Here is a 55745-nt window from a genome sequence, read left to right as displayed (position 1 = left end):
ACTCTTCAGCTTGTTTGATTCTTTTTCTAGCAATCCTTTCATCAATTTCATCGATGGCATCGTAATCTGCTGTTTCACGTTGTGCTTGAGTGGATGCTAAATATTTATATTTTTCATAGGGAAATTCATCTTCCTTGACATAATGTGTGTTAAATAAATGAATTAAACCTGCATGAGTTTTAGGAGGTTTAATTCCTTTTTTAAGAATTAACGCCTTAGCAACTAAAAACATGGAATAATAAGATAAGCTAACGGCATCCGAATAATCCTCCATAGAATAAGCTGTTTTTGCAAGAGTTAATTTTTTGCTTGATTTATCAAAAAATGCTTGAGTTTCATCCAATTTCAACACCTTCAGAAAGAACGTTACTTAAAAAAGAAAAATGTTGAGTATTTTTGAATCTGTCTTCAGACATGATGTGGGCGGAAATTAATTCACTTTTTTCATGCATAATCCAGGCAACTTCATCATCGATTTGTTCTTCGATTTTTTCAGGAAAATTAGACACTATCAAAATATCAATATCTGAATCTTCACCATCCTCACATCTTGCAACGGATCCGAACAAAATGATTTTAAGGATATATTTTGAATTTACAGTCTTTGCAAACTCCTGAGCAATTTCTAATCTATTCATGATATTCACCAAAGATTATTTTTACATATAATTAGTTTCAATTTCATTAATAATAAATATTTTTGAAGTGCGACTTTATGAAATAACACAGGCTAAAAATCACTTGGAATTTCAATTAAAATAGTTTTATATAGAATATGTAAATAATATATTGCATGAGGAATATGGACAAAAGTTTAAAAGAAATCATGAGGACAAAATGGGTGTATTTGAACGATGAAGAACTTAAATATTATTCGTTGGGCATTTTTATAGAATGCATCTGCTTGAGTGTCATTATTTCATTACTATTAAAATTGCTATTCAAATCCGATTTCATGCTGTCTATGACTGGTTTTACTATTGTCGGTACCATGTTTACTATTTTAATATACAAACGTGACTTTTTTGATGAAAAATTCCAATTATTTTCCTCCGATTTAATGCAAGGTACTAATTAGGGATTAATTTTATTTTTATTTGTATCGTCATTTTTAGTATCATGGGGTTTTTTCTGTGCGGCTTTAAAATATGGATTATATAATGCCATTGCATTTGCTTTAGCAGTGTGTTTTCCAGGAATATTCATGCTTTTAAGAAGAAATGCATACTCTAATGAAAACAACGGTTCAGTGTATGGTGGAGGTAATATTGGATATCATCCTATTTTTTATTGGTTTTTAGGCATTACTGCGGGTTCAGGGCCTTTAGGTGTCTCTTTAACTAATTTTTTAAAAGATATATTTGTTAAGGGTTCATTTTTGAATATGGATTTAATTTTAGTTGTATTGGCATTACTTTTAGAATGTTTTGTTCTCTCCCCTGATGTTGCAAATAAAATATTGCCATTTGACTTAAAAAGAATTGAAGGTATGAAAAAATTTAGTTTAATTTCATTAGGTTTAATGATTATATTGCTATTTTTTAATGTGATAATTTAATCAAAGTTTTTTTTGTGATTATAAATTTCGGCACTAAACCTCTACTTGTAATGTTGGTAGTGTTAATTTTGAGAATAAGTAAATATATATACTATAAAAAATTAAAATTACATTTAGTAACTAAAAGTAAGTTTATTTAAGGAGGTAAATTACTTGGCATTTAGAGATTATTTTAAATTTAATAAGGATAAAACAACATTCATTTTTATTGGTGGTAAAGGTGGTGTTGGTAAAACTTCAGTATCCTCTGCTACTGCATTATGGTTAGCTGAACAGGGTAAAAAAACTTTAATTGTATCAACTGATCCTGCTCATTCATTATCTGATTCTTTGGAAGTTCCTATCGGAAGTTATCCTCGTGAAATCAAAACAAACTTATTTGCTGTCGAAATTGACCCTGATGTTGCAATGGAGCAAAAACAGGCACAACTGGAAGCTCAAAAAGCAGCAAACCCTGATGATTCTGGCGGTTTATTGGGTATGGACTTTTTATCCGACCAGTTGGACATGGCATCATCATCCCCTGGTGCAGATGAAGCGGCCGCATTTGAAATGTTTATGGGTGTAATGAATTCAGATGAATTTGATGTTGTAGTGTTTGATACAGCACCGACCGGACACACCTTAAGGTTATTGTCCTTCCCTGAAGTTATGGACTCTTGGGTAGGTAAAATGATGATGCTTAAAGCAAAACTCGGAACTGCAACAAATGCACTTAAAAAAATCATGCCATTTATGGATGCAGTTGACGATCCTCAAACTTCAGAAGACCTTAAAAGAACAAAAGAACAAATCGACAAGGCAAAAGAAGTATTGTCAGACCCTGACAGAACAACCTTCAAAATGGTAGTAATTCCAGAAGAAATGTCAATCTATGAATCCGAAAGAGCTCTGGAAGCTTTAGGAAAATATGACATAACCGTTGACAGCGTTATTGTAAATCAGGTAATGCCTGATATCTGTGACTGTGATTTCTGCCATTCAAGACATAAATTGCAGCAAAAACGTTTAGCATTAATTGACCAAAAGTTCCCAGAACAGCACATAGCTGAAGTTCCTTTATTTAAGGATGAAGTTAAAGGTCAGGAAAAGTTATTAAAATTGGCTCACATCTTATATGATGATGAAGACAATGATGAAGTAGCTCAGGAAGCTATTCAATTATAAAATTAAAAAAGTAAGTTAAAATAAATTAATTATTTTAACTTTTTACCATTTATTCTTTTTCGAAAAACCATTCTAAAAATGTAACAATTATTATAAAACCAAGTAAATACCAGGTAATTTTTAAGTCATGGCCTGTAATTAATTCATATACGACTGATATGAAGAATGTAATGCCCAATATTTGAATAATCTGGTTTTGATTAGTAAAATTATCAATTATCTCATTTTTAGATTTTTTTCCAAGTGCCATCATTATTCGGACTATTATTGCTGCAAAAATTAATATAATAAAGAATATCCATATGTCTAGGGATATTCGACCATCAATGTATGGTGTAGTAAAAATCAGCACGCCAAATATGATGAATAATGCTACTATTAATATTATGTCTTTATTGTTCATTTCATTCCCGTCCAACTTTTATCCCAATATTTTGTTGGGACATTAATCGGCGACCAATATTCGTCACTGAAATAACTATAAGTTTCGGCTCTACTTAACTTTTTTGATTTTCCATCACTTATATATATTGCATTGTCCCTGTCTAGGCTCAAGTCACTATTTAGTTTAACTTCAAGGTAATCATATCCTCCTTTACTATTGGGAATATTGTAAACTTTTTTATTTTGAAGATAACCAGGTCTGGTAAATGTAATTGTGTCCATAAATTTATACCAGTCTTTTTGATCTTTGGTTTCCCTATAGTCTACTCCAAGCTGCTGAATAAAAACCATGTTTCCGATTATGCCTAAAGTTGCTTTTGTCACTCCTGTTAAAATTTTCCCTCCTGCCTGTGTCAGCATTTTATAGGCAATTTTACTCATGGGGTGAATCTGATCCATAAAGTCTTTTATTTTAGTTTTTGCATTTGAAAAAATGTTTAATGCATTATTTACTCCGCCCATAATGTCATTGGCCAGTTGAACAATGCTGCAGCAATCACAGACAGTTGAAATGGAGGACCCTTTATATGTGGCATTGTTGTGTTCATGAATCACGCTGGCTACGCCGCTTGTTGTGTTGACGATGATTGCTGAGTTGCTCCCATCTTCTGAAAAGATGTATAGCATTTCTCCTAATTGTGCGATACTGGATTTATTGTTGTTTATTGCTATGTACATATTGTCCTGTGAATTTGTGGTAAAATCCAAATATCTTAATGATACGGAATCTAAGCAGTATTCTTCGATATTGGGTAACTGAAGTGAATTTATTAATCTGAATGAATTGATATTGTCCGCATTTCCCTTAACTTCCATTCCCATATCTGCATTTAAAATGTTTAGATAAGTATCTTCCAGGTTTATTCCGCCAAGTATTGTTGCAGCTTTTGTTCTTTTCCATGTAACTCCAAAATCACTTGAATATTCATCAGCTAACTTATCTGCAAGCCAGAATGTCTCTAGTGAAGCCAGATGCATTCCATATGCGTTCATCACACCAAACCTGTTCAAGTAAATCTTATTATTTTTTACCCAGTTTTCCAATGTTTTTGAAGTGATTTTTTCTGTTATTATGCTGTACGCCTGCAGAACTTCAAACCCTACGGTTTTTCGATATTTTTCTCCTAATCCGTAGCTTATGGTCTCTTTCTGTTCAAGTTCTTCTTTTCCATTAACAATAAATTTGGTAATTATTTTCTCTTTTGACACATAACCTGCAATGCTTTTTCCAAAGTATGAAAATGTAACTGGAGTATTTGTATTGACGAATCTGATGCAATCGGTATTGTGATTTGTTATTTCATCATAGCTTTTGTAATTGAAATCATATATTGTTTTTTGGTAAAACTTGGATAGGCTATATCTTAATCCGAATTCGTCAAAGCTTTGAGTTAAAACATTGACTTTTGCGGTTATTTTGTCATTTTGCATATATGTGAATGTTTCACTGTTCATAAGTCCTTTATCTGCATAAATTCCAAACAATTCTACATTATCACTTGTTTTTGACTGATAATCGATTTGTGTAAAACCTCCGCTTCTTGAGATGATTATTCCTTCTCCTTTTAGCTTGCTTTTGTCGGTGTCGCTTATTATTTTACTGCCATCCAGCGGAATCAAGTGGTATTTATAACCTATTAGTGTTGATGTAATCCCGTCAAATGGGATATTTGAAAACATATGGCTTTTATTTCCAATCTGAATGGCGAATAATTCATTTTTAGGCATTTTAATAATCCCATTCAAACCGCTTTTCAAGGTATATCCTGGATAGTCGAAGACATGTTCTGTTGTGATGTTGGCATAGGTTGGTATCAGCAGGGTATGGATAAAACTGCTTGATTTAATAATCTTGTTTACGGTAATATTATTTGTGGACTTAAGCCCGGAGTATTGGGTGGTTATTGTGTATTCTCCTCCAATTAAACTTAATTCAAGAGTTGCAATTCCTTTGCTGTTTGTTGTTTTTGTATAGGTTTTGCCGTCAATCTTGATGGTCACTTTCTGTTTGGCTGAGACTTTACCGTTGCTGTTTAATATTTTAACATTGAATTTTCCTTTTTTGTTCTCGCTGAATGTTAAATCATTGCTGACTATTAAAGAATTTATCGTGACAGTTTTTGTGATTGTTTCTGTTGTTTTGGAGTTTATTATCGAAATTGGGTATGATCTGGGTTTCAAATCAATAGCCAGTTTTGCAATTCCTTTGGTGCTGGTTTTAACTGAATAGGTTTTCCCGTTCAGCTTATATTTTACTGCAGTATTTTTCAGGAGCTTTCCTTTTTTATCATAAAATGTTGAAGAGTATGATGCACTGTTTTTATAGTATTTTGAAAAATCATTGGCTTTGATTGTACTTTTGATGGTCACTGTACTTTTGGCGGTAGCCCCTTCAAATTCACTGTTTCCGCTGCAGCTGCTTAAAACAGTATAAGTTCCACTTTTCAAATTCAGATTCAGTGAAACCTGTCCTTTATTGTTGGTTGTTTTGGTGTATGTTTTGCCGTCAATCTGAATTTTGATTTTAGCGTTTTCGATTAGCATTTTCTGATATTTTAAAGTTGCTGTAAATTTGCTGCCGTCCTTGTAATACATCTTTACATTAGGCGCACTCAAAGTAACTTTTTTCTTTGTACCTTCTTTAATCAGAGTGCTGTATATGACTGTCTCGCTTAATTTCTCGTCATCTGTTTTCTGCAGTTCGTCATTACTTTCTACACTAACACTACATAAATCCTTGCTGGAATCAGGTTGTGAAATCATTTCTAATGTTTCATTTTCATTGTCTGCAGCCGAAACGGCCGTTATTAAAAGTAGAAGCAATAAAATGAAACATGTGGTGTTTATTTTCATGTTCATAATATCTACCTTAATTGTTAATTTTTAACTAAATCAACAAATAAAGTATGAAGAACTTAATATATGAACTTTATTTTTAAAATTAAATAGTAAATAACTTTTAAAATGAATTTTAAGAGTAAATAACTCTAATATATAACAATAATGCACATATAGGTAAATTCACTCTGAGCAATGTCTTTTAAACTGGACTCTACAATTTTTTCGTCAGGATAGCTTAAGCGCTCACACACGACAACTTTCCTGTCCGGTTCAACGCCGTTGTCCAGAAGGAATTGCGCCATATCCTTAACTTTACGAGAAGGAAGAGCTATGGTCACTTTTCCATTGTTGATAACCGGCAAGATGTCTTCTATATTTTCTCTTCCGTGAAAAGTCATCACGTTGGCATTGTCCCATTGGATGTGGCATTTTGCAGCCGCAAGCTGGAGGGAACTGATTCCCGGCACCACTTCAATGTTTTCCTTTGGGAAGTCCTTTTCAGCTGAAATTCTTAAAACAGTATTTAGAACACCTGAAAAACCAGGGTCTCCTGTTGACAATATTGAAACCGTATTGCCGTCGCAAGCCAGTTGAACACCCTCTTCCAGTTTATCCACCAAATCTTTAACGTTAAAAGCAATTTTGCCTGCCACATCATCAAACAGGTCTATTGCACGGGTGCTGCCGACGGTATAGTCACTTGACCTGACAGTATCGATAGCCTTTTTTGTCAAATATTCGCTTGCACCGGGTCCGATTCCAACAATATATATTTTACCTCTCATTTTAATCATTTATCTCTAATTTTTCTTTAAATGTTTTTTTCAAATCATTTCTAATTTCGTCAGAGTAACTGTTGTCATTTGCATCATGTAATGTGAACATTGCGAGTTCATAGATGATTTTGTTCATTGATTTGCCGTATTCAGTCAAGTGATATTCTGTAGTTATGGGAGTTGTGTCCAGAACATGTTTTTCAATAAGTCCGTTTTCTTCCAGTTCTTTTAAACAATTTGATAGGACTTTATTGCTTAATTTAGGTTTATCCTCTTTAAATTCCTTGAAATGCTTTTTGCCAAAAAACATATCCCTTATGATTTGTATGCTCCATTTTTTATTGATTAGGTTTAAAGTTCTGTCAACAGGACAAACTATTTTTTCGGTGTTCATAGTCATAGTTTGATTAAATTATTATTTATTAGTTACTTTTTAGTTACATGGTTTCCTAAAAGTTACAAAAATCATTTAAATACTAAAAATAAATTATTATTAACAAATTAGGAGGGATTAAATGAATACACGCGAACAATTAGATTTTTTAATTAATTACTTGATAGATGAAAGAAAAGAGTCAATTGAAATTCCACAGGATTATGATGATAAAAGAAATTTGCTGCGTGCACTGATGAATGTTAGAATGCCTTCTAAAGTGTCTGATGAATTTTTAAAAGTTCAGGATGATTTTTTAACAAACGAAACATTAAACAAAGATTTGACATCTGTTGAGGATATCGAAGAGGTCAATGGTAAACTAATGCTTTGGCAGGGTGATATTGCAACCTTAAAAGCTGATGCAATTGTCAATGCTGCAAACTCAAAGTTATTAGGCTGTTTTATACCTCTACACAACTGCATTGATAATGTTATTCACTCAGCGGCAGGCGTCCAGCTACGGGATGAATGCAATACGATAATGAAAATACAGAATGAGGATGAAAAGGTGGGCAAGGCAAAAATCACCGGAGCATATAACCTGCCTTCAAAATATGTAATTCACACTGTCGGACCCGCAATTCCTCAAGGATCAAGACCTTCTGATGAAGACTGTGAAGCATTGGCAAGCTGTTATAAGTCCTGTTTGGAAATAGCAAGCTATAATGAACTTGACTCAATTGCATTTTGTTGCATTTCCACAGGAGTATTCAATTTCCCTCAGGACTTGGCAGCAGAAATTGCCGTTAAAACTGTCAGCGAGTATTTGAAAAATAATGAAACCACTTTAAATCATGTGATTTTCAACGTATTTACAGATGACGATTATTCAATTTATAAAAGATTATTATTTTAGGTGATAAGATGGAACGTTTTGTACAAAGATTAGATAAAGCTTACGAAGCTATTAAAAATGCGGATTATATTATTATTGGTGCAGGTGCAGGGCTTTCAACTGCAGCGGGCATTGAATATACAGGTGAGCGATTTGAAAGATATTTCAAGGATTTTATAAAAGAGTATAATTTCACAGACATGTACTCTTCAGGATTTTATCCATTCAAAACATCTGAAGAGAAATGGGCTTACTGGGCACTCCATATTTTTGCAAACAGGTATGATGTGGGCAAAACAGAGGTTTATCAGAAATTATTGAAATTAGTTGAAGATAAGGATTATTTTGTATTAACCACAAATGTTGAGTCTCAGTTTTGGATAAATGGATTTGATGATGAAAGGATTTTTGCCACTCAGGGGGATTATGGCCTATTGCAATGCAGCAAGCCATGCCACGATAAATTATACTCTAATAAAGACCAGGTCTTTGAATGGGTGGAAAATACTAAAGATTTCAAAATACCTACAGAATTAATTCCGAAATGTCCTGTTTGCGGTGAAGAGATGGATTTAAATTTAAGAGTTGATAACAGGTTTGTTGAAGATGCTAAATGGCATGATATGAACAGTAAATATTCTGATTTTTTAAATCATGTTGATGAAGACAAAAACATTGTATTTCTGGAACTTGGAGTTGGATATAACACTCCGGGCATTATAAGATATCCATTTGAGCAGATGACTTTTAATTATCCAAACACTACTTTAATTAGATTAAATAAGGATCATCCTCAGGCAATTCCTGAAAATAAAGATAAAACAATAGGTTTTGATGAAGAAATTTCAGAGATTTTTGACTATTGGCTTTCAAGAGTTTAAATTCTCTATTTCTTTTTTTAAAAATTTGTAAATTGATTCTGCACCAATCAAATCACCAGGGTCCTCCCATTCGGAAGGATATAAAATAAACGGTTTTGTCTGGTCACCTCCCAGTCCTCCATGGGACCCAATAAGCTCTTCAAATGCACATACTTCATCATGTTTTTCATCATAAAAGCTATTGACTAGAATGTCAGGCATATTTTTAAAGGAATTCTGTCTTTTCAGGTGTTTGGCGGCATTTTCTCCAAAGTTTTCGAGAGGATTTTCGCCAATAATCTTATCTGTTTCCAGGTAGTATATTCCATCTTGACCAATCACCATTCCTCCATTGGCTATCGAATTAACTAATATGAATCCTATTCCTGTGTGCTTTACAAGACCCGGTATCAAGTCTGGGAATAGCATTACTATCTCTTCATAAGTAAGGCGCTGGTTCCATTGGGTTAAGTAAATCAAACCTAAGTTGCCTGATCCTAAAACAATCAGTTCAGAATCTTTTGCTTTTTTAGTACTTTGTTCTATACTTTCATGGTGTTTAATATAATCTAAGCTATTTGAATATTTGTCTCTAATGTTTTTATATTGTCTGTTTTCAAATATTATTGCAGGTTTTCTTTTTTCAACTTCGTCCCTAATGTCCTGGAGAGATTTTAAATCTTCAAATAAATCGTCACGAATATTTCCAAATTTGTTCTTGATATTTTTAATCTGTTTATTTTCAGGAATAACGGCATCTCTGAAGTGGTCAATATTATATTCATTTTTGAATATCATCATGTCGTCCGGAAGGAATTTTCTAACGTAATCGCCTAGGGTTATTCCATATCTCTGTTTAAAAGTAGCTCCTTTGGATTGGCCATGGTCTGACAGGACAACTATCTCATAATTTCTGTCGCTCATTTCAATTGCAGATGTTAATTTTGCAAATTGGAAGTCAATGTATTTCAATGCTTTCCAAACGTCGTCATCCTCAACTCCTGAGTGGTGGGCAATTTCATCATAACCCATGTATGTTGCATAGGCTGTGTCAATATTGCCTGTTAGTATTTCACTTGTTAAAACATCGGTTGCTGCTTCTCTTAAAGCTATGTTGGCTCCCGCCCTAACTGCAGCATAAACAATTGTTCTTCTAAGTCTTGGCTGTATATTTTTCACACGATGGACTATTTGGGACTTTAACTCTAGGATAATATCCCATAAGAGCAATACAATTAATCTCTGATAGTTATAGGCATCTAAAAACACCGCATCCAATGTTTTGTTGTAAATGTTTCTCATGCCTTTTAATTTGGATGATGTTAATGTGGGAATCTTGCTGTCTCCAGAAAACATATTTGCAATACTTATACCGTTAACAAGCAAACCGTTCCCATCACTTATTCTTTTTTCTATTTCGGGGGCATCGCTTAATTTTCCAGAAACGACAATTTTGTTGTTATTTTCTTTTTCAACCCATCTGTAAGCTACAATGTCCTTATTGTTACCATGGAGAATTCCGGCCTGACTTGATCCGGTCTGTGATGATAAATCTGTTTCCCAACCCTTCAATGTGTGTGACTTGTCATCTATCCATTTTTTAATGTTGGGCATCACGCCTTTATTAATTGCTTTTTTAAGGATGTTTATTGAAAGACCATCAATTTCAAGCATGATCAGTCCAGGATATTTCTTTTTATATGCAGCTTTTTGCTTTAATGCATATCTTAAAATATTTTTCAGGTAACTGTCGTAGTAATTTGTGTCGGTAATGTGTGTAACGAATGTGGTGGCAATTGCCATCATGATTGGAACTTGGAGGACTCCATAAACTCCTGCTGAAACGCCGGGAATGAATAAAGATGTGATATAGAAAATTATTGAGTTAATGAATAGTGATCCTATGCCTAATGTAAATATGATTGCTTTCATCAGGAAACGTCTAAATATTGGCCACAAAAGTGCATTTGCAATTGCAACCGCTATGACAATGATGAATGCATTATACCAGGGGCCAACAGTAAAATCAGTGCTTATGTAATCCACTGCATAAATTGCGACAGCACTGGCTAGGATATATAATAGAGTAGTGATTATTGTCCTTAATGAGGAGATTAATCTGTTTTTAATCATTCTATCTCAATTTTATGTTTTTTGGTTGTTTTTAAGGTAATAATTGTTACTTCTGGTTTGCAATTAATTCTAACTCTGAATGAATTGGTTCCAAGCCCTTTGCTTGTGTATTGAATCATATTTCCTACTTTATATAGTCCTACTGGGTATTTTGTTGAGTTAGGGCCTCTGAATGGTGTGGTTTCAAATTTTGGAATGATAAATTGCCCTCCATGGGAATGGCCTGAAATTTGAAGGTCAAATAAATTGGTTTGTGATGATTCCTTTGCAAAATCAGGTTCGTGGGCAAGTAAAATGTTTGGAATGTTTTTAGGCATTTTTGCAATAACCTTGTCTAAATCATCAGCGCAGACTGTGCAGCTGTCAACACCGCAAATGTTAATGCGGTCTCCATCTTTTTCAAGGGTAATAACATCATTGCTTAAGTCAATAATGTCTGAATTTTTAAATATTTCTCTGATTTTATCAGAACTCATCCAATGGTCATGATTTCCCAAAACACCAACTTTACCGTAAGGAGCATCTAATTTCTTTAATGAATTTTCCAGGGATTCTTCATAGCCTTCAATAACGTATGAAAAGTAATCTCCGGTTAATGTAATCAAATCAACATTTAATGTATTGACGTAGTCTATTAATTCGTCTAGGTATTCCGGATTAATCCATTGGCCCAAATGAATGTCAGTCAGATTTAAAATCCTAAAATTATTAAAATTCCAGCTTAAATCATTTAATTCAATGTCTATCTCAACCAAATCGATATTTTTCGGATTAAATTTCTTGTCCGGCAAGGAATATGTCATTGCATCCTGTATGCCCTGACGAATTTTCATTGCCTGCGGACGTTCTATTTCTTCATCTTTCATTGATATTACTTTTACTTCTGAAACTATTTATAATTTAGAATACATACATTATGATGTTATTATTGAAAAGTGATTATTATGCTTCAAATTGCAGTTTGTGGAAAACCAAATGTTGGAAAATCATCCTTTTTTAATTCAGCAACTGCATCTGCTGTAGAAATGGCAAATTATCCATTTACAACAATTGATGCGAATAAAGCAGTTGCTCATGTAATTAAAGATTGTCCGTGTCAGGAGTTAGGTGTGACATGCAATCCTCACAATTCAATATGTGTTGATGGAAAAAGATTGCTTCCAATTGAAATGATTGATGTTGCGGGTCTTGTTCCGGGAGCACATGAAGGAAAAGGATTAGGTAATAAGTTTTTAGACGATTTAATGCAGGCTAAAGTATTCATTAATGTTATTGATGCTTCAGGCTCAACAGACCTTGAAGGAAATCCTGTTGATGCGGGAAGCCATGACCCTCTTGAAGATTTGGAATTTTTGGAAAACGAGATAGTAATGTGGATGTATGGAATATTATCTAAAAATTGGGTCAGGCTTATAAGAAAGGTAGGTGCTGAACACCTCGATATTTCAAAAGTACTTTTTGATCAGTTATCAGGTACCGGAATAGCTATTGAAGATATTATCGAAGCTAAAAGAACAATTGAACCTGATTACAACAAATGGGAAGAACAGGATTTGATTGATTTAACCCGTAATATTTTACACATTGCAAAACCGATGATGATTATTGCAAACAAGGCTGACCTGCCGACTTCAGCTGAAAACATCAGAAGAATCAAGGAAAAATATCCGAATGTAATTCCAACTTCTGCAGGTTCAGAGCTTGCACTTGTAAAGGCAGCTGAAAGCGGATTAATCAGTTACTTGTCCGGTGAAGATCATTTTGAAATATTAAAGCCTGAAGAATTGTCTGATGCTCAACGCAATGGTTTGGAATATATTCAAACAAGCATTTTGGATGTTTATGGAAGTACTGGTGTTCAGGAAGCACTCAACTATGCTATATTTGACTTGCTGGACCAAATTGTTGTTTATCCTGTTCAGGATGAAAACAAATACACAGACCAAAAGGGTAATGTCTTGCCAGACGGATTTTTAGTTCCTAAAGGCTCAACACCTAAGGAATTGGCTTACATCGTTCATACAGATATCGGTGATAAGTTCATGCATGCAGTTGATGCAAGGAAAAAGATGCGTGTAGCCAGTGATTATGAGCTACAGGACGGAGACATTATCAGTATTGTAACAAGAGGTTAAATCCTCTATTTTTTTTATCTTTAAAATGCAAGAATACCACAACTTCTGCAAGTTGTGGATGAATTGCACTATTGGGGGTACTGTCTTTTTTAATTAATTTTATTGTGTTTTATTTTATTTGCGTTTTTTTGAGGCTATTTTGGGTCTTGAATTTGTGTTCAGTATACTTTTTTGTTATTGGATTATTAAATAATTGCTTTGATTATGAAAAATTGTTTTGGTTTTAAAAAATTGCTCTGAGTTCGTTATTCGATTACTTTTCAAATGCTCTCTCATATTTTTTATATATGGGTAATTATAAATGAGATATTATTCAATTAAATGTGATTTTAATCGTTGTTTTAAAAAAGAGTAGATGTTTTTTCATTTTTTTTAGATATGAATGAAAATGGTATATATATTGGACTGGAGGAATGAGATTTATGGGTGAGTATATTCGAGGTGTGGTTGTTAAGCTTCATGTAACTCCCGAACAAGAAGTCATGTTTAAACAAAACTATGGTTGTACTCGTAAAACCCATAATGAACTTTTAAATAAATATAAAGCCAAATATGGTGATTGTAATAAAATTCCAACTAAAAATGAGTTAAATCAATTTTTAAACGAATCTAAAAAAGAGTTACCATACCTGAAGGAAACAGAGTCCACCAGTCTTCAACAGGCACGTGATGATTTGCATAAAGCGTTTAAAAACAGTTTTAAAAGCAAAAGGCATAATCCTCCAAAATTTCACTCTAAAAAGAAAACACGACCTAGCTTCAGACAAACTATCCGAAAAGACAAAAGACCAGTAGAAAAAAACACACTAACTTTAAGAAAACATGGTGAAGTGACCTTCAGCACAAGCGTAGAATACTTGGATTTATTAAACAGTCCAGACACCAAATTCAACAACATCACTGTATATTATGATGGATTGAACCACTATGCATCATTCAACATCAAAACACAACCACCAGAACAACTACCATTAACCGAAGAGCACATTGGATGTGATATCAATTCCAACAAAAATGGATGGCTAGTCACAAGCGAAGGACAAAAAGAATTCTTTGATGTTGACCATGACAACCAAATGATCAAACACATCAACAGATTAATATCCAAATGCAGAAACATGAGCAGGCGATGGAAAAAACTACAAAAAAGACTACAAAAATGGTACAACAAAAGAACAAACCAATTAAATGACTACATTGAAAAATTAACCTACAATCTAGTCAAAAAATATGATACAATAGTCTTTGAAGAAAACTACTCTACTATCAAGATTTTAATTGGAGGGGAGGAAAACATGATATTTCCTCTATCGCGATTCATAAAAAGATTAAAAGACAAATTCCAACTCTACAAACCCGGAGCAGACGGTGTACAATTCGTAAAACCACACAACACAAGCAGAACATGCCACCACTGCGGACACATAAACAAAGAGTTAAAAGTCAAAAAACGCAACTGGAAATGTCCAAAATGCGGAAAAATACTTGATAGGGACACAAACGCAGCAATTAATATTCTAAACCGCTGGTTCAACGGGGATGGCCTGATAAAATACTTAAATTAACCTTATTAAGTGAAAATAATTCAGGAATCCCCATCCTCTATAGGATGGGGTGGTTCAATTGGCTATGTGTAAAAAGGAAGCTATAAAACACATATTAAAGCCAATTGTCATCTAAATTGTCAGTTTATCAAATTGGAAAATTTCGGATGAATCCAACTAGGCTTCCTATTTGACATCATAGATTGTTAGCAATCAAACAAGTTAAAAGCCAACAATATGTAGTAACTTGCCATGAAAAAATAAGAGATAGCAAGCACTAAATTTTCAACTGCCATATTACATTTTCTCCATTTTTAATGGGAGTGTTTTCATTATAATGCTCTTTCCAATTCATAAAAACACCTATGTTTTTTTTTTTAAAAATTATATCAGTGTTTTAGAAATAACTGTTTTTACTTAAAAATATATATACGTTATTTATTTTTAAAATCAATATTGCAACTATCGTATAATATTATTTTTTAGATGAATATTGCTTTAAACTTTAAATGGGCTATGGTAACTTTTATATATCTTGATGTTCATAATATCAGATAACATCTAATTAGGTGTTAGACTGCATATTGCAGACCTATGTTTTTAGTATTTGAATGAGGATGTGTCAAAATTTGTTAATCAAATTTATCCTTATTCATTTTAAACTGTTTTTTTGAGAGTATTTATGATGTAACTAAATATCTTAATGGATTATTATGCAAAAATTGAATAAAAATTTAAATGCTGAAGAGTTTAAGGAGTACTATTTTCTAAAAGAGGAGCTAAAAGATTTTTGCAGGTCCGAGGGTTTGAAGATTAGCGGATCTAAGCAAGATTTGGAAAATAGGATAATTCATTATTTGAAAACTGGTGAAAAGTTAAAAGAACCTGTGGTTAGGCAAGTTTCAAATAAATCTCATTCAACAATCGCATTGGATTCAAAATTAGGTGAAAATTTCAAATGCAGCCAAGACAAGAGGGAATTTTTTGAAAATGAAATAGGTAAAACCTTCAAGTTCAATGTCAAATTTCAAAAATGGCTGAAAGCGAATCCTGATAAAACCTATCGTGATGCAATTGATGCTTACTTTGAAATTCAAAATTCTAAGGAAAAAACAAAGATTGATAAACAATTTCAATACAATCAATATATACGGGACTTCTTTGAGGAAAATGATGACAAGTCTCTCGAAGAGGCAATAAAATGCTGGAAATATAAAAAATCTCTTAAAGGTCATAACAGATATGAAAGCAGTGATTTGGGGATACTATGAAAAAAGTTAAGATTACAGTCATGAGAAAAGTCAGGCATGATGACTTGATTGACAAATATGAAAATCCATTGGAACATGAGTGCGATATTGAGGAAGGACAGGTTTTCATTGCAAACGGCTGGCAAAAACCGGAAGGATTCTGTGACAGTGCGTGGGAAAGTTTATCAGCTTTTGTAATGGGTTTGGCCAATGGTGCAGAAGATTTCTATGGCGGATGGATGAAAAATAAAAAATCTGCAATGATATCATGCAATGACGGATTCAGACCAGTCAGTTTCCTGCTTGAAACAATGGAAGAGGATGCAGATTAATATCGTCGGATACTATGAATAAAGGGATAGCTAAAAGCATTGATTTTTTTAAAAAAGAAATTGTCTTTTCCATATCATTAATTTTAGCTATTATATCTTGTTTTTTTGTAAAACCCAGTTTTGATTACTTGAATTATATTAACTGGGATACAATAATTTTGCTTTTTATAATAATGCTGATTGTTGAGATTTTAAAAAATTTAGCTATTTTTGAGATTCTCGTTAGAAAATTACTGACAAGGATTGCAAACACCCGAAGCCTGGTACTGTTACTGGTTTTCACATGTTTTTTCAGTTCAATTTTCATTACCAATGATGTTTCATTAATTATATTTGTTCCATTTTCCATTCTTGCATTAAAAAAAGTGGACAGAATGGATTTGACAATATTGACAGTATCTCTGCAGACTATTGCCGCCAATGTTGGCTGTATGGTTCTTCCTATAGGGGCTCCACATAATATTGTCATGTATACGGTCTCCAATGTTTCATTTGAGTCATTTTTCCTACTGCTTTTGCCGTATATTGTTGTTTCAGTAATATTTTTAGTCATAGTGTCATTTTTTGTTCCAAAGGATAATATTGATTTACCTGTAATGGGTGAAGTTGAAGTTTCATATAATAATTTCTTTAAAAGGGTTTTCAGCGGTATCGATTACTTTCTGCTTTTGACTTTTATAGCGCTTTTTGTATTGATTGGAAACCTGGAAAATATTCCGTTATTCACATCTATATTTAAAAGATTTATCATAGGTAATGAAGTCATTTGGGGTGTTGTTTCTTCTCAAATAATCTCTAATGTTCCTGCAGCAATGCTGCTTAGTGGTTTCAGTACAAATTACGAAGCCATTATTGTTGGAATTAATATAGGTGGTTTTGGAACTCTTATAGCTTCTATGGCAAATCTTATTTCTTATAAGATTCTTGTTCGTGAATGCGATGAATTTAAAATCAGATATTTGATTATTTTCACAGTTTTGAATGTGGTGCTGTTGGTTATTCTGTTGGGAGTTTACTTTTTGACCCTTTAAAAAAAGAAATAAAAAAGATTAATATCTTCTTATTCTGATTCTTGCCATTTGGTAGGCATCGTATGCAGCAAATAATGCAAATAATAAATCGAATATTCTAACAATCCAATGCTGGAATATTACTGTTGCAATAATGACTATTAATATAGCTATTACAAAAAATATTATGCCTCTTTTCAATCTTCCGGCAAGGACTTGGCCCAGACCTGGTATAAAAAATGACAAAATTGCTGCAATAAATGGATTAATCATAATATTTTTTTTATTCGATTAATTATTTAAATATTTTTTCTGATTTTAATGCGCCGGATACATATTGGAAAATTATTTTTAATACAAATCAGATATTTTAATTCATGTATGGTGTTGAAATGTATGATGATTTTTCAAATGTTATCTCAAGCGAGAATGAGGTTTCACCACAGTCTATTCTGGATATTTTAAAGAAATACTCTGCCACTATTTCAGTATTTGATTTAATGGCCGTCAATGCCGAGATGATTGAAGAATCCAAATACGTTCAGGATAGTTATAAACAGAAAAGTCATGGAGTTTATGCCAAATATTTTTTAGGCCGTATAAAGGATGTTCACAGCGACAACAATCATTATGACAAACCTGTAGATAAGGAAGAGTTCATCGATGCGGTAGCTACTTTAAAATCATATCATGATGCGGAATCTATGACTTCAAAAACTAAATTTCCATTAATCTATGGAATCATCTCATTATACACCACTTTCATATTGGAAGAACCGATTCACCCTGTGGGAACTCCATTTCCAGGATCTTTGTATGTTGAGGAACACGACGGGAAATTTTACTGCCCTGTAAAGGATGCCAATCTTGAATCTCCAAATGCAGTATGCAAAATGTGCATTGCAGAGCAATTGGAATTTTAATTTTACATTAACGGCCGATATTTGGGTTTTATGACTTGTTTTAATTTAATGATATATATCCTACTTTTAATTTTAGTTTAATTTTTCAAAGGGTTAATGTTAATGTGAAATTCCTTTTAAATTTAATAGGTATTTATTTTCAGCATCGATTTAATCAATCGAATTTTCCATTTTAAGTATACTTATATCATATGAAAATTATAGTTAGTAATATTGGGGGAGTAACATGGCTAATGAAAATGTTGAGCTGATGAGAGGGGAACCTGAAATTGCTGTTAGAAAACTCGCAATTCCCATAATGATATCAATGCTTTTAACCGCATCATATAATATCGTTGACGGAATATGGATTGCAGGGCTAGGTCAGGCAGCTATTGCGGGAATCGGTTTTGTAACACCGATATTCATGATTTTGAACGGTTTTAGTGTTGGACTTGGTAACGGTGCGACAAGCAGTATAAGTCGTGCAGTCGGTGCAAGAAATCATGAACGGGCAAGCAAATCAGCATCTCATTCTCTTTTAATATTTTTAGTAGCTTCAATAGTGCTGACATTGATTCTTTTGTTTATTCAAGAGCCTCTTCTTAGAGGATATGGTGCAAGTGGCCAATCATTAGTTGAAGCGATTAAATATGGAACTCCTTTATTTTTAGGACTGTTCGCATTCATGTTTGCCAACGGAGGAAGCGGTATTCTCCGTGGTGAAGGCGATATGAAAAGAGCAATGTATGCAATAATCGTTTCTGTTATTTTGAATGTTGTACTGGATCCTATTTTCATCTATGTCCTAAATTTGGGCTCAGCCGGAGCATCTCTTGCAACAATAGTGAGCTCTTTAGGTTCAGCAATCGTAATAATGTACTGGATTTTAATTAAAAAAGATACCTATGTGGATGTTAATCTAAAAGGTTTCAAATTTGAATCAGAAATAGCAAAAGATATACTGAAAGTCGGTATTCCCGCATCACTGGACATGTTCATGATGTCTCTTGCAATGAGTTTCTATTTGATGTTTATTTCATCTGTTGGTGGTGAATATGGTATTGCAGCATTCACTTCAGGTCAAAGATTGTATTTGTTCGGAATAATGCCTTTGACAGCTGTTGCCAGTGCAGTTGCAGCTGTTAGTGGAAGCGCTTTCGGCGCTAACAATTGGGAATTTTTAGAAAGAACTCATACTTACGGAACAAAATTCGCAACTGTTATTGCAGTAGGAATCATGCTTATTTTAGTAATTTTTGCACCTCAGTTATCCTTGATATTTGCTTACACTCCTGAAACTGCTTCTTTGATTCCTGAAATAACAAACTTTTTAAGGGTAGCCTGCTTTGGGTTGCTTTTGGTAGGTATTGGAATGCCTTCAAGCTTTTTATATCAGGGTATCGGCCGTGGAACAACCGCCCTTGCATGGACTATAATAAGGGAATTAATATTCACAGTAAGTTTCACTTACCTATTTGGAATGGTCTTCAATTGGGGTTTGATGGGTATCTGGATAGGTCTTGCAGTAGGTAGGATTTTAGCATCCATTTTGAATTTCACATATGCCAGATATACTTTAAGAAAATTAAAAACAACAATGAATTAGTTTTTCTATTCGTCCCACAAATCAGCCACTTTATTTGCAATAAATACGCAACAGTCAACGCATGGGGATTTGTCTTCACCATTTTTACTTATTTTGTCACAGCGTACTGTTCCATATTCTTCCTTAAAAACATTGAAAATCTTTTTAGCATTTTCTTTGATTTTGGAGGGGTCGTCATTCACCAAACCGTTGGCTATTAATGCTCCTGTCACTGCACCACAGGTTCCTTCATCAAAGGTTCCACCCATTCCTCCTGCAAATCCGCAAGCTATCTTGCACATTTCAGCTTGACTCATCGGGTATTGTGCAGTTTCACAAAGTCCCATTAATGTAGATTCAGAACAGCTTTTGAAAGCCCTGTATTCGCGAATTTTTTCCTCTAATATTTGTTTGTCAAGTTTCATACTACAATCTCCTTAAATAAATTATATAAATTAATAATTTAAAATATTTATTTATTTAATTTTAGTGAGTTGATAAAAATTATACATCCAAGACCAAGTCCGATTGCTGCTACTCTTTACACATTAAGAGATATGAATGTTGATGTTATTGTTATGCATGGACCTACTGGCTGCTGCTTTAGAACAGCTAGGCTTTTAGAAAGCGATGGAGTTCGTGTTGTAACTACAGGAATGTCTGAAAATGATTTTATTTTAGGAGCTGGTGAAAAACTGGTTGAAACTTTAACTGAAGCTTATGAACAGTTTAAACCTAAATTGATGGGAATTGCAGGTACCTGTGCCAGTATGATTATTGGTGAGGATTTAAAGGATGCAATTGAAACTGCAGATTTGCCATGTACTGTTATTCCTGTTGAGTCCCATGGGGGGTCTGGTGAAGGTGATAACACTGTAGGGGCAATCATGGCATTAGATGCTGCAGTGGAAGCCGGTGTAATTCCACGTGAAGAATCTGACAGGCAAATTGAAATGCTTGAAAAGGCAACAGAAGTTGAAAAAACCCGTGGAATGGCACAGGGAAAATATATCAAACCTAATTTTGGAGATTCAAAAGAAGCTATTGCAAAAACTGTTGTTAAAGCATTAAGAGACAATAAGAAAGTAGCTTTTGTTCTCAATGTTAAAAAAGAGACATCATATTTATTTGCGGACATTATTAATTTTGACTATGGAAAAATCAATCCGGACAACAAACCTCTCTTTGTTGCTAATCTGGATGAAAACATTGGTTTGCCGAGAATAAGGCAGCATGCAGTCAACATTAATGACCAATTGGATATTGAGCCCGATTTCATCACAGGAGGTCTTGATGAATATCCTATAACTGGAGATAATGCTGCAGATTACCTGAAAGATAAAGATTTAGATTTAATTGTCGTGTTCGGTGTTCCTCATGCATTCCCAATTGAAGATTTTGATGTAGAATCAGTTGCAGTAACTGATGGGCCACGTTTGGTTGAACCTTTAAGGGATTTGGGATACACTCATGTTGTTGCAGAGCTTGATGCCCACTCAAAAACATTGGGTACGGATGAAATCGTATTTTCAGATTTTGGTGGAATGATTAGATCAGCTATTGGATGGTTAGAAGATGATAACAATAATTGATTATAAAAGCGGAAATTTAAAAAGTATTTCCAACGGATTTAAAAAGATAGGTGCGGACTATCAGATAACTGATGATAAGGAAGTTATTGCTGAGAGTGATTATTTGGTTCTCCCTGGTGTTGGAGCATTTGGAAGTGCAATGGAAAACCTGAAACCTTTTGAGGATGTCATTAACGAACACGTTCAGGATGACAAGCCGTTTTTAGGAATATGTCTTGGTCAGCAGGTTTTGATGAGCTCTAGTGAAGAGTCAAAAGGTGTTGACGGGCTGAATTTATTTAAAGGTACAGTGGAAATACTTCCAAAAGGAGTTAAAATACCTCATATGGGATGGAATAAATTAAATGTCGTTAATGATTCGCCGATTTTAGAAGGCATCGACGGTGAATTTTTCTATTTTGTTCATTCGTATCATGTTATTCCTGAGGATGAAAGCATTATAGCTGGAGTTTGTGAATATGGTGGGGATATAGTCGCATCTCTATGTCAAAACAACTTATTTTCAACACAGTTTCACCCGGAAAAAAGTGGAAAAGCAGGATTAAAAATATTGAAAAACTTTACTAATTTGGAGATTTGATTATGGATATCGAAGGCTTTGTAAGGGCTAGAATTGATGATTATGATTATGAAGATTTGGCAGAAATTTTAGCAGTCAGAATACGTGAATACAAAAAAATATCAGAGGAAAACTCTATAGAAATGGCAAAAGCAGTAATTGACGAAGTCTCAACAACTTTAAAATTACAAGAAAGTGATGATGAATTTTTAAAGGAGATAGCCAGTGTAAATAAAGCTGATGTGCTTATGGGTGAAATGGGCGTAGGTTCAAGAGGCGCGGGAGATTTTTTCGTCCACAGAAAAATAGCGGAAATAGTTTCATCAACTAACACAGCTTCCTTGGTCAATCCCTCAGAACAGGATGACGGAGGCGTAGTAAAAGCGCCGGTGAATAATGATGAAGTTTATATTACAACTGCAGTTGATGGTATACACTCAAGATTAAGTGAATATCCATTTTTAGGCGGTTTTCATGTAACAAGGGCAACTTTAAGGGATGTTTGTGTAATGGGAGCAGACCCTGTAGCTATTTTAAGTGATGTCCATCTTGCCGATGATGGTGATGTTGCTAAAATATTTGACTTTACAGCAGGTGTTGCAGCAGTATCCGAGCTTGTAGATGTTCCTATTGTTGCGGGAAGTACCTTGCGTGTTGGTGGAGACATGGTTTTAGGTGACAGGTTCGTATCAGCTGTCGGAAGTGTTGGTGTATCCGCATATCCTCCAACAGCAAGAAAAGGCGCAACAGAAGGAGATGTCATTCTATTGACAGAAGGTTCCGGTGGAGGAACAATTACAACAACCGCTCTTTATAACGGATTTTTCGATGTTGTATGGGATACAATGAACGTTAACTTTGTCCAGGCATCACATGCATTATTTGAAGCAGACCTTGTAAAAGACATCCATGCAATGACAGATGTTACAAATGGAGGTCTTAGAGGTGACGCTCATGAAATATCAAATACAACCGGTGTGGGTCTTGAATTTTATGAAAAGGAAATCAGGCAAATGGTTGCTCCAAACGTATTAAACATGCTTGAGGCTTTAAACATAGATCCGTTAGGTGTTTCAACCGATTCATTAATGCTGATTGCACCACAGGAAATTGTAGGCGACATTAAAAAGGCAGTATCCAAATATGATGTAGCCATTTCTGAAATCGGTGAAGTCAACAACTCAGGTGAACCGATTTTAATTAAGGAAGATGCAACCGAAGAAAAACTGGTTCCATTATTTAGGGAAGCTGCATACACCAAAATTAAAAAATTAGTCGGTGAAACAACACCTGAAGACTTTGAGCAAATGAAGCAAAAAGTTCAAGATGCTTCAGATGCAGCTATTGCCAAAAAAGAAAAGGTTATTAAACATATCCTTGGTGAAAATTAAATTGGGAGAAAATTATATTTCTCTTAATCATTTTTTTTTGAAATTTTTAATCTGCACAAAAGCACACTTTCACACTTCCAAATTTTTTATTTGTTTTTATTTCTAAGTTTAACCTATGTTAGACCAAAAAGGAAGTTTTTATTTAATAGAATCAATTCTTGCTGTTTTTATTCTTTTAATAGCAGTACTTGTCATTAACACTGTAATTTCAATTCCAAGTCCGGATTACTCATATGATGTCCATGACTTCAAATCAGCTCAGGACACTATGGAAGTATTGTCCAGAAAAATTAATTTCACTGACCAGTCATTTTTAGGCGAAATTTCGACCGTTTTAAAGGATAATAAAAATTCTAAAAAATCAGTCAGAGAAGTTTCAGACATTTGCAAAATTAAATTAGACAGTTATAAACTGACGAACTATAAGTTCTGTGAAAATAATAAATTAAAAGGAAAAGTATTGGCTTCTTCAGGCAATTTTAATAATGTTCATGAGGTTTCTGTGGCTTCAAGGTCTTATGGTGAGTATTCTTATACCTTGTATGTATGGTAATTATTAAATACTATAAAATTCTTATAGTTATATGTTATCTTATTTTGTTTAGCCCTGATGGTGTAGTTTGGATAACACATGGGACTGCGGATCCCATTCCCCGGGTTCAAATCCCGGTCAGGGCATTATTATTTTCCGTGATTATTATGTTAAATGCTAATACTTATGTAACTAGCCAAAAAGGTATTGGTGGAACAATCAGAAACCAATATGAAGATTTTTATGTTGAAGAAATTCCTGAGGTCATCCCTGATGGTGAAGGGCCTAACGTTTATGTTTGGATTGAAAAATTAGGAAGAACCACATTGGATGTTGTCCTGGACATTGCCCGTGATTTGCACATATCCAGAAAAAGGATGGGCTTTGCCGGAATGAAGGATAAAAAAGCTATCACCAGACAATGGATTTGCATAGCTAACATGGACTCAGAAGACCAGCTCAGACAGGTTGAGAATTTGGATATTTATAAAACTGATTTTTTAAAGGTTGTTCGTGGACGTAAAAAACTTAGGATGGGCCAGCTTAAGGGAAATAAATTTAAAATATTAATCAAGGATTTGGACGATATTCAGGAAAGCGCTGAAATTGCAAATGAAGTCTTAAAACAGTTGGAAACTACTGGAGTTCCTAACTATTTCGGTTGGCAAAGGTTTGGCAAACCAAGAACAATCACACATCTGGTTGGTGAAGCATTAGTTGAAAATGACCTTGAAAAGGCTGTCAGCATCTATATCGGAAACCCTCAGGATGATGAGGGAGATGATAATCAAATGGCTAGAAAAGCTTTTGATGAAGGCAATTTCGAAGAATCTCTAAATCTTATGGGTAAAGGAATGCGTTATGAAAAAATGATGCTTAAAGAATTAATTCGAGATTCCAAAAAAGGAGAGCTAACAGACAAATCATATATGAATGCATTGCATGCGCTTCCAAAACCGTTGCAGAGAATGTTTGTTCACGCTTATCAATCATATTTATTTAATGAAGCTGTAAGTAATAGGGTCGAAATGGGTATTGATAAATATATCGAAGGAGATATCGTTATTGATACCGAAGAACATATTGTTCGCGATAAGACTCCTGAAGAGTTTCAGGATTTAATTACTAACTTTAAAGCTAATCCGACTTGCCCTTTATTCGGTACAAAAGTTCCGTTTGCAGGTGGGGAAGTTGGTGAAATGGAAGAAAATATATTGAAAAAATATAATCACACAAAAGAAGATTTTGAAGTTCCAAAAATGCCACGTTTGGGAAGTCATGGACTTAGGCGCCAAATGCGTTTTCAGGTATGGGATTCAAAAGCAACTCCAACTGATGAAGGAGTTTTATGTGAATTTTCAATAGATAAAGGCTCATATGCAACTGCAGTTTTAAGGGAAATCATGAAAAAAGATGTAATATAGGTGAAAATATGGTAATATGTCCAGATTGTGGAACTGAGGTTCCAGACGCTAAATTTTGTAAAAATTGTGGAGCCAGTCTTCCTCAAACAAATGAAGATGTTAATGTTGAAGAAAGGGTTCCTGTTGTAATAGAAAACAATGAAGAAGATGCAAGTCAAAAAGGCTCACAGAATGCTTCTAAATTTTGCCATAATTGTGGCTTTGAACTTAACGGTGAATTTAAATTCTGTCCTAATTGTGGATATGATATAGAAAATAAAACAGGCGGCAATGTTAATTCCAAGTCATATAATGTGGTAACTTCTTCTCATGAAAAAAGCATAATTGTTTCCATCATTTTAAGTGTTATCCTGCCTGGTGTGGGTCATTTTTATTTAGGATTAAGCCGTAAAGGAGCTATATTTTTAATTGCTTATTTTGTGTCAGCAATTTTAATTTTATTGCTCGTAGGTTTATTGTTGACTACTGTAATTTGGATTTGGGCATTAGTGGACGTAATTCAATCTACCAATGCACTTAACCGTGGAGAAGGTGTTGAAGATAAATTATTATAAAAAGGGATTTTATGATTGGTTGTAGAAGTATAGCAAAAGGTAAAGGAAAAGGGGAATTGATTGTTTCATCCGAACCCATCAGTTTCTTGGGTGGAGTTAATCCTGAAAATGGTGAGATAATTGACCCTAACCATGAATTAAAAGGAAAAATTATAAAAGATAAAGTTTTATTCATCCCTGGTGGAAAAGGTTCCACAGTCGGGTCTTATGTAATTTTTCAAATGATGAAAAATAATACTGCTCCCAAAGCTATAATCTGCATTAGTGCAGAGCCTATTATAGCCACAGGTGCAATAATGTCCGATATTCCGATGGTGGACTCACCGGCTGAAACTAAGGATTTAACAACAGGTACTTTAGTTGAAGTTGACGGGGATAGCGGAACAATAACATTATTATAGTGATAATATGCAAACTCTGATTGAAAATGTGAATATTTTAAATCCATCTGAAGAAATTCAAACCTCCATGTCAGTATTGATTGAGGATAATTTAATTAAAGAGATTTCCAGATCCGTTAATACCAAAGCTAATGTCAATGTCATTGATGGTGAAGATAACTATTTGCTTCCGGGATTTATTGACTGTCACACCCATATTTTTGCAAAAGGATTTCATAAACAAGAGAATATGGCAAATCCTTTAGGTATTCATTTTTATAATGCGGTACCTCATTCATTACAAACATTAAATGCTGGTGTCACTTCAATTAGAGATTGCGGATCTGCTGACTTGAGCTTTAAATTAGCGCAGCAAAGAAAACTGTTCCCTGCACCTAAGGTATATCTGTCAATTACCCCACTGGTCATGACTGGAGGTCATTTCGATTTGCTTCTTCCTTCAGGGTTTGACATGGAAATAATTTATCCGGGATTTCCAAAGGGAAGATGCGACGGTGTAGAGGAAGTTTTAAAAAAGACTCGTGAAGTAAAAAGAGCGGGTGCTGATTTTATTAAGGTAATGTGTAGCGGGGGAGTTTTAACAACCAATACTTCACCGGAATTTGCACAATTCAACAAAAAAGAATTAAAAACAATTGTATGTGAAGCTAAAGCTAATGACATGAAGGTTTCAGCCCATTGTCATAGTTTAAAGGGTATGAATAACTGCATTGATGCGGGATTTTCTTCAATAGAACATGGAACATTCATTGATAGGAAAACTTCCAAAAGAATGGTTGAAAATAATGTTTCCCTGGTTCCGACACTTCTTGTTCATCAGTTTTTATATAAAAACGGTTTTCCATCATGGGATAGTTATGCAAGTGAAAAAACTGCAAAGCTTAAAGAAATAGTTAAAGTTCACAAAGAAAACATTTCCGTAGCTTATGATGAAGGCGTGAATATTTTAATGGGAACTGACAGCGGCGTTATTCCTCATGGACATAATTTGGAAGAACTGGGCCATTTAATTGATGTCGGCATGTCTGAAGATGAGGCAATATCCAGCGGAACTGTTAAGGCTGCAGAATTCTTAGATCAGGATAACCTGGGTCTGGTTAAAGAAAATTATGTTGCAGATTTGATTTTGGTCAATTCAAATCCTTTGGATGATATTTCCATTTTAAGTGTTAATGATAATATTTTAAAGGTTATGCAGGACGGAGTTATAGTAAAATGAAATTAATGATTTATGGTGAAAAATGTATCGGATGCGGACAGTGCAAGTCAGTTTGTATTAGGGACAATATTGAAATAGATGAAGTTGCTTATGAAACAGGTAGCAACTGTTTTGAATGCGGCCACTGTATGGCAATTTGTCCTTCAGGAGCAATTACTCTTAAGATATTTAAAGGCCATGAAGACAGAATTGTCGATTATAATTCCAAGGAATCTTCATTGGAGTATAGGGATTTACTCGAATTTTTGAAAAGAAGACGCTCAATACGTTGGTTTAAAAAGAAAAAAATAGGCAAAGATGTATTCAACAAACTGTTTGAAGGGGCCTATTATTCTCCGTCTGCTCAAAATGAGCAGGATGTGGAATTTGTAGTTTTGGACAAAAAACTGAATGATTTTATGAAACATGTTTATGATATCATTAAAGTTGAAGAGGAAGAATTTTTCAGAATAAAACAATTGGGAGAATATTTAAAGGATAGCTCCTCAAGAAAGTATCATCCTCTTTTATGGCAGGGTCATCAGCTAATTTTAACATTTTCAACAGATAAGACAAGTGCAGTAATCGCCAACACCCGTATGGAATTGCTTGCATATTCCTTAGGCCTTGGAGGATTTTATTCATTATTTATTTTGAAAGCAGATGAGATTGATCATGATAGACTGATGGAATTTTTCCCTCAAATTGATAAAGATAAGCACATGTATTCCGCTTTCATAATTGGATATCCTAAAAAGACTTATAAAAGAACAGTTCCTCACAAGGATATCAATGTAAAATATATGTAAGGGAAACATGGTTGTTTCTCTATTTTTTTTCTTTTTTTACAAATTTTAAGTTATTTTAGTATTACCTAAACTTTTATAATAGTTAAATGCAATATTATGTTTTATAAGATTAGAACGGTTGTGATAATATGGTAAAACATAAACATATGGATTTGCCAATTGAAGGAATGCACTGCGCTTCATGTGTTTTAAGCGTTAATAAGACATTCGGAAAAATTGAAGGAGTAGAAGAGGTTGATGCAGACCTTTCCGCAAATAAACTGCATATTACAGTTGATACTAAAAAGATTTCATATGAGGAAATGGAACGTTTAGTTAAAAACTTGGGTTTTGAACTTCACAGTGATGAAATGACTTTGAGAATCCAGGGAATGCACTGCGCTTCATGTACAATGAATGTTGAAAACTTTTTGATTAGATTGGATGGCATATATGATGTTAAGGCTGATTTAACATCCCAGTCAGCTAAAATAAGGTATGATTCATCAAAAGTGACTTTGGATGAGATTGAAGAGGTAATAACTTCCTTGGGCTTTGAACTTTTAGGGGTTGAAGGTCAAACGGAAATTGATGAAGAAGCAATTTATCAAAAGGATTTGGCTGAAAAACGTAACAGGATTATAGTGGGTTTAATCTTTTCAGCCATATTGATGATTTTAATGTTCAGCGGATGGGATCCTCTGATGGGGCTTACCCATAGTCTCCATGAATCTACTGGAATTCACATATCCTCAATGGGATTGTTGTCATTAATTGTAAGTATTGCTCCATTTTTATATGTTTCACTGCCTATTTTAAAAGCAGGAATCAACGGATTAATGCATAAAAATTTGAATATGGATGTAATGTATTCCATGGGTATTCTGGTTGCATATGTTTCAAGTATTTTCGGAACATTCGGCATAGTTCTGGACCATACGTTCATGTTTTATGATTCCGCTGTAATGCTTCCTTCCTTTTTAATGATTGGTAGATATCTTGAAGCAAGAGCCAAAAAAAGAACATCAGATTCTATTCGTGAACTGATAGGCCTTCAGCCGACTGTTGCAACAGCAATCGAGGTTGATGAAAATGGTGAGGTAATTTCTCAAAAAGAGGTATCCATAGCAGATATTGTTCTTGATGATTTGCTTTTGGTAAAGCCCGGTGAAAAAATTCCGGTTGATGGAGATGTTGTCGGCGGTGAATCCTATGTGGATGAATCAATGATAAACGGTGAGCCGATACCTAAAGTAAAAAAAGATGGTGAAGAAGTCTTTGCCGGAACCATTAACCAGGACGGTGTACTTCAGATTAGAGCTAAAAAAATCGGAAAAGAAACAGTTCTGTCAAATATCATTCGTTTGGTTGAAAAAGCACAGTCTTCAAGACCTCCCGTTCAGAAATTTGCAAATACTATCGTATCATATTTCATTCCAGTCATTTTAACAATAGCAATTATTGTATTTTTAATATGGTATGTTGTATTGGGAGCTCCGTTATTGTTCTCCTTAACATGTTTGATTTCAATTCTGGTTGTGGCATGTCCTTGTGCATTGGGTCTGGCTACTCCTACCGCAGTTACTGTGGGTGTTGGAAGAGCCGCAGAATTCGGTATTCTAATTAAAAATGGGGACACTCTGGAAAATGCAGGTCAAATCGATGTAGCTGCCTTTGACAAAACCGGAACAATAACTGAAGGAAAACCTGAAGTTGATGATATTATTCCATATGGCATTTCAGATGAGGAATTGATTAGGCTTGCCGCAAGTGTGGAACAAAATTCAAATCACCCTATTGCAAAAGCCATTGTAAACAAATCCAAGGAGTTGAATCTGGATTTGGATCAAACATCCGAGTTTGAAAATGTAACCGGAAAAGGCCTTAAAGCGAAATTAAATGATAGTGATGTTTTTGCCGGAAACCTCTCATTAATGCAGGCAAATGAAATTGACGTTTCAGATGAGCTGGTGGAAAAATATCATGAACTCGAAAATCTATCAAAAACAATTATCTTTTTGGCTCAGGATAAAACAGTCAAGGGTATTCTAAGTTTATCCGATAAAATCAAATCTAATTCCAAAAGAACAATCGACGAGCTGCATAAGATGGGTGTTGAAACTTATATGTTGACAGGAGATAATGAATCCACTGCACTCAATGTAGCCGGAGAAGTTGGAATTGATAATGTCCGTGCAGGAGTTTTACCTGAAAACAAACTCGATATTGTTAAAGAAACTCAGGCAAACCATACTAAAAAGGTTTTATTTGTCGGTGATGGAATAAACGATGCACCAGCCCTAACACAGGCAGATATTGGTGTTGCAATGGGAAACGGAACTGATATTGCTATGGAAAGCGGTGATATTGTTGTAATGGAAGGAGATTTAGAGAATGTTGTTGCCGCAGTGCAATTCTCTAAAAAGGTAATGAGAAGAATCAAGGAGAATATCTTCTGGGCATTCGCTTATAACTCAATACTGATTCCGGTTGCGGCAGGAGTTTTATATCCGTCATTTGGAATAACATTCGAACCGGCATTGGCAGGTTTGGCTATGGCAATGAGTTCTGTAACAGTCATATCTCTTTCATTAATGCTTAAGAGATATGTTCCTGAAATAAAAAGAGAAAGTAAGAATTAATTGTTTATAAATCAATTAATTCTAATTTTAATTTTTCAAGTTTCGGTGCAATGAAATTATAAAATATTGCTGTTAATGCACCAAATACGAATCCTATAACAAAGGACAAGACAATATTTAATATTGCATTAACTGCCTGTCCTCCACTAACTATCATCACAATTGCAGAAATAATACTTAATATACCATTAATTATTGCAAAAACAATTGCAAATTTTAGATAATCAATTGATTCAATAACGGTCATATTGTTTTCTTGAGACAATTCCACTTCAACACATCTTCCTCTGCCTGCGAGAATATTATAAATGTAACATCCAAGTAAAACGAATACAAAAGTCATGATGAATGTACCGAATATGATCATTGCAATTGTCGCTGGCTGACTTATTAACAGCATAAACTGATAAAGGCCGTAGGCTAATACTTGCTGGCCTGAATACATTAATGTTTGCACTGCTGCATTTATCATTAAAGGCATTATTACTACGCTAGCTAAGTAAAGCAGGATAACCATTACTGTTTCAATCATAGCTATTGCGATTGCAGTTTCGGTTGTTGTAACTTTAATTATTTTGTTCCCGTCAAATGCAAGTTTAATCGGATTAATCTTTTTTGCTAAGGTATTGTAAAGGAAGCCTTGGCAAAATGAATTGTAAATGGTGTACATTAAAGTACCTACTATGACTGTTGAAATAATGTATATTGATGCTCCGATTGCACTTGGGGTTGTAACACCCATCATGATTACAATCAATATGGATGATATTATTGAAAACAACACTCCAATTGCTGTGGTAACAATAGTGAATGAAGATAAATCAACAGATTTTAGTTCTTTTACACTAACCATATTTTCACCTAGAACCAGTCTTTGGATTTTTCAAGCAATTCATCGATGATTATTGAAATAGATCCGACGTAAGTGTGTGGGTCCATTATTTTTTCAACATCTTCTTCAGTCAGGTATTTTTGCACTTCTTCATCTTCCAGAATCAATTCTCCTAACAATAGTTTTTCTTTGTTAGCTTTTATTGCATTTTTTCTAACAATTCCATAAGCGGTTTGTTTACCCATTCCTGCACGGGTAAGTTCTGCCATTAATCTTTCGGCCATGATTAATCCGTTTGTTAGGTTTAGGTTTCTTTCGATGTTTTCATCGTAGAAGACTAAATTATTCATTAATTTAATGGTTAAATTGAGAATGTAATCAGTTAAAATACAGCTTTCAGGGAACATAATCCTTTCACAGGATGAATTAGTCAGGTCTCTTTCATGCCAAAGAGGATTGTTGTCTAAAGCTGCATTAACATAAGATTTAACGATTCTTGCGACTCCGCAGATTCTTTCAGCAGTGATTGGATTCATTTTATGTGGCATTGTGCTGCTGCCCACTTGTTTTTCAGGATCGAAGTATTCTCCAACTTCCATAAGTTCTGTTCTTTGGAGGCTTCTGATTTCTAAAGCAATTTTATCTAAAGTACTAGCAATATTAGCCAATACGCTAATGAATTCTACATGGTTGTCCCTTTGAACAACTTGGTTTGTAATGGTTGCAGCAGGCAATCCTAATATTTCTGCTACAGTTTTATGTATTTCCCATCCTTGTTCGCCTAATGCTGCGGTGGTTCCGACAGCACCATCCATCATACCAATGCAAACATTGGATCTTGCATTTTCTAATCTTACGTATTGCCTGTGGAGTTCATCTGCCCAAATACCAAATTTCATTCCGTATGTTGTTGGCAGTGCATGCTGTCCATGTGTACGGCCAATACATACTTTCATTTTATTTTCTTCGGTTAATTTAAGCATTATTTTAGTTAATCTTTCTAATTTTTCTTCTAAAACGTCAATTGAGTCACGAATGAGTAATGAATTTGAACTGTCTACAATATCATTAGATGTAGCTCCAAAGTGAACGTATTCTCCTGCTCCATTTTCACATACTTCTGTAATGGATTTGGATAAAGCCGCAATGTCGTGATTGGTTTCAGCTTCAATTTCTTTCATTCTTTCTAATTTTACAAAATTTGTATTAGCTTTTGCTGCGATTTCATCAGCTACTTCCTGTGGAATAATTCCTAATTTTCCTTCTGCTTGAGCTAATGCAGATTCTACATCTAACATTCTTTGCAATTTGTTTTCTTCTTCCCAGATACTTTTCATTTCGGGAGTTCCATATCTAAATTCAATAGGATGAATAGCCATTTTTATCAACTCATAAATTATATTATATTATTTATTCATTCTTTATATTAAATTTTTAATGATTTTTCAAAACATTTATATATTCTATTTTTAAGAATTAAATATACATTATGACCGTTCGGTTATGTCATAGGTGAGTATATGGAAACAAAAATACGCCAGTTACGCCAGAATAAAGGCATAACTCAACAAGAGTTGGCTGATTCTGTTGGTGTAACTCGTCAAACAATAAATGCTTTAGAAAATGCTCGTTATAATCCTTCCTTATTATTGGCCTATAAAATTACAAAAGTTTTGGGTAAAAATTCTATTGAAGAAGTTTTCATGTTCGATGAAGATGATTGAATGAGATTTGAATTTGTTAAAAAAATTTGCTAGTTAATGATGTTAATATATATGCTGTTTCATTTTTAATTTAGCCCAAATTTTTTTAAATTATTTTTATTTTTTTTTGATATTATGTCTTTATTTAATGATAATCTTAAAAATATTGGAATTAAAAGCATTGCAGTGCTGATAATTGCTTCTTTTTTAGTTTTATTTCTGCTCAACCGTTTTGGTTTTCCTTTTAATCAATCATGGATTAGTGTAGTTATTATTATTTATTTTATATTTAAATTATGGAATTATCGTGATAGCTTTATCGATGATTTAAAAAATATGTTTTCAAAAATTAATCTGAAATACATTGTTTTAATTGTTTTTTTAAATATTTTCTTTTCATATGGGATGCTGTACTTTTCAAATTTTATTGTAACCAGTTTTCCTTCTTTAGATTTTCTGATAAGTTTTTCACTGCCTTCAAGATCTGTAATGGGATATCTGCCTTTTGTCGGGGGATTTCTTTCAACAGTAATTTTATCCTCAATTTCTGAAGAACTAGTCTTTCGGGGCGTTTTAATTTCAAGATTGCGCTTAATTGTTCCAACAGTATTTGCAATAATTATATCTTCACTGCTGTTTGGAGCCCTGCACAGTTTCGGAAGCATATTTTCAGCATTTGTTTTTGCAGTTTGCATGGCGATTCTATATCTTAAAACAGATAATATTTGTGTTCCAATTTTCGCTCATTTTTTAAATAACCTGATTGCTGAAACAATCAGATTGGTTGACGTAAATGAAGTGTTGTTTACTAACGGCAATGTAATTTTTGCAGTTTCAGCATTTGCAGTTATCTCAGCAATAATTTTGTTTGTTTCAATTTTTAAGGAATTGAAAATGTTAAATAATAAAAGATTATAGATATGATATTATGGATTTAAGAAAAATAGGAATTGCTTTGATATTTATAGGAATAGTCCTTTCTATAGTGTATATGGGGAATGAAAAGATTTTTGTTCCTGCATTGACTGTAACTGTTTTAGGATTTTTCATGACAGTTGTCGGTTTTGTAATTGAAATCAGAAATAGAAAAATCATCAATGAAAGATTGGATGAGGATATTTCAACTATTATCCAGCCTCTGATTACAAAATATTCTAATCTCAACAAACAGTATAAAAATGAATTTGATGGGGAAGAATATGTCCAGAAAAGACTGCAGCTGAATATGGATTTGGAAAAGGAACTCACAGAAAACATTCCTTATTTGGAAAGCAGGGAAATTAAAAAAATTGTTATTGAATTTTCTAAAGAGCAGGATAAATTATAGATATATTTTTTTCAAGGATTTTTTCAATGTACAAATTATGACAACAAGGTTTTAAATAGTACATTATATACAAATAATAACAAGTGATAATATGTTTTTCCCAAGTTTAGATGAAGTCAAAGATATTTCAAAAAACAAGCAATACAAGCGGATTCCAATATCATATGAATTATTTTCGGATATTGCTACTCCTATTGAAGTTTTAAGAATTTTGAAAAATTCCAGCAAGCACTGTTACATGCTGGAGAGTATTGAAGACTCACAAAACTGGGGAAGATATTCATTTTTAGGTTTCAATCCTCTTTTGGAATTCACCTGCCAGGATGGAATTATTAAAATTAGAGGCAGCAGGAATTTTGATGAATTAAATGATGATGAAATAATTATTGAAAGTGAAAATCCAAGTGAAATTATTAAGGATTTGGTTAAACAGAACAAATCTCCAAAATTGGATAATCTGCCAACATTTACCGGAGGTTTTGTAGGCTATTTTGCTTATGACTATATCAAGTATGCAGAACCTTCCCTAAACCTCGATGCTGAAAATCAGGACCAGTTCAAGGACATTGACTTGATGCTGTTCGACAAGGTAATTGCCTTTGACAACTTCAAACAGAAGATCATACTGATTGTAAACATGAAGACAGATGATGTTGAAAACAATTATAAAAAGGCCTGCAAAGATTTAAAGGAAATTGCAGATTTGATTAAAAACGGCGAAAAGGCAAAAGTGGAACCTTTAAAATTAAAATCAGATTTCAAACCAGTATTCTCACGTGAAACCTATTGTGATATGGTTTTAAAAGCAAAGGAATACATTACTGAAGGAGATATTTTCCAGGTGGTACTGTCAAACAGAATCGAAGCGGACATTTCCGGAAGTCTGTTTGACACATACAGGGTTTTAAGAACTACAAATCCCTCCCCATACATGTTTTATTTTTCAAGTGATGATATTGAAATTGCCGGTGCATCTCCCGAAACCCTGGTAAAATTGACTGACAAAAAACTGTTTACCTTTCCGTTAGCAGGAACAAGGCCTCGCGGAAAGACTCCTGAAGAGGATGCAGAACTTGAAAAGGAATTATTGGCCGATGAAAAGGAATTGGCTGAACACAACATGTTGGTTGATCTGGGCCGTAATGATATTGGTAGAATAGCCGAAATAGGTTCCGTCAATGTAGATAAATATCTCTCAATCGAGAAATTTTCCCATGTCATGCATATAGGATCCACTGTCAGCGGAACCTTAAGGTCTGATTTGGACTCACTGGTTGCAATTGATTCAATTCTTCCAGCAGGAACACTGTCAGGAGCTCCAAAATTAAGGGCATGCGAGATTATCAATGAACTTGAAAACAACAAAAGAGGAATTTACGGTGGAGCTATTGGATATGTGGATTTAAGCGGAAATGTTGATACCTGCATTTCAATCAGGATTGCATTTGCCAGAAACAATAAGGTTTTCATTCGTTCAGGTGCTGGAATTGTAGCGGACAGTGTACCTGAAAACGAATTTGAAGAATGCTTAAACAAAGCCAAAGCAGTAATAAATGCATTGAAAATTGCTGATGGAGGGATAGAATGATTCTTTTAATTGATAACTATGACAGCTTTTCATATAACCTGTACCAACTTATTGGACAAATTAATCCGGACATACGTGTTGTAAGAAACGATAAGATAACTGTAGATGAAATATCCAGCATGAATCCTGAATGCATAATTTTATCCCCTGGACCCGGAAAGCCTGAAAATGCAGGAATCTGTGTGGAAGCGGTTCTGAATTTCCATGATAAGATTCCAATTTTAGGGGTCTGTTTAGGTCATCAGGCAATTTGTGAGGCTTTTGGAGGAGAAATATCACATGCTTCCAGATTGATGCATGGAAAATCATCAAAAATTTCACTGGATTACGATTACATTTTCAAGGGATTGCCTAGTGAGATAAGTGTTGGGCGATACCATTCTTTAAGTTTAATCAAAGACACTCTTCCGGATTGTCTTGATATCATTTCAAAATCAAAAGATGATGGAGAAATCATGGCTGTAAAGCATAAGGACTATAATGTTTATGGTCTGCAATTCCATCCTGAATCAATTTTAACATCCGACGGGTTTACAATAATAAAAAATTTTTTAGAAAAAGTTGAAAGGGGAATTTTATGATTAAAGAAGCTATTTTAAAAGTTTATAAACATCAAGATTTGACTTATGATGAAGCTTATCAGACAATGGATGAAATCATGAGCGGCGATGCAAGTGAAGTCCAGATGAGTGCTTACTTAACCGCAATGTCCATGAAAGGTGAAACAATTGACGAAATCACCGCTTCCGCAGAGGCAATGAGGGCTCACTGTGTAAGGCTTTTAAATGACAAGGAAGTCCTGGAAATTGTTGGAACCGGAGGGGACGGGTCAAATACATTCAATATTTCCACAACTTCATCCATCGTTATTTCTGCTGCAGGGGTTCCTGTGGCAAAACATGGAAACCGATCCGCCTCCAGTAAATGCGGTGCCGCTGATGTGTTGGAAGAACTGGGTGTGAACATTCATATTGAACCCGAAAAAAGTTTAAGTTGCCTTAAAGAAATAAACTTATGTTTTTTATTTGCTCAGAATTACCATTTGTCAATGAAGTATGTTGCAGGAGTACGCAAGGAACTTTCAATTAGAACAATCTTCAATATTCTCGGCCCTTTAACCAGTCCTGCCGGAGCTTCAATGGAAGTTCTAGGAGTCTATGAAAAGGACCTGGTAGAGCCATTAACAGATGTTTTAAAAAATTTAGGTGTTAAATCAGCTTTAACAGTTTACGGAATTGATGGAATGGATGAAATTTCTGTAAGCGACAAGACATTTGTCTGCGAACTTAAAAACGGTGAAACAATGTCTTATGAAATAACACCGGAATATTTTGGTATGGAAAAAGCATCTAAAGAGGATTTAATAGGTGGCGATGCAAAAGAAAACGCCAAAATTACTCGTGCAATCTTAAATGGTGAGAAAGGACCAAAAAGAAATGCTGTTCTTCTGAATTCCGCAGCAGGATTATATGTTGCAGGAAAAGTTGAATCATTGAGAGAAGGTGTTCAGCTGGCCGAAGAAATTATTGATTCCGGAAAAGCAATAAAACAGCTTGAAAGATTTATTGAATGTACAAACAGATGATTGAAATGTTAGATGAAATAGTCCAAAAAACCAAAGAAAGATTAGAAATCTCAAAACAGGAAAAATCCCTTGATGAACTTAAACGTGAAGTAAATGAATTGGATATATCTCTTGATTTTCCTTTTAAAACTGCATTAAGCGATTCTGAAATATCAATAATTGCTGAGGTTAAAAGGGCTTCTCCGTCTAAAGGCATGATTGCTGATGATTTTGATTATGTATTAATTGCAAAAGAGTATGAAGATGCAGGTGCTTCAGCTATTTCAGTTTTAACAGAACCTAACTTCTTTAAAGGATCAAATGATTATTTAAAGGAAATTTCACAAAATGTAACTATTCCGCTTTTAAGAAAGGATTTCATTATAGACGAGTACATGATTTGGGAGGCCAAATTGCTGGGCGCTTCTGCAGTGCTTCTGATTGTATCTATTTTGGATATTGTTCAATTAAAGAAATTTTTGGATTTGGCTCATGATTTGGGTCTTTCCGCCATCGTTGAAGCTCACGACGGCAATGAAATCAGAACTGCTCTTAATGTTGGGGCTGAAATTATAGGTGTCAATAACAGGGACTTAACTGATTTCAGTGTAGATATTGAAAATAGTATCAACTTACGTAGATGTGTTAGTGGCGATGTTATATTTATTTCTGAAAGTGGTATTAAAACACCTGAAGATGTGAGGAAATTAAAGGAAAATAATGTCGATGCAGTTTTAATTGGTGAAACTTTAATGAAAAGTGATGATAAGAAGGCACTCATTTCGGAGTTGAAAAATGGTTAAAATTAAAATCTGCGGATTAAGGCGTTTGGAAGATATTGAAATTGTAAATAAGTACAAGCCTGATTATATAGGATTTGTATTCGCCGATTCAAAAAGAAAAGTTTCACATGAACAGGCATCAAAAATGAAAGATTATTTAAGTTCAGATATCATTTCCGTAGGTGTTTTCGTTAATGCTGATTGTGAAGAAATCCTGAAGTTATACCATGAGGGGATTATTGATATGGCCCAGCTTCATGGCGATGAAAATGAGGAGTATATTAATTATTTAAAAGAAAAAACTAATAATGAGCTAAAAATTATTAAAGCTATTGAAATGTCTCACGACAATGATTTATTTAATTATGATGATTCACAGGCTGATTTTCTACTTTTGGATAGTGGAAAAGGCAGTGGAAAAACTTTCGACTGGAGTTTAATTAGAAAAGATTTGAAAAAAGAGTTCTTTTTAGCAGGTGGCATCAATAGTGAAAATGTTGTGCAGGCTATAGACGAATTCAGCCCTTATGCAATTGATTTAAGTTCAAGTTTGGAAGTTGACGGTTATAAAGATGAAAAGAAAGTTAAAGAGATTATGGAGGTTATAAATTGAGTAAAGGACGATATGGTGAGTATGGTGGTCAATACATATCAGAAACATTGATGAATGAATTGCTGTATTTGGAAGAGCAATACAATCATTACATGAACAATCCCGAGTTTGTAGATGAGTTAAATACTTTATTGAAGGAATATGCCGGAAGGCCTTCTTTATTATATTATGCTAAACGAATGACTGAAGACCTTGGCGGAGCAAAAATCTATCTAAAGCGTGAAGATTTAAACCACACAGGCGCCCATAAAATCAATAATGTGCTGGGTCAGGTTTTGCTTGCTAAGAAAATGGGCAAAACTAGAGTAATTGCAGAAACCGGTGCCGGCCAGCATGGAGTTGCAACAGCTACTGCAGCAGCACTTCTTGATATGGAATGTGAAGTGTTTATGGGCGAAGTCGATACAAAAAGACAGGCTTTAAACGTATATAGGATGGAACTGCTCGGAGCTAAGGTTCATTCTGTCAAATCAGGAACCAAAACCCTTAAAGATGCAGTGAATGATGCATTCAGAGATTGGATTGCAAGAGTTCATGATACTAATTATGTAATAGGTTCTACAATGGGTCCACATCCATTTCCTATGATTGTACGTGATTTCCAAGCCGTTATCAGTGCTGAAGCAAGGCAACAATTTTTGGAAAAAGAAGGAAGGCTGCCTGATGCGGTCATTGCATGTGTTGGCGGAGGAAGTAATGCTATGGGAGCATTTTATAATTTCATTGATGATGAGAACGTTAGGCTAATAGGATGTGAAGCCGGCGGAAAAGGTATAGATACTCCTTACAATGCTGCAGCATTAACAAAGGGTAAGATTGGTATATTCCATGGAATGAAATCAATTTTTAATCAGGGGGATTATGGTCAAATTGCACCTGTCTATTCCGTATCTGCAGGTCTCGACTATCCTGGTGTCGGTCCTGAACATGCTTATTTAAGGGATACCGGCAGGGCAGAATATGTTCCTGTAACTGATGAAGAGGCTGTTGGGGCATTTGAATACTTATCAAGAATGGAAGGAATAATCCCTGCTATTGAAAGTGCCCATGCAGTTGCTTATGCAATGAAAATTGCTCCTACAATGGATAGTGATGATATTATAATGATTTGCCTTTCAGGAAGAGGGGATAAAGATGTCAGATCAATTGCAGAATACAGGGGAGTTGAGTTAAATGAGTAAAATTTCTAATGCATTCAAAAACGGTAAGGCATTCATAGGATTTTTAACTGCAGGAGACCCGACTGTTGACAAAACTGTTGATTATATTTTGGCTATGGTTGATGCAGGCTGTGATTTGGTGGAAATAGGAATTCCATTTTCAGACCCGATGGCTGAAGGTGTTGTAATCCAGGATGCAAATGTAAGGGCTTTAAAGCACAATACAACAACTGATGACGTATTTGAAATTGTCAGAAAAGTTCGTCAGAAAACTGATGTTCCATTGGTATTTTTAACATATATCAATCCCGTTTTCTTTTATGGATATGAAAAATTCTTTAAAAAATGCAAAGAGCTGGGTGTTGATGGAATAATCGCTCCGGATTTACCTTATGAAGAAAAAGGGGAAATCGCAGACATTGCCCGTAAGAATGATGTTGATGTAATTTCATTGATAGCTCCAACATCAAAGGAAAGAATTCAGATGATAGCCAGTGACGCTACCGGTTTCATTTATGTTGTTTCTTCTTTGGGCGTTACTGGAATGCGTTCAGAAATAAAAACTGATTTAAATGCTATTTTATCCGACATTAGGGATGTTACTGATTTGCCACTTGCTGTAGGTTTTGGGATTAATACTCCAGAACAGGCATCAAACATTGGTAAAATTGCAGATGGAGTTATAGTGGGCAGTGCAATTGTTAAGATAATTGAGGAACATGGCGATAATGCGGAAGATGCCCTTAAAGAGTATGTTTCCAGCATGAAAAAAGCTTGCAACGAATAATCCTATAAAAAGATAAATTTATTATATATAAAAAATAAATATTAACACATTACTAATTAGAGGATTATTTATGTTTAAAGCAGAATTAAGTGATTCTAGTATATTAAAAACCAGTTTTGATGCTATTTCATCAATTGTCGATGAAGTACAGATTCAAACTGACAGTGAAGGCATGAGATTAGATGCCTTAGACCGTAGTCACATAACTTTTGTTCATTTAGAACTTAAAGCAAGTTTATTTGATGAATATATTTGTGATGTTCCTGAAAAAATTAATATTGATACTGATGAATTCATGAGAGTTTTAAAACGTGCAAAATCTCAGGACAGAGTTTTAATGTCTGTTGATGAAGGTAATTTCATTATTACCTTTGAGGGAGATGCAACAAGAACTTTCAAAATAAGATTAATTGATATGGAATATGATAACCCTGTTCCACCTCAAATTGATCACCCAACATCATTTAAAGTTCGTTTCTCTATCTTAAAAGATTGTATTAACGATATAGATATCTTTTCAGATAAAATTGCATTCCAAGTTGATGAAGATTACTTTATTGCATCAGCTGACGGTGAATTTGGTGATGCAAGCATCAAATATCTTCATGGAGAAAATATTCAAGAACATGCAAAATCTTTATTTTCATTGGATAAAATTAGAGAAATGCTTAAAGCAGATAAATTTTCAGAGGAAGCTGAAATTGGCTTAGGTACTGACATGCCGTTAAGTTTAACCCTTAATATGGTTACCGGTGACGGTAAACTAAGTTTCTTGCTTGCTCCTAGATTAGAAACAGATGAATAATTTCATTTGTTTACTTTTTTTTATTTTTAAACACTACATTCGAGATGATATTAAGTGGATGAATTCTATCAAAAGCTACGTCATGTTCAGAAAAAAGAACGTAATAATGGTACATTGGCTCGTGTAGAAGAGACTTTTTACAATGATATTCACGAGTATTTAAATGACTTAAGAAAGCAGGCTATAGAAGATCCATTTTCTAACGCTCACGGAATGCTTAAGCAAGCTCAGATAATTGCTACTGAGATTTGTGAAAGGCGTGAGAAAAAAATCAGCGAAGCGGCTGTAGTGAACATTCACAGGTCATATAAACTTTTTGTTGGAAAACCACAATTCGATTTGGTCGATACAACCCCTTTAAATCTAACTCCTGAGGAAGAAAAATTTTACTATTCATTAATCGACACTCTAAAAAATCATAGGGGTAACATTTCCCTTGATAAGCTGTCTGATGATGAAGATAAACAGAAAACTACTGTAATCAGACCTATTGAAACTCAAAAAAATACTTTGGATTCTCATAATGAAAAACCAAAAGAGAATGATGAGGTTTTAAATAGGTTGGATGAAATCAGCAAAGCTAAACCTATTGTAGATGAGAAAAGGGAACCTATTGAAAAGCAAATTGCAAAATCACAGCAAAAAGAGGCAATTTCCAAAGAACCTGTTGTGAAACCTAAAAAAGAAACAATAGCTGAAACCAACATTGAAGAAAACCCTAATGCTGTTGAGGAAGTAGAAGAATTTTTCGATTTGGAATCTCAAAAAATAGCTAAAGATACTGAATTAGTTACAATGCTGGTTTTTGATGACGTAGGCCCTATTGTAGGTGTTGATGAAAAAGTTTATGGTCCTTTCAGGTCACAGGATTTAGTAACTCTGCCGATGGTTAATGCAAAAATATTTTTCAAAAATCGTAAAGGCAGACAGGTAAAAATCTAATTTTCCATTAACTTTATATAACTTATCAAATATACATAAAGAACATATCTATTTGTGATTATAAAAAATTATATTTTATATAATTTGGATTTCTGCTGCCTGTAGACTTGATGCGTTACAATGCAGTTTTAATCTCTAACATTTTTTAGTTAAAACTCAGTTTAGATAAAGTTATGAATAGATTTACAATGATTAATTAATTAAGCACTTTTTAGTGTAGAAACGGTGAAAAAATGAAAATACCAAAAGAAAAAAGAACATACTGTCCTCATTGTAAAAGACACACAATGCATGAAGTTCACACTGCTAAAAAAAGGAAAGCTAGTGAATTAACCTGGGGACAAAGACAATTTAGACGTGTAACTGCTGGTTACAGAGGTTATCCAAGGCCTTTACCTGCTGGAAACAAACCAGTTAAAAAACTAGACTTAAGACTTAAATGCAAAGAATGTGGAAAATCTCACATCAAACAATCTTTCAGAACAGGAAAACCTGAATTTGTAGCAAAATAGGTGATTAACATGGTTAGTAAAGGTAGAGGAAACTTTTTAAAAGTTAAATGTTTAGATTGTGACAATGAGCAAGTTATATTTGACCGTGCTGCATCTGATGTTAAATGTATCATCTGCGGTAAGACTCTTGTCAAATCTCGCGGTGCTAAAGCTAAAATCACCGCACACATTGAAAAAGTTTTAAACTAAATTTTTAGTTTTTAACTTATTTTTTACTATTTTTTTATAATTTTTATTAATGTTGGTGAGAGTATGGTAAGAAAAAGTCAAGAATGGCCTGATGAAGGGGAACTTATTGTCGGTACTGTTTATAAAGTTCTCAATTATGGGGCTTTTGCTAAATTAGAAGAATATCAAGGCAAAGAAGCTTTTATTCATATTTCTGAAGTATCTTCTGGTTGGGTTAAAAATATCAGAGATCATGTAAGAGAAAACCAAAAAATTGTTTGCCGTGTTCTCCGTGTAAATCCTAAAAAAGGACATGTTGATGCTTCATTAAAAAGAATCCGTGAAGATCAAAGGACTAAAAAAATCCAACATTGGAAAATTGAGCAAAAAGCTGAAAAATTCTTAGAATTGGCTGCTAAATCCTTAGATAAAGATTTAGACACTGCTTATGATGAAGTGGGTTATGAACTTATGGACATCTTTGGAGATGTTTATGGTGCTTTTGAAACCGCTTCTGATGAGGGTGCAGAATCACTTACCGAAGAAGGAATCCCTCAAGATTGGGCTGATGCTATTACTGAAGTAGCTAAAAAGAATATTACTCCTCCGGAAGTTCACATCAGCGGATATGTTGATATAGAAACTTTTGTACCTAACGGAGTAGAAATTATTATTTCCGCTCTTAAGGCCGCTGAGGACAATGGTGATGAAGAGGAAGAAATTAAAGTCCAATGTGTTGGTGCACCAAGGTACAGGATTACTGTAAAATCTACTGATTATTTATTAGCTGAAAAAGCACTTAAAGCTGCTGCTGATAGATGTATTGCAGTTGTTGAAGAATCTGAAGGAAACGGTTCATTTTTAAGGGAATTAGATAACTAGATTCTTATGAATATGAAAATGAATAAATGTCCTGAATGTGGTATTTATACTTTAAAAGAGGCTTGCCCTAAATGTGGCGGCAAACTGAAAGTGATTTATCCTCCAAAATTCTCAGTTGAGGATAAATATGGAAAATATAGACGTATACTGAAAAGAGAATCAATGAAGGAGTAATCCATATGGAAACTATTGAAATCACAGTTTTAGAGGATATTGAATTAGATAATCCTATCTTTATAGAAGCATTGCCTGGTCTTGGACATGTTGGTAAATTGGCTGCCGATCATATGATTGATGAATTGGGAGCTACAAAATTTGCTGAAATTTATTCTCCAACTTTTCCACCTCAAGTTCTTGTAAAAGATGAGGGTATCATTGAAAACATGTACAATGAGTTATATTACTTAAAGGATGTTGGTGAAGATAATTTGGATTTAATTTTACTTGTCGGTAATACACAAGCATTATCTCCTGAAGGCCAATATTTGGCATGTAAGGAAATTTTAGAATTCGTTAAAGGATACGGTATTGATAGAATCTACACACTTGGTGGAATGGTTACCGGACCTACTGTGGAAAATCCTAAAGTTTTTGGTGCAGCTACTGATGAAGCAAGTGTTGAATTATTAAAAGAAGCAGGACTTGATATCAGAGCTAATGATGGAGGTATCGTTGGTGCTTCCGGATTATTCTTAGGATTTGCAACCCGTCAGGGAATCCAGGGGTCATGCCTTATGGGTGAAACTCCGGGTTATTTCATTGATGCTGAAGCTGCTGAAGCTATATTAAATAAATTATCCTATTTGCTTAATTTTGAAATTAATGTGGATAAACTTGAAGAAAGAGCTGAAGAAACAAGGCAAATGATTGCTAAAGCTCAACAAATGGAACAGGATTTAATTAATAAAGCTAATGCGGGCAATGCCGACGATTTAAGATATATTGGATAGATTCCAATATATAATTTTACTTTTTTTATGAATGTTATAGTTGTACCCGATGCATCTATGATTGTTATTCCGTTGATTGAAAGGAACGGACATACTTATTTATCTCCTTCGAATTTTTCCAGAAATGACAATATGGATATTTGCGAGGGTAATTTTGCTTTTGACAATTTGATTAACACATACTGTTCAAGTGAACTGCCATCTGGCGTAAGGGGAAGATTATATCTGTTTTCACGCATCATTGACAAGGCAGATGCCGCAATCATAATAGGAAAACGTCCAAAAAGTCATCCTAAAATGTATGATGCTTTAAATGATCTGATTTTATTTGGAGGCAATTCCTGCAATAACGCCCATTCTCTGGAAGTTAAAATTGTCAATGATTTGGATATTCCAACACTAAGACTCAAATACCCAACAAACAGGGATGAGCTAATATCATTAATTGATAAAACAAACTGTTTTTTAAAAGATTTAAAGGATTCAAATCCTGATGATTTAACTGTTGATTTAATTCCGAAAAATGATAAAATGCCTTTTTGTGATGTTAAGGCGATTTTGAATAGATTAATATAATAATAATTTCTAACATTTAACCATGTTGGTAAATGCTGATTTTCACATTCACAGTTGTTTTTCAATGGCATCTTCTAAAGACATGCTGATTAAAAACATGGCTCCAAAATCCAAATTGAAAGGTCTGCAACTTCTGGGAACCGGAGATGCATTCCATCCTGGATGGTTGGACATTATCGAGCGGAGCACTGTCCCTACCGGTGAAGGAATATATTCATCTGATGATATGGATTTTATCTTGACGACTGAAGTTGAAGGAAAAAACAAGATTCATCATTTGATTATCATTCCGGATATTGATATTGCAAGGGAACTGTCTGAAAAGTTACCCTCTAAAAATAAAAATCAGGATGGCAGGCCAAAAACACAATTGGACGGTGCGGAAATATTGGATTTGGTTCGACAATATGATTGTCTGATTGGTCCAGCACATGCATTTACGCCATGGACAGGTATGTATAAATCTTTTAATAGCATTTACGAGTGCTATGATAAAAAACCGGATTTTGTCGAGTTAGGTTTATCTGCAGATACATTCATGGCAGATACTGTGGGTGAACTTAAGGATTTTGTATTTTTAACTAATTCCGATGCACATTCTCCATGGCCACACAGATTAGGTAGGGAATTTAATCAAATTGAGCTTGAAGATATTTCATTTTCATCAGTTAAAAAGGCTATTAAACATAAGGATGTTAAAGCAAATTACGGTTTGTTTCCAAATCTTGGGAAGTATCATATGACTGCCTGTACCAAATGCTACAAATTGATTGATCCTGTTGTTGCAAAGGAAAATAATATGAAATGTGGTTGTGGCGGAAGGATTAAAAAGGGAGTTGACTTTAGAATATCTGAAATTGCTGATTTTAAACGACCTAAACATCCTGATTTCAGACCTCCGTATGTCCATTTAATGCCTCTTGCCGAGCTTATATCAACCGTTTATGATAAGGGAGTTACAACAAAAACTGTTCAGGGCAAATGGCAGAAGATGATTGATGAGTTTTCAACAGAAATAGATGTTTTGATTAATGTTGCGATTAATGATATTGAAAAAATAGATTCAAATGTTTCACGGGCTATCGAAGCTTTTAGAAATGGAACAATTGATGTTGTTCCTGGAGGAGGGGGCAAATACGGTGAGATATTGCTTGATAAACCTCCGGCAAAGCCAAAAAGTGAAAAAATAATTACTTTGGATAATTTTTAAAAAAATAAATACGGACTTGGAGGGATTTGAACCCTCGATCTTAAGATTAGGAGTCTTACGCCCTTCCAGACTAGGCTACAAGCCCATAATTGATTAAATTCTATAAAAAAATTTCAAAAAAAGTTTTTAATTGTATTGGGAGCGGACCCGCCGGGATTTGAACCCGGGGTCTTCGGATTAGAAGTCCGACGCCCTATCCAGCTAGGCTACGGGCCCCACATATACAACAATAATAGTTCTATTTCTCTTATTATATATAGTTATCTATTTTATTAAAAAAATAAAAGAAAAGATTAGGTTAATCTATCCTCTACTGACACTACCGGTAGCATCAGATATCACAATGCCGTCCACAGCATTACCGTTTTCATCGTAGATTGTAGCATACCAGTATCCGCCGGAATAGTATACGCTTCCAGCATAACAGCCAGGTTCTCCTACAGCACTGTTTGCAATACTTTGAGCACTAGAATATGATAAATGAGTACTACTGGAACTGGAACCTGAATCAGAACTTGAACTTGAGCTACTGCTTCCACTGTAACTTGAACCTGAGTTACTGCTTCCACCGTAACTTCCGGATGAAGAAGATCCTGAACTTGATCCTGAGCCACTACTACTTGCTCCACCATTTGTCACTGCTACAGAGCTACTTGTATTACTTAAACTTGTGGTGTTATTTCCAAGTCCGTCTCCGCTATTACTAGCTGACATACTTGATAAATCAGAGAATATTGGACTATCACTATTGGTTATACCATATGCCGCTACGGCAGCTGCAATACATAATACGATAATAATTGAAATTATAATGTTTGCTTTATCCAATGTTTTCCCTCCTTTAAATTATAATAAAATTATTATATATTTTTATATTTTATATATGTTTCGATATTTGTTTTACAACATCACTTATTAATAATAAAAAACATATATGTTTAATGTTAGTTTCTAATTGCTAATAATTGAGGTGACATATTTGAAAGATAGAGTAGTTATATCCCCTACAACTCGTCAAGAAGGTCATGCCGAATTGGTCATGGAAGTTGACGATGAAGGGATTGTTACAAAAGGTATGTATTTTAGTATAACTCCTGTAAGGGGTTTAGAAAAGATGGTTCTTAACAAAGCACCTGAAACAGCTCCTGTTTTATGTCAAAGAATCTGTGGAGTTTGTCCAATTCCACATACATTAGCTTCCGCAGAAGCAATGGACATGGCATTAGGAATTGAAATTCCTACAGCTGCTAAATTGTTAAGAAAAGCTATCGCAGCAGCACACGGTATTAACAGTGCAGCAATTCACCACTTCTTAGTTGCACCAGATATTACTAATGAAAGTAATTTCGCAACTGCAGTTGACAGTGTAAGTGAAATCAGAAAAACTGTACAATATGTTGTAGATATGTGTGCTGGTGAAGGAATTCACCCTGCAGATATCAGAGTAGGTGGTATGGCAAGAAACATTACTCCATTCACTAAAGAAAGATTAATCGAAAGAATGACCGCACTCAGACCAAAACTCGAAGCTCACGTTGAATTTATTAAAGGATTAGTTCTCGACGCAGGCTTACCAAAAGACTTAGGTGTAGTTAACCAACCATTAATGGCTATGGATGCTACTTACGGTACTAACGAATTTGATATGGATAAATTCTCTGAAGTATTACCTGAAGCATGGTATGATGATCCAGAAATTGGTAAAAGAGGATGTTCTGTAATTCCTTTATGGGAAGGTAAAAACGTAGAAACCGGTCCTAGAGCAAGGATGGAAAAATTCCAAGGATTCAAAGACAAAGGTGTAATCGCACAACACGTTGCTCGTGCTGACGAAATGCTCAAAAACTATGACGCATGTATGGAAGCATTAGATGCACTTGACACTTCCGCTCCTGCAAACGTAAGTTACGATAAAAGAGGAACTGGAGAACTTGGATTCGGTGTAATTGAAGGTCCTAGAGGAACTGATGTACACATGGCAAAAGTTGTAGAAGGTAAAACTCAATTCTACTCTGCAATTGTACCAACTACCTGGAACATTCCAACAATGGGTCCTGCAACCGAAGGATTCCACCATGAGTTTGGTCCACATGTAATCAGAGCATACGACCCATGTTTATCATGTGCTACTCACGTAATGGTAGTTGACGATGAAGATAAATCCATTCTCAAAAATGAAATGGTGAGAATCTAGTTATTTTGGAGGAATTTAATGCCTTACGATTCGGAGATTATTGTTGTTGGTTGTGGAAACGTATTATTTAAAGATGATGGGTTTGGCCCAATTGTTATAAATCTTTTACAAAAATATACCAATGATGCCAATGATTATTATGACCCAGCGGTTACTGCATATGTTGAGGATGAATTCGACAAGGATATTTTAAAACAAATTGAAGAAAAATTTGAAGATGTAACTTTGCCAGATTCTGTTCAGTTCGTTGACGGAGGAACAGCTGCTCCAACTAACTTTTTCCCATTATACTCTGAATATGACTGGAAAAAACTCATAGTTGTTGATGTAGTTGAATTTAATGCAGAACCTGGAACAGTAGATACATTTGATCCTAATGTAATGCAAAAAGGGAAATATGATAATCCTCACGGAATGACAGTTGAGGAACCTCTTCAAGAAATTTCTCAGAAATGTGAAGTAGTTGTTGTAGGTTGTAAACCAGCAGAAATTCCAACTCCGGATGTTGATTTGGGTTTAACAGAACCTGTTGAAAAGGCAGTTCCAAATGCTATTGATCTTATTTTAAAAGAAATCGGGGTAAAATAATGTTTGATAAATTGAAAAAAGCTTTTGGCGGTTCAGCTGAACCAGCAAAACCAAAAGTAGAAGAAAAAGTTGAAGCTGCTCCTGTAGAAACACCTGTTGAATCTGCACCTGCAGAAGAAAAAGCTGCTTCAGCAAAACCACGTATTGGTTACATACACTTAAGTGGTTGTACTGGTGATGCAATGTCTTTAACCGAAAACTACGACATTTTATCCACTGTTTTAACAGATATGGTTGACATTGTATACGGACAAACTTTAGTTGATAAATGGATTCACGGTACTTTCGCAGAAGAAATGCCTGAAATGGACTTATGTTTAATTGAAGGATCCGTTTGTTTACAAGATGAACACAGTCTTCACGAAATTCAAGAAGCAAGGAAAAAATCCGCTTTAATTTGTGCATTCGGTTCCTGTGCTATGACCGGTTGTTTCACAACCTTCGCACGTGGAGGTCAACAAGCACAACCTAAACACGAATCTTTCGTACCTGTTAGTTCATTAGTTAAAGTTGATTTAGCACTTCCTGGTTGTCCTGTAGCACCTGAAATGATTGCAAAAGCAGTTGTCGCATTATGTGAAGGTAACTTAGAATACTTACAACCAGCTATTGATAAAGCTGCTTGTAACACCGGATGCGGCTGTGATGTATTAACTAACATTATCCGTAATGGATTATGTTCTGGATGTGGAACTTGTGCTCTAGCTTGTCCAACAAGAGCTATGGGCTTTTCTGAAGGTAGACCTAGTTGTGATAGGGACAGATGTATTAAATGTGGATCATGTTATGCAATGTGCCCAAGAGCATGGTTACCTATAAAAGAAATTAAAAAGGAAACAGGATTATAGGAGGATTGAACATGCCATTAGGTACTTACAAAGAAGCATTATCTGCTAGATCTACTGATAGCAAAATTTTAGAAGTATCACAAGACGGAGGAATTGTTTCAGCATTACTCTGTTACGCACTCGATGAAGGAATCATTGAAGGTGCTGTTGTAGCTGGAACTCCTGATGAAGATTGGAGACCTATTCCTACTGTAGTAACCTCATCTGATGAAGTTATTGCAGCTGCAGGAACCAAATACTCAATGTCCCCAACCTTATCTGCTGTAAAAGAAGCAACCCGTCAATACGGATTAGAAAAAGTTGGTGTTGTTGCAACTCCATGTCAAACCCAAGGTTTAAGAAAAGCACAAGCTTATCCATTATCAAGATTTGTCGCTGACAAAATCAAATTAATCATCGGTATCTACTGTATGGAAAACTTCCCTATGGCTTCTCTTGACACTTTTGCAACCGCAAAATTAGGATTTGACAGCTTAACCGATGCTACTAAAATGGACATTGGAAAAGGAAAATTCTGGTTAACTAAAGATGGCGAAGACTCAGGTTTAGCTATTAAAGAAACCCACGGATACGAACAAGCTGGATGTAACATCTGTATGGATTATGTTGCTGAATGGGCTGACGTATCAACCGGTTCTGTAGGATCCCCTGACGGATGGTCCACTGTTTTAACCAGAACTGATGACGGTGAATCTATATTCAAAGCTGCTGTTGACGCTGGTTTAATTGAAACAAAACCAATGGACGATGTAAAACCAGGTCTTCCTTTACTTGAAAAATTAGCTAAAGGTAAAAAAGACAAAAACGGCAAAGAACGTGAAAGAAGAGCTAAATTAGGATTACCACTTCCTGTGGAATACTAATTTTTCTTCTTTCTTTTTTTCTCTTTTTTTAATCATTAACTTTATATAATTGTACTCCCAATGTTGTAATATATGCATTACATGGGGGGATAATATTAAATTAAATAAATATTTCTTATTTTTCATGATTTTCGCTGTTCTATTGTCTGTTAGCGTATCCTTTGCGGCGGATGAAAACAGCACTGATATAATTTCTGATTCAGTGGATGATGGTCTTATATCCACTTCAAATGGTGATGATACTGCACTTTCTGTTGATTATTCAGATGCAGTAAATGACAATTCAACCAGTATTAAAACAGGCAACGTCACCAAAAGATATTCTAATGGAGTCGAATACTCTGCAACTTTTTTAGATGAGGATGGAACTCCTTTAAAAGACACTATTGTATATTGCGGTGTTGATTCTCTGTTTGTAGGTGTCAATGCTACAACCGACTCTAATGGTGTTGCCCTATTTCTATTGCCTTTGAATAAAGGTTCCCACACACTTTATCTGATGAATATCGTAACTTCAGATATTAAAAGCGATACTATCAACGTATTTGATGTTTTAACTGGAAATAAGGATTGCAAGGTCTACTTTAACAGTGGAAAGTCTTATACTGTTCGTGTATACGGTGATGATGGAAAACCGGTAAAAGCTAATCAAAAAGTTACTTTTACAGTGAACTTCAAAAAACACACTATTAAGACAGATAAGAATGGATATGCAAAATTAAAAATTAATTTCCAGCCTGGATCTTATCTTGTAACTGCACAATATAAGGATTTTTTAGTCGTTAATAAGGTAATTGTTAAGCCTACTTTAATTCCTTTAACTCAATTCGGCGCTAAAAAGCTTTCAAAAACCTTTAAATTTAAGGTTAAATTGCTTGATAATAAAGGTAAGATATCAAAAAATAAAAAAGTCAAAGTAAAATTCAATAAAAAAACTTATACTGCAAAAACAAATAAAAAAGGAATTGCAACTTTCACATTGAAGACACCTTTGAAAACAGGCAAATTCAATGTTGTTGCATCATATGGAAAGGCAAAAGCCACTGCTCAATTTTATAGATATGCAGTAAGAGCTTAAGGAGTTTTAAACTCCTTTTTTTTAATTTTAAATAGTTGTAACTGTACAACCTTCTTTTTCAACGATTATTGTATGTTCTTTTTGACTTACAAAGCAGTCCTGTTTTTCACGAAGCGGCGCATATGGGTATATTGCCATTGCATCGGATAACTGTTTTAGGGCAATTGCACCTTTTCTTTCACCGAATTCATCTGTAATCCATCTTCCGGAAAATGGGACATATCTGTTATTGTGCTGAATGTATTTTAAAACTTTTTGAGTACTTTTCATTCTAAATGGTTTATTGGCCAAATAGGAAAATATGTAGTGTCCCGGTGCATCATTAACAATACCTTCTCCGTTAGTTGCAAACGGTTCAATAGCTACTGCCTGGCCTTCATCTAATTTAAAATTATCGTTATTGTCGTAATTTGGAATGGATATTCCTGCATGTAAATTATTCTGTTCTAAACTGTGGCCCATGAGATTGAATATAGGATTTAGATTATACTCGGATATTGCCTCATGCACTGCCGCACCTATTTTTGAGATTTCAACGCCTGCTCTAACGGTTGCAATTGCAGCTTCAAGGCCTGCAGCTGATGCTTCAATTATTTCTTCATGTAAGTTAATCTGATCTTGGGTATAGTATTCATCCATATTTCCACTAGCCAGTACAGTTATTGCTGTGTCAGCTATGTATCCGTCTATCATTGCTCCTAAATCTAATTTGACCATGTCACCTGCTTTAAATCTGGTCTCATCTCCTGCAGGGGAGGTGTAATGTGCGGCATATTCGTTGATTGATACATTACATGGAAATGCAATTTCAGCACCATTTTTTAATATTTCATTTTCTACATAAGTTACTAAGTCCAAAACCAAAGCTCCGTCTGTAATCATCTTTGAAGCTTCACTCCTAATTTTAGAAGCCAGTTTTCCAGCTTGTATGTATGATTCTATCATAAATTTTTACCTTCTTGAATAAATAATTAATTTTATATCTAATAAAGTTTATATAATATTTTATTATTAAACTAGTTTATAAAAATTGGAGGTTAATAAATGGATAGTTCTGTTGTAACACAAGTGCTTTCAAATGATATGATGCTGTTTTCTTTAATTATTCTTATCATTGTTGCCATTGTATTGATTATAATTGTTTTCCAATGGAGAAAAGTTGCACAATCTAAAAATTCAATTTTAATGCTTGAAAAAGAAATTGAACTTAAGAAAATGTCCATGGTGGAAAAGGACATTGAATCTAAAAGATTAATGGACAATCCAATTCCATTGCCACAAGAGCAACAAGATAGTCTTTCAGCTATTAGGCAATCCACCACCGAAGTTAGAAGCAATGTTGGATACCTTCATTCTGAAATTAATGAAAGATTAGCAAGACTCGAAGCTGAAACTGAACAAAGAAAATTGGAAAAAATGCTTAAAGAAATTGAAGAAAAAGAAGAAAAACTTAGAAAAATGAATAAATAGGTGGTAAAATGGATGCTATGGAAGCAGTTGCAATTGTAATTTTAATTTTGGCAATTGTCGTTTTAGTATATTATTATTTATTAAATAGCCCAAATACTGTAACTAAAATACGCAGTTATGTTCCAGCCAGTGCAGATGCACATATGGACGAAATATTAGGTGGATCTAATGGGGATTCAGGTTATGATTTAACTAAAGAAGAAGGCAGTCCTGAAAAAGGAAAATCCGAATCCATGAGTAAAAGAATCAAAATCAAATTAAGTGATATTGATACCTCTAGTTTAAACACAGATTTCTTTTCTAATAAAATTGATGCTTTTTTAGATGAAAAAAGTGATGAATTAATTAAGGACTGGTCTTTAGCTACTACAAATGATTTAAAGGAACTCGAATCTAAATTTACTAAAACTACAACTAATGTAGATAATTTGGATAAAAGTTTCAAGGAATTTAAAAAATCTTCTGAAGAATTCCAAAAAGCCACTGAAGAAAAGTTAAATGATTTGGATAAAAGAATTGAATCATTAGAAAATAATTAATTTTATTATTTTCTTTAATTTTCTTCATTTTATAGAAAGGTTTATATATTATCTATTCTATAATTATTATATAGTTGTATACTATTTTTATCTTATAGCAGGGTGGGGTAGTCTGGTGATCCCGCGGGGCTCATAACCCCGAGATCCCTAGTTCAAATCTAGGCCCTGCTACTTTTAATTAAATATTTTTTGGCAAGTTAAAGACAGCTGCTGGTTTTTTAAACTAAGGAAACTCCGCCCATCAGTACAGAACTACGGCGTTGAAAAACGTATACTGAGAAGTATGACTCTGGAGCAGAAACGACACGGCTTTTAATGGTAGACGATGATATTTAATTGAGGACATTAAAAGAAGCGGTGAAACGGCCATTCCGTAGGATGCAAGAGCAAAGGTGCCGATGACAACCTGTATGAGGCAAGGTAGCACGCTAAGATGAATGCTGTTAAACAGAAGGTGGGTTACTCTTAACATGCCATTAAATATTAATTATTTTTCTATTTTTAAAATTATGTGAGTAATTACACTGAACATTAAAATTATAAACAAGTATTCAAGTGTATTGGTTACAATGTTGCCTGTCACAATGCTAAAGCCATGGTTTCCGGTTATATGATTTATCTTAATAATGCAAGAATACCACAACTTCTGTAAGTTGTGGATGAATTGCAAGTTGGGTATACTATTTTTTTATTAACTTTTAAATAGTTATTTTCTTATAATGATTATTATGGGTAGTATTTTGAATAGGAATCAGCATTCAGTATAACATGTTAACTTATCACTTGGTATTGGTTATTAAATATCGTAGAAAGGTAATTAATGAAGATATATTCGATTCATTAATGGTTATTTTTGATAATATTGGTTTTAA

The 55745-nt window shown here is 34.3% G+C and carries 64 protein-coding genes, 4 tRNA genes and 1 other RNA gene (1 of these 69 running past the window's edge); 52 read left to right on the top strand and 17 right to left on the bottom strand.

The features are described 5' to 3' along the window. Positions 1–343, bottom strand: partial view of a HEPN domain-containing protein gene (locus E7Z81_RS02015; RefSeq protein ID WP_292743447.1) — the 5' portion only. Its footprint begins 29 nt before the window's first position; 343 of the gene's 372 nt are visible here — the first part of the coding sequence; its start codon is at positions 341–343; its stop codon lies off the left edge, out of view. Then, a complete protein-coding gene (locus E7Z81_RS02010; protein ID WP_292743444.1) occupies positions 336–638 on the bottom strand; it encodes a nucleotidyltransferase domain-containing protein in 303 nt (100 codons plus the stop codon). Before E7Z81_RS02010 ends, E7Z81_RS02015 begins: the two co-directional genes overlap by 8 nt. Before the next feature lie 155 nt (positions 639–793). Here E7Z81_RS02010 and E7Z81_RS02005 point away from each other — a divergent pair, with 155 nt between their 5' ends. Next, positions 794–1078, top strand: coding sequence for a hypothetical protein (locus E7Z81_RS02005; RefSeq protein WP_292743440.1), 285 nt, complete (start codon positions 794–796; stop codon positions 1076–1078). Here E7Z81_RS02005 and E7Z81_RS02000 read toward each other — a convergent pair. Further along, on the bottom strand, positions 1075–1206 hold the full coding sequence (locus E7Z81_RS02000; RefSeq protein WP_292743437.1) for a hypothetical protein: 132 nt from the start codon (positions 1204–1206) through the stop codon (positions 1075–1077). The genes E7Z81_RS02005 and E7Z81_RS02000 overlap by 4 nt on opposite strands. Here E7Z81_RS02000 and E7Z81_RS01995 point away from each other — a divergent pair. Then, complete coding sequence (locus E7Z81_RS01995; protein ID WP_292743435.1) at positions 1205–1558, top strand: hypothetical protein; 354 nt, start codon at positions 1205–1207, stop codon at positions 1556–1558. The genes E7Z81_RS02000 and E7Z81_RS01995 overlap by 2 nt on opposite strands. A gap of 153 nt (positions 1559–1711) precedes the next feature. After that, positions 1712–2725: an ArsA family ATPase gene (locus E7Z81_RS01990; RefSeq protein WP_292743432.1), complete on the top strand. Its 1014-nt coding sequence runs from the start codon at positions 1712–1714 to the stop codon at positions 2723–2725. Between the two features lie 49 nt (positions 2726–2774). On the opposite strand, the gene E7Z81_RS01985 is transcribed toward E7Z81_RS01990, so the two are convergent. The 4 genes from E7Z81_RS01985 to E7Z81_RS01970 all read right to left on the bottom strand — a co-directional run bounded on the left by E7Z81_RS01985 (position 2775) and on the right by E7Z81_RS01970 (position 7180). Continuing rightward, positions 2775–3128: a hypothetical protein gene (locus E7Z81_RS01985; protein ID WP_292743430.1), complete on the bottom strand. Its 354-nt coding sequence runs from the start codon at positions 3126–3128 to the stop codon at positions 2775–2777. Next, positions 3125–6028 carry a hypothetical protein gene (locus tag E7Z81_RS01980; protein ID WP_292743428.1) on the bottom strand — a complete coding sequence of 968 codons (2904 nt, stop codon included), beginning with the start codon at positions 6026–6028 and terminating at the stop codon, positions 3125–3127. Before E7Z81_RS01980 ends, E7Z81_RS01985 begins: the two co-directional genes overlap by 4 nt. 128 nt (positions 6029–6156) lie before the next feature. Continuing rightward, positions 6157–6795, bottom strand: coding sequence for a cobalt-precorrin-7 (C(5))-methyltransferase (locus tag E7Z81_RS01975; RefSeq protein WP_292743425.1), 639 nt, complete (start codon positions 6793–6795; stop codon positions 6157–6159). A gap of 1 nt (position 6796) precedes the next feature. Beyond that, the gene (locus tag E7Z81_RS01970; RefSeq protein ID WP_292743422.1) at positions 6797–7180 is read right to left on the bottom strand and encodes a helix-turn-helix domain-containing protein; all 384 of its coding nucleotides are present in this window, start codon (positions 7178–7180) and stop codon (positions 6797–6799) included. A gap of 121 nt (positions 7181–7301) precedes the next feature. Here E7Z81_RS01970 and E7Z81_RS01965 point away from each other — a divergent pair, with 121 nt between their 5' ends. Continuing rightward, a complete protein-coding gene (locus E7Z81_RS01965) occupies positions 7302–8078 on the top strand; it encodes a protein-ADP-ribose hydrolase (protein ID WP_292743420.1) in 777 nt (258 codons plus the stop codon). A gap of 8 nt (positions 8079–8086) precedes the next feature. Next, positions 8087–8938 carry a hypothetical protein gene (locus E7Z81_RS01960; protein WP_292743417.1) on the top strand — a complete coding sequence of 284 codons (852 nt, stop codon included), beginning with the start codon at positions 8087–8089 and terminating at the stop codon, positions 8936–8938. On the opposite strand, the gene E7Z81_RS01955 is transcribed toward E7Z81_RS01960, so the two are convergent. After that, complete coding sequence (locus E7Z81_RS01955; protein WP_292743414.1) at positions 8927–11050, bottom strand: phage holin family protein; 2124 nt, start codon at positions 11048–11050, stop codon at positions 8927–8929. The two genes, E7Z81_RS01960 and E7Z81_RS01955, sit on opposite strands and share 12 nt — an antisense overlap. Then, a complete protein-coding gene (locus E7Z81_RS01950) occupies positions 11047–11916 on the bottom strand; it encodes a metallophosphoesterase (protein ID WP_292743412.1) in 870 nt (289 codons plus the stop codon). The genes E7Z81_RS01955 and E7Z81_RS01950 overlap by 4 nt, the downstream gene beginning before the upstream one ends. A gap of 78 nt (positions 11917–11994) precedes the next feature. Here E7Z81_RS01950 and E7Z81_RS01945 point away from each other — a divergent pair, with 78 nt between their 5' ends. From E7Z81_RS01945 to E7Z81_RS01925, 5 genes are all read left to right on the top strand, one after another. Next, positions 11995–13185, top strand: coding sequence for a redox-regulated ATPase YchF (locus E7Z81_RS01945; RefSeq protein ID WP_292743409.1), 1191 nt, complete (start codon positions 11995–11997; stop codon positions 13183–13185). A gap of 413 nt (positions 13186–13598) precedes the next feature. After that, on the top strand, positions 13599–14750 hold the full coding sequence (locus E7Z81_RS01940) for a transposase (RefSeq protein WP_292743406.1): 1152 nt from the start codon (positions 13599–13601) through the stop codon (positions 14748–14750). A gap of 692 nt (positions 14751–15442) precedes the next feature. Beyond that, positions 15443–16000 carry a DUF6434 domain-containing protein gene (locus tag E7Z81_RS01935; protein WP_292743403.1) on the top strand — a complete coding sequence of 186 codons (558 nt, stop codon included), beginning with the start codon at positions 15443–15445 and terminating at the stop codon, positions 15998–16000. Beyond that, positions 15997–16311, top strand: a complete 315-nt coding sequence (locus E7Z81_RS01930) for a TIGR04076 family protein (RefSeq protein ID WP_292743400.1) — start codon at positions 15997–15999, stop codon at positions 16309–16311. The genes E7Z81_RS01935 and E7Z81_RS01930 overlap by 4 nt, the downstream gene beginning before the upstream one ends. 14 nt (positions 16312–16325) lie before the next feature. Continuing rightward, positions 16326–17342, top strand: coding sequence for an SLC13 family permease (locus E7Z81_RS01925; protein WP_292743397.1), 1017 nt, complete (start codon positions 16326–16328; stop codon positions 17340–17342). A gap of 18 nt (positions 17343–17360) precedes the next feature. Here E7Z81_RS01925 and E7Z81_RS01920 read toward each other — a convergent pair whose 3' ends face one another. Next, positions 17361–17594, bottom strand: coding sequence for a hypothetical protein (locus E7Z81_RS01920; RefSeq protein WP_292743394.1), 234 nt, complete (start codon positions 17592–17594; stop codon positions 17361–17363). 119 nt (positions 17595–17713) lie between these two features. Between E7Z81_RS01920 and E7Z81_RS01915 the strand changes: the two genes are divergently transcribed. After that, complete coding sequence (locus tag E7Z81_RS01915; RefSeq protein ID WP_292743392.1) at positions 17714–18244, top strand: DUF2115 domain-containing protein; 531 nt, start codon at positions 17714–17716, stop codon at positions 18242–18244. Between the two features lie 226 nt (positions 18245–18470). Continuing rightward, complete coding sequence (locus tag E7Z81_RS01910; protein ID WP_292743389.1) at positions 18471–19832, top strand: MATE family efflux transporter; 1362 nt, start codon at positions 18471–18473, stop codon at positions 19830–19832. A gap of 5 nt (positions 19833–19837) precedes the next feature. On the opposite strand, the gene E7Z81_RS01905 is transcribed toward E7Z81_RS01910, so the two are convergent. Further along, positions 19838–20236 (bottom strand): C-GCAxxG-C-C family protein, encoded by a 399-nt coding sequence (locus E7Z81_RS01905; protein WP_292743386.1) that lies wholly within the window; start codon positions 20234–20236, stop codon positions 19838–19840. An 81-nt stretch (positions 20237–20317) separates the two neighbouring features. Between E7Z81_RS01905 and cfbD the strand changes: the two genes are divergently transcribed. The 11 genes from cfbD (at position 20318) to E7Z81_RS01850 (ending at position 30892) form a co-directional block, all read left to right on the top strand. Continuing rightward, the gene (gene cfbD, locus E7Z81_RS01900) at positions 20318–21403 is read left to right on the top strand and encodes a Ni-sirohydrochlorin a,c-diamide reductive cyclase catalytic subunit (protein ID WP_292743730.1); all 1086 of its coding nucleotides are present in this window, start codon (positions 20318–20320) and stop codon (positions 21401–21403) included. Then, on the top strand, positions 21387–21983 hold the full coding sequence (gene hisH, locus E7Z81_RS01895) for an imidazole glycerol phosphate synthase subunit HisH (protein WP_292743383.1): 597 nt from the start codon (positions 21387–21389) through the stop codon (positions 21981–21983). The genes cfbD and hisH overlap by 17 nt, the downstream gene beginning before the upstream one ends. 2 nt (positions 21984–21985) lie before the next feature. Further along, on the top strand, positions 21986–23353 hold the full coding sequence (locus E7Z81_RS01890; protein ID WP_292743380.1) for an AIR synthase-related protein: 1368 nt from the start codon (positions 21986–21988) through the stop codon (positions 23351–23353). A 115-nt stretch (positions 23354–23468) separates the two neighbouring features. Then, positions 23469–23906, top strand: coding sequence for a hypothetical protein (locus tag E7Z81_RS01885; RefSeq protein WP_292743378.1), 438 nt, complete (start codon positions 23469–23471; stop codon positions 23904–23906). A 51-nt stretch (positions 23907–23957) separates the two neighbouring features. Continuing rightward, positions 23958–24031: transfer RNA gene (locus E7Z81_RS01880), tRNA-Arg, on the top strand. Between the two features lie 21 nt (positions 24032–24052). Beyond that, positions 24053–25309: a tRNA pseudouridine(13) synthase TruD gene (truD, locus tag E7Z81_RS01875; RefSeq protein ID WP_292743375.1), complete on the top strand. Its 1257-nt coding sequence runs from the start codon at positions 24053–24055 to the stop codon at positions 25307–25309. Between the two features lie 8 nt (positions 25310–25317). Continuing rightward, positions 25318–25863 (top strand): zinc ribbon domain-containing protein, encoded by a 546-nt coding sequence (locus E7Z81_RS01870; protein WP_292743372.1) that lies wholly within the window; start codon positions 25318–25320, stop codon positions 25861–25863. Positions 25864–25874: 11 nt separating this feature from the next. Further along, a complete protein-coding gene (locus E7Z81_RS01865; protein ID WP_292743370.1) occupies positions 25875–26264 on the top strand; it encodes a DUF126 domain-containing protein in 390 nt (129 codons plus the stop codon). Positions 26265–26271: 7 nt separating this feature from the next. After that, positions 26272–27483 carry an amidohydrolase family protein gene (locus E7Z81_RS01860; RefSeq protein WP_292743368.1) on the top strand — a complete coding sequence of 404 codons (1212 nt, stop codon included), beginning with the start codon at positions 26272–26274 and terminating at the stop codon, positions 27481–27483. Then, complete coding sequence (locus tag E7Z81_RS01855; RefSeq protein ID WP_292743366.1) at positions 27480–28271, top strand: nitroreductase family protein; 792 nt, start codon at positions 27480–27482, stop codon at positions 28269–28271. The genes E7Z81_RS01860 and E7Z81_RS01855 overlap by 4 nt, the downstream gene beginning before the upstream one ends. Before the next feature lie 128 nt (positions 28272–28399). Next, entirely contained in the window at positions 28400–30892 is a 2493-nt protein-coding gene (locus E7Z81_RS01850) for a heavy metal translocating P-type ATPase (protein ID WP_292743365.1), read from the top strand. A 4-nt stretch (positions 30893–30896) separates the two neighbouring features. Here the strand turns inward: E7Z81_RS01850 and E7Z81_RS01845 are convergent, their stop codons facing one another. Continuing rightward, positions 30897–31745: a hypothetical protein gene (locus E7Z81_RS01845; protein WP_292743363.1), complete on the bottom strand. Its 849-nt coding sequence runs from the start codon at positions 31743–31745 to the stop codon at positions 30897–30899. A gap of 8 nt (positions 31746–31753) precedes the next feature. Then, positions 31754–33103 carry an adenylosuccinate lyase gene (gene purB, locus E7Z81_RS01840; RefSeq protein WP_292743361.1) on the bottom strand — a complete coding sequence of 450 codons (1350 nt, stop codon included), beginning with the start codon at positions 33101–33103 and terminating at the stop codon, positions 31754–31756. Between the two features lie 141 nt (positions 33104–33244). Here purB and E7Z81_RS01835 point away from each other — a divergent pair, with 141 nt between their 5' ends. The 19 genes from E7Z81_RS01835 to E7Z81_RS01740 all read left to right on the top strand — a co-directional run bounded on the left by E7Z81_RS01835 (position 33245) and on the right by E7Z81_RS01740 (position 47293). Continuing rightward, entirely contained in the window at positions 33245–33448 is a 204-nt protein-coding gene (locus E7Z81_RS01835; protein ID WP_292743359.1) for a helix-turn-helix transcriptional regulator, read from the top strand. A gap of 114 nt (positions 33449–33562) precedes the next feature. Further along, the gene (locus E7Z81_RS12060; RefSeq protein WP_367262996.1) at positions 33563–34345 is read left to right on the top strand and encodes a lysostaphin resistance A-like protein; all 783 of its coding nucleotides are present in this window, start codon (positions 33563–33565) and stop codon (positions 34343–34345) included. A gap of 10 nt (positions 34346–34355) precedes the next feature. Further along, a complete protein-coding gene (locus tag E7Z81_RS01820; protein WP_292743357.1) occupies positions 34356–34754 on the top strand; it encodes a hypothetical protein in 399 nt (132 codons plus the stop codon). A gap of 91 nt (positions 34755–34845) precedes the next feature. Continuing rightward, positions 34846–36342, top strand: a complete 1497-nt coding sequence (gene trpE, locus E7Z81_RS01815) for an anthranilate synthase component I (RefSeq protein ID WP_292743355.1) — start codon at positions 34846–34848, stop codon at positions 36340–36342. After that, positions 36339–36923 (top strand): aminodeoxychorismate/anthranilate synthase component II, encoded by a 585-nt coding sequence (locus E7Z81_RS01810; RefSeq protein WP_292743353.1) that lies wholly within the window; start codon positions 36339–36341, stop codon positions 36921–36923. Before trpE ends, E7Z81_RS01810 begins: the two co-directional genes overlap by 4 nt. After that, a complete protein-coding gene (gene trpD, locus E7Z81_RS01805; protein WP_292743351.1) occupies positions 36920–37927 on the top strand; it encodes an anthranilate phosphoribosyltransferase in 1008 nt (335 codons plus the stop codon). Before E7Z81_RS01810 ends, trpD begins: the two co-directional genes overlap by 4 nt. Then, on the top strand, positions 37912–38709 hold the full coding sequence (gene trpC / locus E7Z81_RS01800) for an indole-3-glycerol phosphate synthase TrpC (RefSeq protein WP_367262995.1): 798 nt from the start codon (positions 37912–37914) through the stop codon (positions 38707–38709). Before trpD ends, trpC begins: the two co-directional genes overlap by 16 nt. Then, positions 38702–39301 carry a phosphoribosylanthranilate isomerase gene (locus tag E7Z81_RS01795; protein ID WP_292743345.1) on the top strand — a complete coding sequence of 200 codons (600 nt, stop codon included), beginning with the start codon at positions 38702–38704 and terminating at the stop codon, positions 39299–39301. The genes trpC and E7Z81_RS01795 overlap by 8 nt, the downstream gene beginning before the upstream one ends. Beyond that, positions 39298–40482 carry a tryptophan synthase subunit beta gene (gene trpB / locus E7Z81_RS01790; RefSeq protein WP_292743342.1) on the top strand — a complete coding sequence of 395 codons (1185 nt, stop codon included), beginning with the start codon at positions 39298–39300 and terminating at the stop codon, positions 40480–40482. The genes E7Z81_RS01795 and trpB overlap by 4 nt, the downstream gene beginning before the upstream one ends. Beyond that, a complete protein-coding gene (gene trpA / locus E7Z81_RS01785; RefSeq protein WP_292743340.1) occupies positions 40475–41248 on the top strand; it encodes a tryptophan synthase subunit alpha in 774 nt (257 codons plus the stop codon). Before trpB ends, trpA begins: the two co-directional genes overlap by 8 nt. A gap of 70 nt (positions 41249–41318) precedes the next feature. Then, the gene (gene pcn, locus E7Z81_RS01780; RefSeq protein ID WP_292743337.1) at positions 41319–42053 is read left to right on the top strand and encodes a proliferating cell nuclear antigen (pcna); all 735 of its coding nucleotides are present in this window, start codon (positions 41319–41321) and stop codon (positions 42051–42053) included. A 54-nt stretch (positions 42054–42107) separates the two neighbouring features. Further along, positions 42108–42995, top strand: a complete 888-nt coding sequence (locus E7Z81_RS01775) for a hypothetical protein (RefSeq protein WP_292743334.1) — start codon at positions 42108–42110, stop codon at positions 42993–42995. Positions 42996–43228: 233 nt separating this feature from the next. Then, positions 43229–43507 (top strand): 50S ribosomal protein L44e, encoded by a 279-nt coding sequence (locus tag E7Z81_RS01770; RefSeq protein WP_292743332.1) that lies wholly within the window; start codon positions 43229–43231, stop codon positions 43505–43507. A 9-nt stretch (positions 43508–43516) separates the two neighbouring features. Next, positions 43517–43696 (top strand): 30S ribosomal protein S27e, encoded by a 180-nt coding sequence (locus E7Z81_RS01765; protein WP_067044971.1) that lies wholly within the window; start codon positions 43517–43519, stop codon positions 43694–43696. Between the two features lie 63 nt (positions 43697–43759). Further along, complete coding sequence (locus tag E7Z81_RS01760; RefSeq protein ID WP_292743328.1) at positions 43760–44557, top strand: translation initiation factor IF-2 subunit alpha; 798 nt, start codon at positions 43760–43762, stop codon at positions 44555–44557. A 6-nt stretch (positions 44558–44563) separates the two neighbouring features. Beyond that, complete coding sequence (locus E7Z81_RS01755) at positions 44564–44731, top strand: RNA-protein complex protein Nop10 (RefSeq protein WP_292743325.1); 168 nt, start codon at positions 44564–44566, stop codon at positions 44729–44731. Positions 44732–44736: 5 nt separating this feature from the next. Further along, positions 44737–45507, top strand: coding sequence for a proteasome assembly chaperone family protein (locus E7Z81_RS01750; protein WP_292743323.1), 771 nt, complete (start codon positions 44737–44739; stop codon positions 45505–45507). Between the two features lie 27 nt (positions 45508–45534). Next, on the top strand, positions 45535–46083 hold the full coding sequence (locus E7Z81_RS01745) for a DUF2112 family protein (protein WP_292743321.1): 549 nt from the start codon (positions 45535–45537) through the stop codon (positions 46081–46083). A gap of 22 nt (positions 46084–46105) precedes the next feature. Next, on the top strand, positions 46106–47293 hold the full coding sequence (locus E7Z81_RS01740) for a TIGR00375 family protein (protein WP_292743318.1): 1188 nt from the start codon (positions 46106–46108) through the stop codon (positions 47291–47293). Positions 47294–47304: 11 nt separating this feature from the next. Here E7Z81_RS01740 and E7Z81_RS01735 read toward each other — a convergent pair. The 3 genes from E7Z81_RS01735 to E7Z81_RS01725 all read right to left on the bottom strand — a co-directional run bounded on the left by E7Z81_RS01735 (position 47305) and on the right by E7Z81_RS01725 (position 48121). After that, positions 47305–47378: transfer RNA gene (locus E7Z81_RS01735), tRNA-Arg, on the bottom strand. Positions 47379–47435: 57 nt separating this feature from the next. Next, positions 47436–47509: transfer RNA gene (locus E7Z81_RS01730), tRNA-Arg, on the bottom strand. Between the two features lie 87 nt (positions 47510–47596). Then, complete coding sequence (locus E7Z81_RS01725; protein WP_292743315.1) at positions 47597–48121, bottom strand: endoglucanase; 525 nt, start codon at positions 48119–48121, stop codon at positions 47597–47599. A gap of 151 nt (positions 48122–48272) precedes the next feature. On the opposite strand from E7Z81_RS01725, the gene frhA reads away from it, so the two are divergent. From frhA to E7Z81_RS01700, 5 genes are all read left to right on the top strand, one after another. Then, complete coding sequence (frhA, locus tag E7Z81_RS01720) at positions 48273–49487, top strand: coenzyme F420 hydrogenase subunit alpha (RefSeq protein WP_292743312.1); 1215 nt, start codon at positions 48273–48275, stop codon at positions 49485–49487. Positions 49488–49505: 18 nt separating this feature from the next. Then, positions 49506–50075, top strand: coding sequence for a coenzyme F420-reducing hydrogenase, FrhD protein (gene frhD, locus E7Z81_RS01715; protein ID WP_292743309.1), 570 nt, complete (start codon positions 49506–49508; stop codon positions 50073–50075). Next, a complete protein-coding gene (gene frhG, locus E7Z81_RS01710) occupies positions 50075–50923 on the top strand; it encodes a coenzyme F420 hydrogenase subunit gamma (protein WP_292743306.1) in 849 nt (282 codons plus the stop codon). The genes frhD and frhG overlap by 1 nt, the downstream gene beginning before the upstream one ends. 11 nt (positions 50924–50934) lie before the next feature. After that, positions 50935–51786, top strand: coding sequence for a coenzyme F420 hydrogenase subunit beta (gene frhB, locus E7Z81_RS01705; RefSeq protein ID WP_292743303.1), 852 nt, complete (start codon positions 50935–50937; stop codon positions 51784–51786). A 124-nt stretch (positions 51787–51910) separates the two neighbouring features. Then, positions 51911–52864 (top strand): hypothetical protein, encoded by a 954-nt coding sequence (locus E7Z81_RS01700; protein WP_292743299.1) that lies wholly within the window; start codon positions 51911–51913, stop codon positions 52862–52864. A 27-nt stretch (positions 52865–52891) separates the two neighbouring features. On the opposite strand, the gene map is transcribed toward E7Z81_RS01700, so the two are convergent. Next, positions 52892–53809, bottom strand: a complete 918-nt coding sequence (map, locus tag E7Z81_RS01695) for a type II methionyl aminopeptidase (protein ID WP_292743296.1) — start codon at positions 53807–53809, stop codon at positions 52892–52894. Between the two features lie 99 nt (positions 53810–53908). Between map and E7Z81_RS01690 the strand changes: the two genes are divergently transcribed. The 5 genes from E7Z81_RS01690 to E7Z81_RS12055 form a co-directional block, all read left to right on the top strand. Continuing rightward, positions 53909–54334 (top strand): hypothetical protein, encoded by a 426-nt coding sequence (locus E7Z81_RS01690; RefSeq protein WP_292743293.1) that lies wholly within the window; start codon positions 53909–53911, stop codon positions 54332–54334. An 8-nt stretch (positions 54335–54342) separates the two neighbouring features. Beyond that, complete coding sequence (locus E7Z81_RS01685; protein ID WP_292743290.1) at positions 54343–54873, top strand: hypothetical protein; 531 nt, start codon at positions 54343–54345, stop codon at positions 54871–54873. Positions 54874–54969: 96 nt separating this feature from the next. Continuing rightward, positions 54970–55044 (top strand) — tRNA-Met (locus E7Z81_RS01680). A 21-nt stretch (positions 55045–55065) separates the two neighbouring features. Then, an RNA gene (gene rnpB, locus E7Z81_RS01675) (RNase P RNA component) lies at positions 55066–55347 on the top strand. A 294-nt stretch (positions 55348–55641) separates the two neighbouring features. After that, a partial coding sequence (locus E7Z81_RS12055) for a transposase (protein WP_367262999.1) occupies positions 55642–55745 on the top strand: 104 nt, incomplete at its 3' end.

The organism is Methanobrevibacter sp. (genome assembly GCF_015062935.1).
Classification (GTDB): Archaea; Methanobacteriota; Methanobacteria; order Methanobacteriales; family Methanobacteriaceae; genus Methanocatella.
This window is presented reverse-complemented; position numbering and strand designations above follow the sequence as displayed.

What these genes read in the sequence shown, in the direction of transcription:
- E7Z81_RS02010 (WP_292743444.1), bottom strand. Translation starts at nt 638, where the DNA reads ATGAATAGATTAGAAATTGCTCAGGAGTTTGCAAAGACTGTAAATTCA.
- E7Z81_RS02005 (WP_292743440.1), top strand. Translation starts at nt 794, where the DNA reads ATGAGGAATATGGACAAAAGTTTAAAAGAAATCATGAGGACAAAATGG.
- E7Z81_RS01995 (WP_292743435.1), top strand. Translation starts at nt 1,205, where the DNA reads ATGCTTTTAAGAAGAAATGCATACTCTAATGAAAACAACGGTTCAGTG.
- E7Z81_RS02000 (WP_292743437.1), bottom strand. Translation starts at nt 1,206, where the DNA reads ATGAATATTCCTGGAAAACACACTGCTAAAGCAAATGCAATGGCATTA.
- E7Z81_RS01985 (WP_292743430.1), bottom strand. Translation starts at nt 3,128, where the DNA reads ATGAACAATAAAGACATAATATTAATAGTAGCATTATTCATCATATTT.
- E7Z81_RS01980 (WP_292743428.1), bottom strand. Translation starts at nt 6,028, where the DNA reads ATGAACATGAAAATAAACACCACATGTTTCATTTTATTGCTTCTACTT.
- E7Z81_RS01975 (WP_292743425.1), bottom strand. Translation starts at nt 6,795, where the DNA reads ATGAGAGGTAAAATATATATTGTTGGAATCGGACCCGGTGCAAGCGAA.
- E7Z81_RS01970 (WP_292743422.1), bottom strand. Translation starts at nt 7,180, where the DNA reads ATGAACACCGAAAAAATAGTTTGTCCTGTTGACAGAACTTTAAACCTA.
- E7Z81_RS01965 (WP_292743420.1), top strand. Translation starts at nt 7,302, where the DNA reads ATGAATACACGCGAACAATTAGATTTTTTAATTAATTACTTGATAGAT.
- E7Z81_RS01960 (WP_292743417.1), top strand. Translation starts at nt 8,087, where the DNA reads ATGGAACGTTTTGTACAAAGATTAGATAAAGCTTACGAAGCTATTAAA.
- E7Z81_RS01955 (WP_292743414.1), bottom strand. Translation starts at nt 11,050, where the DNA reads ATGATTAAAAACAGATTAATCTCCTCATTAAGGACAATAATCACTACT.
- E7Z81_RS01950 (WP_292743412.1), bottom strand. Translation starts at nt 11,916, where the DNA reads ATGAAAGATGAAGAAATAGAACGTCCGCAGGCAATGAAAATTCGTCAG.
- E7Z81_RS01945 (WP_292743409.1), top strand. Translation starts at nt 11,995, where the DNA reads ATGCTTCAAATTGCAGTTTGTGGAAAACCAAATGTTGGAAAATCATCC.
- E7Z81_RS01940 (WP_292743406.1), top strand. Translation starts at nt 13,599, where the DNA reads ATGAGATTTATGGGTGAGTATATTCGAGGTGTGGTTGTTAAGCTTCAT.
- E7Z81_RS01935 (WP_292743403.1), top strand. Translation starts at nt 15,443, where the DNA reads ATGCAAAAATTGAATAAAAATTTAAATGCTGAAGAGTTTAAGGAGTAC.
- E7Z81_RS01930 (WP_292743400.1), top strand. Translation starts at nt 15,997, where the DNA reads ATGAAAAAAGTTAAGATTACAGTCATGAGAAAAGTCAGGCATGATGAC.
- E7Z81_RS01925 (WP_292743397.1), top strand. Translation starts at nt 16,326, where the DNA reads ATGAATAAAGGGATAGCTAAAAGCATTGATTTTTTTAAAAAAGAAATT.
- E7Z81_RS01920 (WP_292743394.1), bottom strand. Translation starts at nt 17,594, where the DNA reads ATGATTAATCCATTTATTGCAGCAATTTTGTCATTTTTTATACCAGGT.
- E7Z81_RS01915 (WP_292743392.1), top strand. Translation starts at nt 17,714, where the DNA reads ATGTATGATGATTTTTCAAATGTTATCTCAAGCGAGAATGAGGTTTCA.
- E7Z81_RS01910 (WP_292743389.1), top strand. Translation starts at nt 18,471, where the DNA reads ATGGCTAATGAAAATGTTGAGCTGATGAGAGGGGAACCTGAAATTGCT.
- E7Z81_RS01905 (WP_292743386.1), bottom strand. Translation starts at nt 20,236, where the DNA reads ATGAAACTTGACAAACAAATATTAGAGGAAAAAATTCGCGAATACAGG.
- hisH (WP_292743383.1), top strand. Translation starts at nt 21,387, where the DNA reads ATGATAACAATAATTGATTATAAAAGCGGAAATTTAAAAAGTATTTCC.
- E7Z81_RS01890 (WP_292743380.1), top strand. Translation starts at nt 21,986, where the DNA reads ATGGATATCGAAGGCTTTGTAAGGGCTAGAATTGATGATTATGATTAT.
- E7Z81_RS01885 (WP_292743378.1), top strand. Translation starts at nt 23,469, where the DNA reads ATGTTAGACCAAAAAGGAAGTTTTTATTTAATAGAATCAATTCTTGCT.
- truD (WP_292743375.1), top strand. Translation starts at nt 24,053, where the DNA reads ATGTTAAATGCTAATACTTATGTAACTAGCCAAAAAGGTATTGGTGGA.
- E7Z81_RS01870 (WP_292743372.1), top strand. Translation starts at nt 25,318, where the DNA reads ATGGTAATATGTCCAGATTGTGGAACTGAGGTTCCAGACGCTAAATTT.
- E7Z81_RS01865 (WP_292743370.1), top strand. Translation starts at nt 25,875, where the DNA reads ATGATTGGTTGTAGAAGTATAGCAAAAGGTAAAGGAAAAGGGGAATTG.
- E7Z81_RS01860 (WP_292743368.1), top strand. Translation starts at nt 26,272, where the DNA reads ATGCAAACTCTGATTGAAAATGTGAATATTTTAAATCCATCTGAAGAA.
- E7Z81_RS01855 (WP_292743366.1), top strand. Translation starts at nt 27,480, where the DNA reads ATGAAATTAATGATTTATGGTGAAAAATGTATCGGATGCGGACAGTGC.
- E7Z81_RS01850 (WP_292743365.1), top strand. Translation starts at nt 28,400, where the DNA reads ATGGTAAAACATAAACATATGGATTTGCCAATTGAAGGAATGCACTGC.
- E7Z81_RS01845 (WP_292743363.1), bottom strand. Translation starts at nt 31,745, where the DNA reads ATGGTTAGTGTAAAAGAACTAAAATCTGTTGATTTATCTTCATTCACT.
- purB (WP_292743361.1), bottom strand. Translation starts at nt 33,103, where the DNA reads ATGGCTATTCATCCTATTGAATTTAGATATGGAACTCCCGAAATGAAA.
- E7Z81_RS01835 (WP_292743359.1), top strand. Translation starts at nt 33,245, where the DNA reads ATGGAAACAAAAATACGCCAGTTACGCCAGAATAAAGGCATAACTCAA.
- E7Z81_RS12060 (WP_367262996.1), top strand. Translation starts at nt 33,563, where the DNA reads ATGTCTTTATTTAATGATAATCTTAAAAATATTGGAATTAAAAGCATT.
- E7Z81_RS01820 (WP_292743357.1), top strand. Translation starts at nt 34,356, where the DNA reads ATGGATTTAAGAAAAATAGGAATTGCTTTGATATTTATAGGAATAGTC.
- trpE (WP_292743355.1), top strand. Translation starts at nt 34,846, where the DNA reads ATGTTTTTCCCAAGTTTAGATGAAGTCAAAGATATTTCAAAAAACAAG.
- E7Z81_RS01810 (WP_292743353.1), top strand. Translation starts at nt 36,339, where the DNA reads ATGATTCTTTTAATTGATAACTATGACAGCTTTTCATATAACCTGTAC.
- trpD (WP_292743351.1), top strand. Translation starts at nt 36,920, where the DNA reads ATGATTAAAGAAGCTATTTTAAAAGTTTATAAACATCAAGATTTGACT.
- trpC (WP_367262995.1), top strand. Translation starts at nt 37,912, where the DNA reads ATGTACAAACAGATGATTGAAATGTTAGATGAAATAGTCCAAAAAACC.
- E7Z81_RS01795 (WP_292743345.1), top strand. Translation starts at nt 38,702, where the DNA reads ATGGTTAAAATTAAAATCTGCGGATTAAGGCGTTTGGAAGATATTGAA.
- trpA (WP_292743340.1), top strand. Translation starts at nt 40,475, where the DNA reads ATGAGTAAAATTTCTAATGCATTCAAAAACGGTAAGGCATTCATAGGA.
- pcn (WP_292743337.1), top strand. Translation starts at nt 41,319, where the DNA reads ATGTTTAAAGCAGAATTAAGTGATTCTAGTATATTAAAAACCAGTTTT.
- E7Z81_RS01770 (WP_292743332.1), top strand. Translation starts at nt 43,229, where the DNA reads ATGAAAATACCAAAAGAAAAAAGAACATACTGTCCTCATTGTAAAAGA.
- E7Z81_RS01765 (WP_067044971.1), top strand. Translation starts at nt 43,517, where the DNA reads ATGGTTAGTAAAGGTAGAGGAAACTTTTTAAAAGTTAAATGTTTAGAT.
- E7Z81_RS01760 (WP_292743328.1), top strand. Translation starts at nt 43,760, where the DNA reads ATGGTAAGAAAAAGTCAAGAATGGCCTGATGAAGGGGAACTTATTGTC.
- E7Z81_RS01755 (WP_292743325.1), top strand. Translation starts at nt 44,564, where the DNA reads ATGAATATGAAAATGAATAAATGTCCTGAATGTGGTATTTATACTTTA.
- E7Z81_RS01750 (WP_292743323.1), top strand. Translation starts at nt 44,737, where the DNA reads ATGGAAACTATTGAAATCACAGTTTTAGAGGATATTGAATTAGATAAT.
- E7Z81_RS01745 (WP_292743321.1), top strand. Translation starts at nt 45,535, where the DNA reads ATGAATGTTATAGTTGTACCCGATGCATCTATGATTGTTATTCCGTTG.
- E7Z81_RS01740 (WP_292743318.1), top strand. Translation starts at nt 46,106, where the DNA reads ATGTTGGTAAATGCTGATTTTCACATTCACAGTTGTTTTTCAATGGCA.
- frhD (WP_292743309.1), top strand. Translation starts at nt 49,506, where the DNA reads ATGCCTTACGATTCGGAGATTATTGTTGTTGGTTGTGGAAACGTATTA.
- frhG (WP_292743306.1), top strand. Translation starts at nt 50,075, where the DNA reads ATGTTTGATAAATTGAAAAAAGCTTTTGGCGGTTCAGCTGAACCAGCA.
- frhB (WP_292743303.1), top strand. Translation starts at nt 50,935, where the DNA reads ATGCCATTAGGTACTTACAAAGAAGCATTATCTGCTAGATCTACTGAT.
- E7Z81_RS01700 (WP_292743299.1), top strand. Translation starts at nt 51,911, where the DNA reads ATGATTTTCGCTGTTCTATTGTCTGTTAGCGTATCCTTTGCGGCGGAT.
- map (WP_292743296.1), bottom strand. Translation starts at nt 53,809, where the DNA reads ATGATAGAATCATACATACAAGCTGGAAAACTGGCTTCTAAAATTAGG.
- E7Z81_RS01690 (WP_292743293.1), top strand. Translation starts at nt 53,909, where the DNA reads ATGGATAGTTCTGTTGTAACACAAGTGCTTTCAAATGATATGATGCTG.
- E7Z81_RS01685 (WP_292743290.1), top strand. Translation starts at nt 54,343, where the DNA reads ATGGATGCTATGGAAGCAGTTGCAATTGTAATTTTAATTTTGGCAATT.